This window comes from Pseudomonas sp. GW704-F2, assembly GCF_059423025.1.
This window is the reverse complement of sequence record NZ_JBWKXO010000002.1, coordinates 57,672-111,593: the sequence shown is the minus strand read 5'-3', so window position 1 is coordinate 111,593 and position 53,922 is coordinate 57,672. Positions and strand designations below refer to the sequence as shown.

Annotated in this window: 59 protein-coding genes and 1 riboswitch (2 of these 60 running past the window's edge); of the genes, 37 read left to right on the top strand and 22 right to left on the bottom strand. The window is 60.5% G+C overall.

What is annotated here, in order from left to right; genetic code table 11:
• The 8 genes from mreB to tldD all read left to right on the top strand — a co-directional run.
• A protein-coding gene (mreB, locus tag AC07W0_RS02315; protein WP_002555108.1) for a rod shape-determining protein MreB crosses the window boundary here: on the top strand, nt 1-851 show its 3' portion. 187 nt of this gene lie to the left of the window's left edge; only the last 851 of its 1,038 coding nucleotides appear in the window; its start codon lies beyond the left edge, outside the window; the stop codon is at nt 849-851.
• 140 nt (nt 852-991) lie between these two features.
• A complete protein-coding gene (gene mreC, locus AC07W0_RS02310) occupies nt 992-2,089 on the top strand; it encodes a rod shape-determining protein MreC (RefSeq protein ID WP_079442865.1) in 1,098 nt (365 codons plus the stop codon).
• Nucleotides 2,089-2,577, top strand: a complete 489-nt coding sequence (mreD, locus tag AC07W0_RS02305; RefSeq protein WP_026139904.1) for a rod shape-determining protein MreD — start codon at nt 2,089-2,091, stop codon at nt 2,575-2,577. The genes mreC and mreD overlap by 1 nt, the downstream gene beginning before the upstream one ends.
• Nucleotides 2,578-2,628: 51 nt before the next feature.
• Complete coding sequence (locus tag AC07W0_RS02300; protein WP_017845996.1) at nt 2,629-3,225, top strand: Maf family protein; 597 nt, start codon at nt 2,629-2,631, stop codon at nt 3,223-3,225.
• A gap of 70 nt (nt 3,226-3,295) precedes the next feature.
• Nucleotides 3,296-4,753, top strand: coding sequence for a ribonuclease G (gene rng, locus AC07W0_RS02295; RefSeq protein WP_010567681.1), 1,458 nt, complete (start codon nt 3,296-3,298; stop codon nt 4,751-4,753).
• A 75-nt stretch (nt 4,754-4,828) separates the two neighbouring features.
• On the top strand, nt 4,829-8,644 hold the full coding sequence (locus tag AC07W0_RS02290) for a YhdP family protein (protein WP_102617134.1): 3,816 nt from the start codon (nt 4,829-4,831) through the stop codon (nt 8,642-8,644).
• A gap of 48 nt (nt 8,645-8,692) precedes the next feature.
• Complete coding sequence (locus AC07W0_RS02285; RefSeq protein ID WP_017845994.1) at nt 8,693-9,541, top strand: carbon-nitrogen hydrolase family protein; 849 nt, start codon at nt 8,693-8,695, stop codon at nt 9,539-9,541.
• 16 nt (nt 9,542-9,557) lie between these two features.
• The gene (gene tldD, locus AC07W0_RS02280; protein WP_046384681.1) at nt 9,558-11,000 is read left to right on the top strand and encodes a metalloprotease TldD; all 1,443 of its coding nucleotides are present in this window, start codon (nt 9,558-9,560) and stop codon (nt 10,998-11,000) included.
• Between the two features lie 45 nt (nt 11,001-11,045).
• Here the strand turns inward: tldD and yjgA are convergent, their stop codons facing one another.
• Entirely contained in the window at nt 11,046-11,567 is a 522-nt protein-coding gene (gene yjgA, locus AC07W0_RS02275) for a ribosome biogenesis factor YjgA (protein WP_010567685.1), read from the bottom strand.
• Nucleotides 11,568-11,675: 108 nt separating this feature from the next.
• Here yjgA and pmbA point away from each other — a divergent pair, with 108 nt between their 5' ends.
• From pmbA to AC07W0_RS02245, 6 genes are all read left to right on the top strand, one after another.
• Nucleotides 11,676-13,022 carry a metalloprotease PmbA gene (gene pmbA / locus AC07W0_RS02270; protein ID WP_017845992.1) on the top strand — a complete coding sequence of 449 codons (1,347 nt, stop codon included), beginning with the start codon at nt 11,676-11,678 and terminating at the stop codon, nt 13,020-13,022.
• Nucleotides 13,023-13,170: 148 nt separating this feature from the next.
• Nucleotides 13,171-13,566, top strand: a complete 396-nt coding sequence (locus AC07W0_RS02265; RefSeq protein ID WP_102617133.1) for a FagA protein — start codon at nt 13,171-13,173, stop codon at nt 13,564-13,566.
• On the top strand, nt 13,559-14,935 hold the full coding sequence (locus AC07W0_RS02260) for a class II fumarate hydratase (RefSeq protein WP_017845990.1): 1,377 nt from the start codon (nt 13,559-13,561) through the stop codon (nt 14,933-14,935). Before AC07W0_RS02265 ends, AC07W0_RS02260 begins: the two co-directional genes overlap by 8 nt.
• Before the next feature lie 27 nt (nt 14,936-14,962).
• The gene (locus AC07W0_RS02255; RefSeq protein ID WP_102617132.1) at nt 14,963-15,391 is read left to right on the top strand and encodes a DUF2753 family protein; all 429 of its coding nucleotides are present in this window, start codon (nt 14,963-14,965) and stop codon (nt 15,389-15,391) included.
• Between the two features lies 1 nt (nt 15,392).
• Entirely contained in the window at nt 15,393-16,004 is a 612-nt protein-coding gene (locus AC07W0_RS02250) for a superoxide dismutase (protein ID WP_102617131.1), read from the top strand.
• A 33-nt stretch (nt 16,005-16,037) separates the two neighbouring features.
• The gene (locus AC07W0_RS02245) at nt 16,038-16,931 is read left to right on the top strand and encodes a ZIP family metal transporter (protein WP_017845987.1); all 894 of its coding nucleotides are present in this window, start codon (nt 16,038-16,040) and stop codon (nt 16,929-16,931) included.
• Between the two features lie 38 nt (nt 16,932-16,969).
• Here AC07W0_RS02245 and AC07W0_RS02240 read toward each other — a convergent pair whose 3' ends face one another.
• From AC07W0_RS02240 to AC07W0_RS02195, 10 genes are all read right to left on the bottom strand, one after another.
• Nucleotides 16,970-17,242 (bottom strand): HPr family phosphocarrier protein, encoded by a 273-nt coding sequence (locus AC07W0_RS02240; protein WP_017845986.1) that lies wholly within the window; start codon nt 17,240-17,242, stop codon nt 16,970-16,972.
• A gap of 16 nt (nt 17,243-17,258) precedes the next feature.
• Nucleotides 17,259-18,116 carry an RNase adapter RapZ gene (gene rapZ, locus AC07W0_RS02235; protein ID WP_017845985.1) on the bottom strand — a complete coding sequence of 286 codons (858 nt, stop codon included), beginning with the start codon at nt 18,114-18,116 and terminating at the stop codon, nt 17,259-17,261.
• Between the two features lie 2 nt (nt 18,117-18,118).
• A complete protein-coding gene (ptsN, locus tag AC07W0_RS02230) occupies nt 18,119-18,583 on the bottom strand; it encodes a PTS IIA-like nitrogen regulatory protein PtsN (protein ID WP_026139903.1) in 465 nt (154 codons plus the stop codon).
• A 12-nt stretch (nt 18,584-18,595) separates the two neighbouring features.
• Nucleotides 18,596-18,901, bottom strand: a complete 306-nt coding sequence (gene hpf, locus AC07W0_RS02225) for a ribosome hibernation-promoting factor, HPF/YfiA family (RefSeq protein WP_017845983.1) — start codon at nt 18,899-18,901, stop codon at nt 18,596-18,598.
• 75 nt (nt 18,902-18,976) lie between these two features.
• The gene (locus AC07W0_RS02220; RefSeq protein WP_026139902.1) at nt 18,977-20,470 is read right to left on the bottom strand and encodes an RNA polymerase factor sigma-54; all 1,494 of its coding nucleotides are present in this window, start codon (nt 20,468-20,470) and stop codon (nt 18,977-18,979) included.
• Nucleotides 20,471-20,667: 197 nt separating this feature from the next.
• The gene (gene lptB, locus AC07W0_RS02215) at nt 20,668-21,393 is read right to left on the bottom strand and encodes an LPS export ABC transporter ATP-binding protein (RefSeq protein WP_017845981.1); all 726 of its coding nucleotides are present in this window, start codon (nt 21,391-21,393) and stop codon (nt 20,668-20,670) included.
• On the bottom strand, nt 21,393-21,926 hold the full coding sequence (gene lptA, locus AC07W0_RS02210) for a lipopolysaccharide transport periplasmic protein LptA (protein ID WP_026139901.1): 534 nt from the start codon (nt 21,924-21,926) through the stop codon (nt 21,393-21,395). Before lptA ends, lptB begins: the two co-directional genes overlap by 1 nt.
• Complete coding sequence (lptC, locus tag AC07W0_RS02205; RefSeq protein WP_017845979.1) at nt 21,913-22,485, bottom strand: LPS export ABC transporter periplasmic protein LptC; 573 nt, start codon at nt 22,483-22,485, stop codon at nt 21,913-21,915. The genes lptA and lptC overlap by 14 nt, the downstream gene beginning before the upstream one ends.
• 8 nt (nt 22,486-22,493) lie before the next feature.
• The gene (locus tag AC07W0_RS02200) at nt 22,494-23,018 is read right to left on the bottom strand and encodes a KdsC family phosphatase (RefSeq protein ID WP_017845978.1); all 525 of its coding nucleotides are present in this window, start codon (nt 23,016-23,018) and stop codon (nt 22,494-22,496) included.
• Nucleotides 23,019-23,993 carry a KpsF/GutQ family sugar-phosphate isomerase gene (locus AC07W0_RS02195; RefSeq protein WP_017845977.1) on the bottom strand — a complete coding sequence of 325 codons (975 nt, stop codon included), beginning with the start codon at nt 23,991-23,993 and terminating at the stop codon, nt 23,019-23,021.
• Between the two features lie 315 nt (nt 23,994-24,308).
• On the opposite strand from AC07W0_RS02195, the gene AC07W0_RS02190 reads away from it, so the two are divergent.
• From AC07W0_RS02190 to hisC, 10 genes are all read left to right on the top strand, one after another.
• Complete coding sequence (locus tag AC07W0_RS02190) at nt 24,309-25,118, top strand: ATP-binding cassette domain-containing protein (protein WP_003171811.1); 810 nt, start codon at nt 24,309-24,311, stop codon at nt 25,116-25,118.
• Entirely contained in the window at nt 25,118-25,915 is a 798-nt protein-coding gene (mlaE, locus tag AC07W0_RS02185) for a lipid asymmetry maintenance ABC transporter permease subunit MlaE (protein ID WP_017845976.1), read from the top strand. The genes AC07W0_RS02190 and mlaE overlap by 1 nt, the downstream gene beginning before the upstream one ends.
• Nucleotides 25,915-26,382 (top strand): outer membrane lipid asymmetry maintenance protein MlaD, encoded by a 468-nt coding sequence (gene mlaD, locus AC07W0_RS02180; RefSeq protein WP_017845975.1) that lies wholly within the window; start codon nt 25,915-25,917, stop codon nt 26,380-26,382. Before mlaE ends, mlaD begins: the two co-directional genes overlap by 1 nt.
• 11 nt (nt 26,383-26,393) lie before the next feature.
• Nucleotides 26,394-27,041, top strand: coding sequence for an MlaC/ttg2D family ABC transporter substrate-binding protein (locus tag AC07W0_RS02175; RefSeq protein WP_046484638.1), 648 nt, complete (start codon nt 26,394-26,396; stop codon nt 27,039-27,041).
• A complete protein-coding gene (locus tag AC07W0_RS02170; RefSeq protein WP_102617130.1) occupies nt 27,038-27,343 on the top strand; it encodes an STAS domain-containing protein in 306 nt (101 codons plus the stop codon). The genes AC07W0_RS02175 and AC07W0_RS02170 overlap by 4 nt, the downstream gene beginning before the upstream one ends.
• Nucleotides 27,344-27,457: 114 nt before the next feature.
• On the top strand, nt 27,458-27,697 hold the full coding sequence (locus AC07W0_RS02165; RefSeq protein ID WP_017845972.1) for a BolA family protein: 240 nt from the start codon (nt 27,458-27,460) through the stop codon (nt 27,695-27,697).
• A 23-nt stretch (nt 27,698-27,720) separates the two neighbouring features.
• Entirely contained in the window at nt 27,721-28,986 is a 1,266-nt protein-coding gene (gene murA / locus AC07W0_RS02160) for a UDP-N-acetylglucosamine 1-carboxyvinyltransferase (protein ID WP_017845971.1), read from the top strand.
• A 156-nt stretch (nt 28,987-29,142) separates the two neighbouring features.
• On the top strand, nt 29,143-29,778 hold the full coding sequence (gene hisG / locus AC07W0_RS02155) for an ATP phosphoribosyltransferase (protein ID WP_017845970.1): 636 nt from the start codon (nt 29,143-29,145) through the stop codon (nt 29,776-29,778).
• 378 nt (nt 29,779-30,156) lie between these two features.
• Nucleotides 30,157-31,482, top strand: a complete 1,326-nt coding sequence (gene hisD, locus AC07W0_RS02150) for a histidinol dehydrogenase (RefSeq protein WP_017845969.1) — start codon at nt 30,157-30,159, stop codon at nt 31,480-31,482.
• A gap of 3 nt (nt 31,483-31,485) precedes the next feature.
• Nucleotides 31,486-32,538, top strand: coding sequence for a histidinol-phosphate transaminase (gene hisC, locus AC07W0_RS02145; protein WP_046384673.1), 1,053 nt, complete (start codon nt 31,486-31,488; stop codon nt 32,536-32,538).
• A 129-nt stretch (nt 32,539-32,667) separates the two neighbouring features.
• Here hisC and AC07W0_RS02140 read toward each other — a convergent pair whose 3' ends face one another.
• Nucleotides 32,668-33,942 carry a uracil-xanthine permease family protein gene (locus AC07W0_RS02140; RefSeq protein ID WP_017845967.1) on the bottom strand — a complete coding sequence of 425 codons (1,275 nt, stop codon included), beginning with the start codon at nt 33,940-33,942 and terminating at the stop codon, nt 32,668-32,670.
• A 2-nt stretch (nt 33,943-33,944) separates the two neighbouring features.
• A complete protein-coding gene (upp, locus tag AC07W0_RS02135) occupies nt 33,945-34,583 on the bottom strand; it encodes a uracil phosphoribosyltransferase (RefSeq protein ID WP_017845966.1) in 639 nt (212 codons plus the stop codon).
• A 163-nt stretch (nt 34,584-34,746) separates the two neighbouring features.
• Here upp and AC07W0_RS02130 point away from each other — a divergent pair, with 163 nt between their 5' ends.
• The 4 genes from AC07W0_RS02130 (at nt 34,747) to AC07W0_RS02115 (ending at nt 36,775) form a co-directional block, all read left to right on the top strand.
• On the top strand, nt 34,747-35,304 hold the full coding sequence (locus tag AC07W0_RS02130; RefSeq protein ID WP_010567709.1) for a hypoxanthine-guanine phosphoribosyltransferase: 558 nt from the start codon (nt 34,747-34,749) through the stop codon (nt 35,302-35,304).
• A 3-nt stretch (nt 35,305-35,307) separates the two neighbouring features.
• Nucleotides 35,308-35,775, top strand: coding sequence for a WbuC family cupin fold metalloprotein (locus AC07W0_RS02125; RefSeq protein ID WP_017845964.1), 468 nt, complete (start codon nt 35,308-35,310; stop codon nt 35,773-35,775).
• Between the two features lie 35 nt (nt 35,776-35,810).
• Complete coding sequence (locus AC07W0_RS02120) at nt 35,811-36,296, top strand: hypothetical protein (protein WP_017845963.1); 486 nt, start codon at nt 35,811-35,813, stop codon at nt 36,294-36,296.
• Nucleotides 36,297-36,487: 191 nt separating this feature from the next.
• Nucleotides 36,488-36,775 (top strand): PA4642 family protein, encoded by a 288-nt coding sequence (locus AC07W0_RS02115; protein WP_017845962.1) that lies wholly within the window; start codon nt 36,488-36,490, stop codon nt 36,773-36,775.
• Nucleotides 36,776-36,840: 65 nt separating this feature from the next.
• Here AC07W0_RS02115 and mqo read toward each other — a convergent pair whose 3' ends face one another.
• Together mqo and AC07W0_RS02105 are read right to left on the bottom strand one after the other, a co-directional pair.
• Nucleotides 36,841-38,349, bottom strand: coding sequence for a malate dehydrogenase (quinone) (gene mqo, locus AC07W0_RS02110; RefSeq protein ID WP_017845961.1), 1,509 nt, complete (start codon nt 38,347-38,349; stop codon nt 36,841-36,843).
• A 718-nt stretch (nt 38,350-39,067) separates the two neighbouring features.
• Nucleotides 39,068-39,301 carry a hypothetical protein gene (locus tag AC07W0_RS02105; RefSeq protein ID WP_017845960.1) on the bottom strand — a complete coding sequence of 78 codons (234 nt, stop codon included), beginning with the start codon at nt 39,299-39,301 and terminating at the stop codon, nt 39,068-39,070.
• 193 nt (nt 39,302-39,494) lie between these two features.
• Here AC07W0_RS02105 and AC07W0_RS02100 point away from each other — a divergent pair, with 193 nt between their 5' ends.
• Entirely contained in the window at nt 39,495-40,079 is a 585-nt protein-coding gene (locus AC07W0_RS02100; RefSeq protein WP_017845959.1) for a YajG family lipoprotein, read from the top strand.
• 55 nt (nt 40,080-40,134) lie between these two features.
• Here the strand turns inward: AC07W0_RS02100 and AC07W0_RS02095 are convergent, their stop codons facing one another.
• Nucleotides 40,135-40,344, bottom strand: coding sequence for a hypothetical protein (locus tag AC07W0_RS02095; protein WP_017845958.1), 210 nt, complete (start codon nt 40,342-40,344; stop codon nt 40,135-40,137).
• A 182-nt stretch (nt 40,345-40,526) separates the two neighbouring features.
• On the opposite strand from AC07W0_RS02095, the gene AC07W0_RS02090 reads away from it, so the two are divergent.
• The gene (locus AC07W0_RS02090; RefSeq protein ID WP_102617129.1) at nt 40,527-40,784 is read left to right on the top strand and encodes a hypothetical protein; all 258 of its coding nucleotides are present in this window, start codon (nt 40,527-40,529) and stop codon (nt 40,782-40,784) included.
• 121 nt (nt 40,785-40,905) lie between these two features.
• Here the strand turns inward: AC07W0_RS02090 and AC07W0_RS02085 are convergent, their stop codons facing one another.
• Complete coding sequence (locus tag AC07W0_RS02085; RefSeq protein ID WP_169850554.1) at nt 40,906-42,069, bottom strand: 1-acyl-sn-glycerol-3-phosphate acyltransferase; 1,164 nt, start codon at nt 42,067-42,069, stop codon at nt 40,906-40,908.
• Nucleotides 42,070-42,202: 133 nt separating this feature from the next.
• Here AC07W0_RS02085 and AC07W0_RS02080 point away from each other — a divergent pair, with 133 nt between their 5' ends.
• The 4 genes from AC07W0_RS02080 to AC07W0_RS02065 all read left to right on the top strand — a co-directional run bounded on the left by AC07W0_RS02080 (nt 42,203) and on the right by AC07W0_RS02065 (nt 44,269).
• Entirely contained in the window at nt 42,203-42,385 is a 183-nt protein-coding gene (locus AC07W0_RS02080) for a CPXCG motif-containing cysteine-rich protein (RefSeq protein ID WP_017845955.1), read from the top strand.
• A gap of 11 nt (nt 42,386-42,396) precedes the next feature.
• The gene (locus tag AC07W0_RS02075; protein ID WP_017845954.1) at nt 42,397-42,657 is read left to right on the top strand and encodes a putative signal transducing protein; all 261 of its coding nucleotides are present in this window, start codon (nt 42,397-42,399) and stop codon (nt 42,655-42,657) included.
• Between the two features lie 36 nt (nt 42,658-42,693).
• On the top strand, nt 42,694-43,314 hold the full coding sequence (locus AC07W0_RS02070; RefSeq protein ID WP_017845953.1) for an SOS response-associated peptidase: 621 nt from the start codon (nt 42,694-42,696) through the stop codon (nt 43,312-43,314).
• 136 nt (nt 43,315-43,450) lie between these two features.
• Nucleotides 43,451-44,269, top strand: a complete 819-nt coding sequence (locus AC07W0_RS02065) for a M48 family metallopeptidase (protein ID WP_017845952.1) — start codon at nt 43,451-43,453, stop codon at nt 44,267-44,269.
• 80 nt (nt 44,270-44,349) lie between these two features.
• Here AC07W0_RS02065 and AC07W0_RS02060 read toward each other — a convergent pair whose 3' ends face one another.
• The 3 genes from AC07W0_RS02060 to AC07W0_RS02050 all read right to left on the bottom strand — a co-directional run bounded on the left by AC07W0_RS02060 (nt 44,350) and on the right by AC07W0_RS02050 (nt 47,189).
• Nucleotides 44,350-44,934 (bottom strand): TMEM165/GDT1 family protein, encoded by a 585-nt coding sequence (locus AC07W0_RS02060; protein WP_017845951.1) that lies wholly within the window; start codon nt 44,932-44,934, stop codon nt 44,350-44,352.
• Between the two features lie 88 nt (nt 44,935-45,022).
• Nucleotides 45,023-45,144, bottom strand: a riboswitch (yybP-ykoY riboswitch).
• Nucleotides 45,145-45,194: 50 nt separating this feature from the next.
• Nucleotides 45,195-46,193, bottom strand: a complete 999-nt coding sequence (locus AC07W0_RS02055) for a methyltransferase (protein ID WP_046484632.1) — start codon at nt 46,191-46,193, stop codon at nt 45,195-45,197.
• Nucleotides 46,194-46,223: 30 nt separating this feature from the next.
• Nucleotides 46,224-47,189, bottom strand: coding sequence for a 2-hydroxyacid dehydrogenase (locus tag AC07W0_RS02050; RefSeq protein ID WP_017845949.1), 966 nt, complete (start codon nt 47,187-47,189; stop codon nt 46,224-46,226).
• Nucleotides 47,190-47,273: 84 nt separating this feature from the next.
• Here AC07W0_RS02050 and AC07W0_RS02045 point away from each other — a divergent pair, with 84 nt between their 5' ends.
• On the top strand, nt 47,274-47,906 hold the full coding sequence (locus tag AC07W0_RS02045) for a LysE family translocator (protein ID WP_017845948.1): 633 nt from the start codon (nt 47,274-47,276) through the stop codon (nt 47,904-47,906).
• A 93-nt stretch (nt 47,907-47,999) separates the two neighbouring features.
• Here AC07W0_RS02045 and AC07W0_RS02040 read toward each other — a convergent pair whose 3' ends face one another.
• Entirely contained in the window at nt 48,000-49,070 is a 1,071-nt protein-coding gene (locus AC07W0_RS02040) for a hypothetical protein (RefSeq protein WP_102617128.1), read from the bottom strand.
• Nucleotides 49,063-51,102 carry a lipase family protein gene (locus tag AC07W0_RS02035; RefSeq protein WP_102617127.1) on the bottom strand — a complete coding sequence of 680 codons (2,040 nt, stop codon included), beginning with the start codon at nt 51,100-51,102 and terminating at the stop codon, nt 49,063-49,065. Before AC07W0_RS02035 ends, AC07W0_RS02040 begins: the two co-directional genes overlap by 8 nt.
• Nucleotides 51,103-51,358: 256 nt before the next feature.
• Here AC07W0_RS02035 and AC07W0_RS02030 point away from each other — a divergent pair, with 256 nt between their 5' ends.
• Both AC07W0_RS02030 and AC07W0_RS02025 read left to right on the top strand, forming a co-directional pair.
• Nucleotides 51,359-53,041 (top strand): fatty acid--CoA ligase, encoded by a 1,683-nt coding sequence (locus tag AC07W0_RS02030; protein WP_046484627.1) that lies wholly within the window; start codon nt 51,359-51,361, stop codon nt 53,039-53,041.
• A gap of 331 nt (nt 53,042-53,372) precedes the next feature.
• Nucleotides 53,373-53,922: the start of a DUF1302 domain-containing protein gene (locus AC07W0_RS02025; RefSeq protein ID WP_017845944.1), read on the top strand. Its footprint extends 1,322 nt past the window's final position; the window shows 550 of its 1,872 coding nt (coding positions 1-550); the start codon lies at nt 53,373-53,375; the stop codon falls past the right edge of the window.

Genomic DNA, 53,922 nt, shown 5'->3' with positions numbered 1-53,922 from the left:
GAACACCAGGCAATATCGCGGCCATTCGTCCGATGAAAGACGGCGTGATCGCCGACTTCAGTGTCTGCGAGAAGATGTTGCAGTACTTCATCAACAAGGTTCACGAAAACAGTTTTCTGCAGCCCAGCCCTCGTGTGCTGATCTGCGTACCGTGCAAGTCCACCCAGGTGGAGCGTCGTGCCATCCGTGAATCGGCCCTTGGTGCCGGTGCCCGTGAAGTGTTCCTGATCGAAGAGCCGATGGCTGCTGCGATCGGTGCCGGCCTGCCGGTTGAAGAAGCGCGCGGTTCGATGGTGGTGGATATCGGTGGTGGTACCACTGAAATCGCCCTGATTTCCCTGAACGGTGTGGTGTATGCCGAATCCGTCCGTGTGGGCGGCGACCGCTTCGACGAAGCGATCATCACTTATGTGCGTCGCAACTACGGCAGCCTGATCGGCGAATCCACTGCCGAGCGTATCAAGCAGGAAATCGGCACCGCTTATCCGGGTGGCGAAGTGCGCGAAGTCGATGTGCGCGGTCGCAACCTGGCCGAAGGCGTGCCACGTGCCTTCACCCTGAACTCCAATGAAGTGCTCGAGGCTCTGCAAGAGTCCCTGGCCACCATCGTTCAGGCGGTGAAGAGCGCGCTGGAGCAATCGCCGCCGGAGCTGGCTTCCGATATCGCCGAGCGTGGCCTGGTACTGACCGGTGGTGGCGCCTTGCTGCGCGACCTCGATAAGTTGCTGGCCCAGGAAACCGGCCTGCCGGTGATCGTCGCCGAAGACCCGCTGACCTGCGTCGCCCGTGGCGGTGGCCGTGCACTGGAAATGATGGATAAACACACCATGGACCTGCTCTCCAGCGAATAAGTGATTGCTGGTAAGCCCATGTTTCGCCCGCAGGCAGCACTTTGCAGTGCTGCCTGTTGGCGTTTATCTTCTTCAATCTGCATCCAGGCCGGTTAGATGCCGTATGAATAGAGAGAACATTTGCCTGGGAGGAGCGGCCTATTAAACCGCTTTTCGCCAAAGGCCCCTCATTGGGCGTGCGCTTATTGGTGCTGGTCGTGCTTTCGGTCGCGCTGATGGTGGTCGATGCTCGCTTTGCACTGCTCAAGCCTGTGCGTAGCCAGATGTCGCTGGTGTTGATGCAGACTTACTGGATCACCGACCTGCCGCAACGTCTCTACCAGGGCGTGGCCAGCCAATTCGGCAGCCGCACCGAGCTGGTCGCCGAGAACGAAAAACTCAAGACTGAAAACCTGCTGCTGCAGGGGCGCATGCAAAAGCTGGCGGCCCTCACCGAGCAGAACGTTCGGCTGCGCGAGTTGCTCAACTCCTCCGCTCTGGTCAACGAGAAGGTCGAAGTCGCCGAGTTGATCGGCATGGACCCCAACCCCTTTACCCATCGCATCATCATCAACAAGGGTGAGCGCGACGGTGTGGTTCTTGGCCAGCCGGTACTCGATGCCCGTGGCCTGATGGGGCAGGTGGTCGAGTTGATGCCCTACACATCGCGGGTATTGCTGCTGACGGACACTACCCACAGCATTCCGGTGCAGGTCAACCGCAACGGCCTGCGCGCGATTGCCAGCGGTACGGGTAACCCGGAGCGGCTGGAACTGCGTCATGTGGCCGACACCGCGGATATCAAGGAAGGCGACCTGCTGGTCAGTTCCGGCCTGGGTCAGCGCTTCCCGGCGGGTTATCCGGTGGCGACGGTCAAGGAAGTGATCCACGACTCCGGCCAGCCTTTCGCGATTGTCCGCGCCGTGCCGACGGCCGCGCTGAACCGCAGCCGCTACCTGTTGCTGGTCTTCAGCGACAACCGCACCCCGGAAGAGCGCGCCAACGACGCCGCTCAGGCCCAGGAAGCGGAAGACAAACGCAACGGCACCGCGCCGATCATCCCGGCGACCGTACCCAAACCCGCGCCAGCCACACCGCCTGCAACAGCGCCGGCGGTGACTGCGCCCGTGGCCACGCCAGCCAAGCCGGCCGCTCACAGCGCTCGCCCGGTGAAACCGGCGGCGACCAAACCGCCGGCCGCCGCGCCTGCGCCCGCGACGCCCGCCGCCCGGGCAACCACGCGGCAGAGGGAGGAATAATGGCCGGTACTCATTCTCACAATGGCTGGATCGTCTGGCTGACCTTTGCTCTCGGCTTGCTGCTCAGTGTTTCGCCGCTGCCGCAGTTCATGGAAATCCTGCGTCCGCTCTGGCTGGCCCTGCTGCTGGCATTCTGGTCGCTGAACCTGCCGCACCAAGTGGGCATGGTCACGGCAATGTTTCTGGGCTTGGCGGAAGATGTGCTCTATGGCACCTTGCTGGGGCAGAACGCGTTGATCCTGACCTTGATCACCTTCCTGGTGCTCTCATTGCAGCAGCGCCTGCGCATGTTCCCGATGTGGCAACAGTGCCTGGTGATCCTGGTGATCTTCGGCCTGGCGCAGTTGGTGCAGCTGTGGCTCAGTGCCTTGACCGGCAACCGACAGCCGACCTTGGCACTGGTGTTGCCGGCCCTGGTCAGCGCGTTGCTGTGGCCGTGGGTCAGTTTCGGTCTGCGCGGGTTATGTCGTCGCTATAAAATCAATTGAATGGATTGCGAGGCTCTGCCTGGTTATCGAACCCCACAGGGAGAGTCTGCAATGAATTCGCTTTATCTGGCCTCGGGCTCCCCAAGGCGGCGTGAACTGCTGACCCAGATCGGTGTGCCGTTCACCGTGGTCAGCGCCGCGATTGATGAAACGCCTCTTACTAACGAATCTCCTGTTTCCTACGTCGAGCGTCTGGCGCGCGCCAAGGCCGCGGCGGGTTTCGCTGCCCTCGGGGAAATCTCCGGGGCCTGTGTGCTGGGCGCCGACACGGCGGTGATCGTCGACGGCCAGATCCTTGGCAAACCGCTGGATCAGGCCGACGGCCTGGCCATGTTGCTGGCGCTGGCAGGGCGTGAACATGAAGTGCTGACGGCAGTTGCTCTCACGGACGGTCAGCGCTGTGACACCCGATGTGTAAGCAGTCGCGTACTTTTTCGTGGGATTTCTGTCGAGGAGGCTACAAGCTACTGGCACAGTGGCGAACCTCAGGACAAGGCCGGGGGTTATGCTATCCAGGGGCTGGGCTCGGTGTTCGTGGCCGGGCTCAATGGCAGTTATTCCGCCGTGGTCGGCTTGCCGGTGTGCGAAACCGCGCAGTTGCTTGGCCAATTCGGCATACCCTGTTGGCAAAACCTTACCGCGCGCTGAACGCCGTACACCAGCGCCCAGCCTTAAGCGATCGGCCACTATTGTGAAAACGCCTGAACGAGACCCAGCCATGAGTGAAGAGATTCTGATCAATATCACGCCGATGGAATCGCGCGTGGCGGTGGTAGAGAACGGTGTTCTGCAGGAAGTTCACGTCGAGCGCACCCAGAAGCGCGGGATCGTCGGCAACATCTATAAAGGCAAGGTCGTGCGCGTATTGCCCGGCATGCAGGCCGCCTTCGTCGATATCGGCCTGGACCGCGCCGCGTTTATCCATGCCTCGGAAATTTCCCTGCGTGAAGGCCCGGCGGTGGAAAGCATCAGCGCCCTGGTGCATGAAGGGCAGAGCCTGGTGGTGCAAGTCACCAAGGACCCCATTGGCTCCAAAGGTGCGCGGCTGACCACGCAACTGTCGATTCCTTCGCGCTACCTGGTGTACATGCCGCGCACTGCCCATGTCGGCATTTCCCTGAAGATTGAAGACGAAGCCGAGCGCGAGCGTCTGAAAAAAGTGGTCAGCGACTGCGTTGCCGCCGAGGGCATCAAGGAAGCGGGTGGGTTTATCCTGCGCACCGCCGCCGAAGGCGCCGGTGCCGATGAAATCCTCATGGATATCCGCTATCTGCGGCGCCTGTGGGACCAGATCGGCGCACAGATCAAGACCGTCGGCGCCCCCAGCGTGATCTATGAAGACCTGGGCCTGGCCCTGCGCACCTTGCGTGATTTGGTCAGCCCCAAGATCGAGAAAATTCGCATCGACTCGCGGGAAACCTTCCAGCGCACCACGCAATTTGTTGCCGAACTGATGCCGGAAATTGCTGACCGCCTGGAGCATTACCCTGGCGAGCGGCCGATCTTTGACCTGTATGGCGTCGAAGACGAAATCCAGAAAGCCCTCGAACGCAAAGTGCCGCTCAAGTCCGGTGGCTACCTGGTGGTGGACCCGGCCGAAGCCATGACCACCATCGACGTCAACACCGGTGCGTTCGTGGGGCACCGCAACCTTGAAGAGACCATCTTCAAGACCAACCTCGAAGCGGCCACTGCGATTGCCCGCCAATTGCGCCTGCGCAACCTGGGCGGGATCATCATCATCGACTTCATCGACATGGAAGATGAAGAACACCAGCGTCAGGTGCTGCGCACCCTCGAGAAGCAGCTGGAACGTGATCACGCCAAGACCAACATCATCGGCATCACCGAGCTGGGCCTGGTGCAGATGACCCGCAAGCGCACCCGCGAAAGTCTCGAGCAAGTGCTGTGCGAGCCGTGCAGCAGTTGCCAGGGGCGCGGTAAATTGAAGACCCCTGAAACGGTTTGCTACGAGATTTTCCGGGAAATCCTACGAGAGGCACGAGCCTACCAGGCTGAAGGTTATAGAGTGCTTGCCAACCAGAAAGTGGTCGACCGCTTGCTGGATGAAGAGTCCGGTAACGTGGCTGAACTGGAAGGGTTTATCGGGCGCACCATTCGTTTTCAGGTCGAAACCATGTACTCCCAGGAACAATACGACGTGGTGCTGCTCTGATTTTCATTCATTGGCTTTCCCTGAACCCGACAGACCTGGATCTGCGGTCCGACTACTGCCTGAGGGTCGCTTGACATGGAGCGTCTGACACGCTTTTTTGCCGCTTTGACCCGCTGGGGCCTGGGCCTGTGCGCCCTGCTGCTGGTATTGGCGGCGCTGTACGTGAGCCTGGGGCGTGAATTGACCCCGCTGGTCGCCGAATACCGCGCAGAAATCGAAGCCAAGGCCCAGGCCGCGGTGGATATGCCGCTGCAGATCGGTCGCCTTGAAGGCCGCTGGAGCGGTTTCGCCCCTGTGTTGCTGGCCCATGACGTGATGGTGGGCGAGGGCAGCAATGCCTTGCGCCTGGACCAGGTGCAGGTGGTGCCGGACATCTGGGCCAGCCTGATGGCGCGCGACGTGCGTATTGCCCACCTGGAAGTCAGCGGCCTGCAACTGAGCGCCAGGGAAGACAAGGATGGCCACTGGGCGCTGCAAGGCCTGCCGGTGCAGGACGACCAGCCGCTGGACCCGGAACAGTTGCTCAAGCGCATGCAGAGTGTCCAGCGCGTGTCGTTGCTGGATAGCCAGGTCACGTTGCAGCCGTTCGACCAGGCGCCGCTGACCTTCACGTATGTGGGCCTGAGCTTGCAAACGGGCGCGACCCGCCAACGCCTGGACGCCCGCCTGACCCTGCCGGATGGCCAACCCCTGGCCCTGAGCCTGCGCACGCAGATCCGCGCCAGTGCCTGGAAAGACGCTGAGGTCCAGGCCTACCTGAGCCTGCCCCAGAGCGATTGGGCCAAATGGGTTCCGGCCAGGTTGACCCGGCAGTGGAAACTCACGCAGTTCAAGGCTGGCGGTGAATTCTGGCTGACCTGGGCCAAAGGCACCGTGCAAAGCGCGGTGGTGCGCCTCAACTCACCGCAAGTGAAGGGCAGCTATGCTGACCGCAAGCCGGTCCACATTGAAAACCTCGCCCTGACCGCCTACCTGCAACGCAGTGAGAGCGGCCTCAAGGTGCTGTTCGATTCGTTGGCGATGAACATCGGCGATAGCCGTTGGGAATCGCGGCTGCAATTGCAGCAACGCCTGGCCACCGAAAAGGCGCAGGAAGTCTGGAACCTGCAGGCCGATCGCCTCGACCTGACCCCGATCACCCCGTTGCTCAATGCCTTGGCGCCGTTGCCGGAAGGCTTCGCCAAGACGATCGAACACCTCAAGGCCACCGGTCTGCTGCGCAATGTGCTGGTGGATTTTCGTCCGCAGGACACGACCGATCAGAAAGTCAGCTTTGCCGCCAACCTCGAGCGGGTGGGCTTCGACGCCTACTTCGGCGCTCCTGCCGCACGTAACGTTTCCGGCAGCATCAGCGGCGACCTGGGGCAGGGCGAGCTGCGCATGGACAGCAAGGACTTTTCCCTGCACCTCGACCCGATCTTCGCCAAGCCCTGGCAGTACATCCAGGCCAATGCGCGCCTGACCTGGAAGCTCGATCAGCAAGGTTTCACCCTGATCGCGCCGTATATCAAGGTGCTGGGCGAGGAAGGCAAGGTCGCCGCCGACTTCCTGATTCGCCTGCATTTCGACAATAGCCAGGAAGACTACATGGACCTGCGGGTCGGCATGGTCGATGGCGATGGACGTTTCACGCCTAAATACCTGCCGGCGGTGCTGAGCCCGGCGCTGGATGAATGGTTGCGTACCGCGATTCTCAAAGGCGCGGTCGATGAAGGCTTCTTCCAGTACCAAGGCTCGCTGAATCATGGTGCGTTGCCGGCTTCGCGCAATATCAGCCTGTTTTTCAAGGTGCATGACGCTGAGTTGGCGTTCCAGCCGGGTTGGCCCCATGTGAGCAAGGTCAACGGCGAAGTGTTTGTCGAGGAGAGCGGTGTCCGCATCCTGGCCAGCAAGGGCCAACTGCTCGATACCGGCGTCAAGGACATCTACGTCAATATCCCCCACGCGCCCGCGGGCAAGGACAGCCACTTGCTGCTCACCGGTGAGTTTGCCGGTGGCCTGGGTGATGGCGTGAAAATCCTCCAGGAAGCGCCGATAGGCACCGCTTCGACCTTTGCCGGTTGGAAAGGCGAGGGCGATCTACAGGGCAAGCTGGACCTGGATATCCCGCTGGCCAAGGGCACCGAACCGAAGATCGTGGTGGATTTCCAGACCGACAAGGCGCGCCTGCAATTGGCTGAGCCGCCTCTGGACCTGAGCCAGCTCAAGGGGGATTTCCGCTTCGACAGCGCCAAGGGCCTGAGTGGGCAGAACATCACGGCGCAAGCCTTCGATCGGCCGATCACCGCGCAGATCTTCGCGGATGGCAAGCCGGGCAGTATCAGCACCCGCGTTACCGCCAAAGGCCAGGTCACGGTCAAGCGTCTGACGGACTGGTTGAAAATCAGCCAGCCGCTGCCGGTGTCCGGTGATATTCCGTACCAGTTGCAGCTCAATCTGGACGGTGCCGACAGCCAGTTGAGGGTCAGCTCCAACCTCAAAGGCGTGGCAGTGGACCTGCCGGCGCCGTTCGGCATGGCGGCCAGCCAGGGTCGTGACAGCGTGTTCCGCATGACCTTGCAGGGCGCCGAGCGCCGCTACTGGTTCGATTACGGCGACCTGGCGAACTTCACCTTTGCTGCGCCGCCGGATAAATTCAGCGACGGCCGCGGCGAGTTGTTTCTCGGCGATGGCGATGCGCTGCTGCCCGGTGGCAAGGGCCTGCGCATTCGCGGTGTGCTGTCGGAACTGGATATCGATCCGTGGAAGAAACTCATCGATCACTACGCGGGCAACGACCCGGGAGGCAGCGCGAAACAGCTGTTGAGCGGCGCCGACTTCAAGGTGGGCAAGTTGACTGGTTTTGGGCAGCAGTTCGACCAGGTCAACCTCCAGCTTGACCGTAAACCCTCGGCATGGGGCCTGCAGTTCGACAGCCAGCAGGCCAAGGGCACGGTCAACCTGTCGGACGCCAAGGGCGCACCCATCGCGGTCAACCTGCAGTACGTGAAACTGCCGGCGGTGGACCCGACGGTACAGGCGGATGAAAATGCGCCGGACCCATTGGCCGACATCGATCCCAAGGATATTCCAGCGCTGGACATCAGCATTGATCAACTGTTCCAGGGGCCGGACCTGATCGGCGCGTGGTCGCTGAAGATCCGGCCGACCGCCAAAGGCCTGGCCTTCAACAACCTGGACCTGGGCCTCAAGGGCATGCTGCTCAAGGGCGCTGGTGGTTGGGAAGGCGCGCCGGGCGACAGTAGCAGTTGGTACAAAGGGCGCCTGGATGGCAAGAACATCGCCGATGTCCTCAAGGGCTGGGGCTTTGCGCCTACCGTGACCAGTGAAGATTTCCACCTGGACGTGGACGGTCGTTGGCCGGGCTCCCCCGCCTGGGTCGGGCCCAAGCGTTTTTCCGGCAGCCTGGATGCAACATTCCGCAAAGGCCAGTTCGTTGAAGTGGAAGGTGGCGCCCAGGCGCTGCGGGTGTTCGGCCTGCTTAACTTCAATTCCATCGGCCGTCGGTTGCGCCTGGACTTCTCCGACCTGCTCGGCAAAGGCTTGAGTTATGACCGGGTCAAAGGCTTGCTCGCGGCCAGCAACGGGGTGTTTGTGACCCGCGAGCCGATCACCCTGACGGGGCCGTCGAGCAACCTGGAGCTTAATGGCACCCTGGACCTGGTGGCTGATCGCGTGGATGCCAAGCTGCTGGTGACATTGCCGGTGACCAACAACCTGCCGATCGCCGCGCTGATTGTTGGCGCGCCGGCCATTGGCGGCGCGCTGTTCCTGATCGACAAGCTGATCGGCGACCGGGTTTCGCGGTTTGCCAGCGTGCAGTACAAAGTCGAAGGGCCATGGAAAGACCCGAAAATCAGCTTCGACAAGCCATTTGAAAAACCAAACTGAGAGCCTGTGGAGTAGCATGGCTGCATGCCATTTATGGAGTGTCGGCCCATGTCCTTTGCGGTAATTCAAATGGTCAGCCAGAGCGATGTGCTGGCCAACCTGGCCCAGGCCCGGCGCCTGCTGGAGCAAGCGGCGGCAAAGGGTGCGCGGCTGGCGGTGCTGCCGGAAAACTTCGCCGCCATGGGCCGCCGCGATGTGGCCGACATCGGCCGCGCCGAGGCGTTGGGTGAAGGACCGATCCTGCCATGGTTGAAACAGACCGCCCGCGACCTCACCTTATGGATAGTGGCTGGCACTTTGCCGCTGCCGCCCAAGGATCAACCGAACGCCAAGGCCAACGCCTGCTCGTTGCTGATCGATGAGCATGGCGAGATCGTCGCCCGCTACGACAAGCTGCATTTGTTCGATGTCGACGTGGCGGACGCGCGCGGTCGCTATCGTGAGTCCGATGACTATGCTTTCGGGAGCAACGTTGTGGTGGCGGATACGCCGGTCGGCCGCTTGGGCCTGACGGTGTGTTACGACCTGCGCTTCCCGGAGTTGTACAGCGAGTTGCGCGCGGCGGGGGCTGAACTGATTACCGCGCCCTCGGCCTTCACCGCGGTCACCGGTGCCGCCCATTGGGATGTGCTGATTCGCGCGCGGGCCATCGAGACCCAGTGCTATCTGCTGGCGGCCGCCCAGGGCGGGGTGCATCCGGGGCCACGGGAGACTTATGGCCACGCGGCGATTGTCGACCCCTGGGGGCGCGTACTGACGCAACAGGATCAAGGCGAAGCGGTGTTGCTGGCCGAACGCGACAGCAGTGAACAGGCGTCGATACGGGCGCGCATGCCGGTGGTCAACCACCGGCGCTTTTTCTCGCAGGGCGCGCAGCGGCCTGCTTCAGAACGATGAATTTAAGGCCAAACCTATGAGCGAGTTGTTGTCCTCAGTCAGCGAACACCTCCTGGCACCCGGTGGCGTGACCATCGAAAGCCTGCAAACCGTGCTGGGCGATCTGGCCGGGCCGGGCATCGACGCGGCCGACCTGTATTTCCAGGGGCAGATTTCCGAGTCGTGGGCTTTGGAAGACGGGATCGTCAAGGAAGGCAGTTTCAACCTCGACCAGGGTGTCGGCGTGCGCGCGCAATCCGGTGAGAAAACCGGTTTCGCCTACAGCAACGCGATTACCCTGGAAGCCTTGGGTCTGGCCGCCCGGGCTGCCCGTTCGATTTCCCGCGCCGGCCAGAACGGTACGGTGCAGGCATTCAGCACCCAGGACGTGGCCCAGTTGTACGCGCCGGATAACCCCCTGGAAGTGATCAGCCGCGCAGAAAAAGTCGATCTGCTCAAGCGTATCGATGCCGCGACCCGCGCCCTCGACCCGCGTATCCAGCAAGTCACGGTGAGCATGGCCGGGGTGTGGGAACGCATCCTGGTGGCTTCCACCGACGGCGGCCTGGCGGCGGATGTGCGGCCGCTGGTGCGTTTCAACGTCAGCGTGATCGTCGAACAGAACGGCCGCCGCGAGCGCGGTGGGCACGGCGGAGGCGGGCGTACCGACTACCGTTATTTCCTCGCCGAGGACCGCGCCATGGGTTATGCCCGTGAAGCGCTGCGCCAGGCGCTGGTCAACCTGGAAGCCATCCCCGCACCGGCCGGCACCTTGCCGGTGGTGTTGGGTTCGGGCTGGTCCGGCGTACTGCTCCACGAAGCCGTGGGCCATGGCCTGGAAGGCGACTTCAACCGCAAGGGCAGTTCGGCCTACAGCGGGCGCATGGGCGAGATGGTCGCCTCCAAGCTGTGTACCATTGTCGATGACGGCACCCTGGCCGGTCGCCGTGGCTCGTTGAACATCGATGACGAAGGCACGCCGACCGAATGCACCACGCTGATCGAAAACGGCGTGCTCAAGGGTTACATGCAAGACAAGCTCAACGCCCGCCTGATGGGCGTGGCGCGTACCGGTAACGGCCGTCGCGAATCCTACGCGCACCTGCCGATGCCGCGCATGACCAACACTTACATGCTCGCTGGCGAAAGTGACCCGGCGGAAATCATCGCCTCGGTCAAACGCGGGATCTACTGCGCCAACCTCGGCGGCGGCCAGGTGGACATCACCAGCGGCAAGTTCGTGTTCTCCACCAGCGAGGCGTACCTGATCGAAGACGGCAAGATTACCGTGCCGGTCAAAGGCGCGACGTTGATTGGCAACGGGCCGGAAGCGATGAGCAAGGTGTCGATGGTCGGTAACGACCTGGCGCTGGACAGCGGCGTGGGTACGTGCGGCAAGGATGGGCAGTCGGTGCCGGTGGGCGTGGGTCAGCCAACCTTGAAAATTGATGCGATCACCGTGGGTGGCACGGGGTCGTAAGAGCGGGAGCTTCGGGTGGCGAAGACCGCCACCCGGGGAAGAGGATCAACGCAGGCCGCGTTGAGTCTCGTCCAGCTCACGGATGTACTTGAAGATTTTACGGCTGGTGGCCGGCGCCTTGTTTTGCGCCAGTTCGTGCTGGGCCTGACGGATCAGGGAGCGCAGTTGCTGGCGGTCCGCGTCCGGGTAGTCCAGTACGAATTTCTCCAGCACCGCGTCATCGCCCGAGATCAGGCGGTCACGCCAACGTTCCAGGTTGTGGAAGCGTTCGTTGTACTGGCGAGTGGAGGCATCGAGTTGATCGAGCAGGGTCAGAATCGCGTCAGTGTCCTGATCGCGCATCAGCTTGCCGATGAACATGATGTGCCGTTTACGCGCGATATTCGCGGTGTGCTTGGGTGCATCCGCCAGAGCCCGGCGCATTTCGTCGGTCAGAGGCAGTTTTGCAATCAAGTCCGGCTTGAGCGTTGTAAGGCGCTCGCCGAGGTCAACCAGAGCATGCAGCTCGCGTTTGACCTGGGTTTTGCTTTTCTCCCCATCGAGGGAGTCGTCGTAAGAATCAACCATGGTGGCAGTCCGCAAAGAAACGCCGCCATGATAACCAGTCGGGGGCCGCTTGTCCGGCCCGGTCGCTCGATGGCCTTAACCGAAAGCAGAATTTGAGTGGAGAAAACCATGAGTGCAGCCCAAAGCGTCGGTCCGCAAGCGTTACCGGCACTGCAGGAACAAGTCGAGCAGATCCTTGCCGAGGCCAAGCGCCAGGGGGCCAGTGCCTGCGAGGTGGCTGTGTCCCTGGAGCAGGGGCTGTCGACGTCGGTACGTCAGCGGGAAGTCGAAACCGTCGAATTCAACCGCGACCAGGGGTTTGGTATCACCTTGTACGTCGGCCAGCGCAAAGGCTCGGCCAGCACCTCGGCGAGTGGGCCGGAAGCGATTCGCGAGACGGTGGCCGCCGCATTGGCGATTGCCAAGCACACGTCCGAGGATGAAAGCTCGGGCCTGGCCGACAAGGCGTTGATGGCCAAGGATCTGCAGGATTTCGACCTGTTCCATGCCTGGGACATCACCCCGGAACAAGCCATCGAACAAGCGCTGACCTGCGAAGCGGCGGCGTTCGATGCCGACCCGCGGATCAAGAATGCCGACGGCACCACCTTGAGCACCCACCAGGGCTGCCGCGTGTACGGCAACAGCCATGGTTTTATCGGCGGTTATGCGTCGACGCGTCACAGCCTGAGTTGCGTGATGATCGCCGAAGCCAACGGCCAGATGCAGCGCGATTACTGGTACGACGTGAACCGTCAGGGCGAGTTGCTGGCCGATCCGGTCAGCATTGGCCGGCGTGCCGCGCAACGTGCCGCGAGCCGCCTGGGCGCGCGCCCGGTGCCGACCTGTGAAGTGCCGGTGCTGTTTTCGGCGGAGCTGGCCGGCGGTCTGTTCGGCAGTTTCCTGGGGGCGATTTCCGGCGGCAACCTGTACCGCAAATCGTCGTTCCTCGAAGGTGCGATTGGCCAGAAGCTGTTTCCGCAGTGGCTGACCATCGACGAGCGTCCACACCTGATGCGGGCCATGGGCAGTTCGTCGTTCGACGGCGATGGCCTGGCGACCTATGCTAAGCCGTTCGTCGAAAACGGTGAGTTGGTCTCCTACGTGCTGGGCACGTATGCCGGGCGCAAACTGGGCCTGCCGAGCACCGCGAACGCTGGTGGCGTGCATAACCTGTTCGTGACCCACGGCGAGGAAGACCAGGCGGCGCTGTTGCGACGCATGGGGCGTGGCCTGCTGGTGACTGAATTGATGGGCCAGGGCTTGAACATGGTCACCGGTGATTATTCCCGTGGCGCGGCGGGTTTCTGGGTAGAAAACGGTGAGATTCAGTTTGCTGTCCAGGAAGTGACCATCGCCGGCAATATGCGCGACATGTTCAAGCAGATCGTTGCCGTGGGTAACGACCTGGAGCTGCGCAGCAATATCCGTACAGGTTCGGTCCTGATCGAGCGGATGACGGTCGCCGGTAGTTAATCCTTCCGACGCTTCACCAAAAGGCGCGCCATCTGCAGGATGGCGCGCCTTTTTTTGTGGCTGCATTCCAGGTTGATTGGCTTGTCACTCTTGTGTTGATTATCAATATCATTTAATAATAAATATCATTATCGAATGAGTGCGGATCATGAATGCTGTCCTGCATGAGGACCCCTACCTGGAAAGCTGGCGTTGGATGAGTCGTCAGATTCGCTGCTGCCTCGATCCCAATGAACCGCGCCTGATCGAACATTACCTCAATGAAGGTCGATACCTCGCCTGTTGCACCGCGACTCATTCGTGGACGATCGCTGAAACGGCTTTCCGCCTGCTGATCGACACCGCCACGGACATTGCCTTGCCGTGGCATTGGCGATCCCAGTGCCTGGACCAGGCCTGGCGCCCGCTGCACGACCTGGAAACACTCTCCCATTGTGCCTGCCGCCTCAAGCGCTGGCAGGCCTTTGCCTGGCAATTGGCGACGTGCGAATTGCTGCCTTCGATTTCCGTTTCTGACTGGGTGCAAGGATCTTCCGATGAGTAATAACCGTATCGAACGCGACAGTATGGGTGAACTGCAAGTCCCTGCCGAGGCCTTGTACGGCGCGCAAACCCAGCGCGCGGTGAACAACTTTCCGATCAGCCACCAGCGCATGCCGGCGCCGTTCATTCGTGCGCTGATCCTGGCCAAAGTGGCAGCGGCCAAGGTCAACGTCGATCTCAAGCAGATCAGCGAAGGGCAGGGCAAGGCCATTGTCGATGCTGCCCTGGGCTTGCTGGACGGTGACTTCATGCCGCACTTTCCGGTGGATATCTTTCAGACCGGTTCCGGCACCAGTTCCAATATGAACGCCAACGAAGTGATCGCGACCCTGGCCAGCCGTTTGCTCGGTGAGGCGGTCAACCCCAACGATCACGTGAACTGCGGCCAAAGCAGCAACGACATCATCCCGACCACCATCCACGTCAGTGCGGCGTTGGTGCTGCATGAGCAAACGCTGCCTGCGTTGCTGCATCTGGTGCAGGTCATCGAACGGAAGGCCGAAGAGGTCCACCCCTTCATCAAGACCGGTCGCACGCACCTGATGGACGCCATGCCCGTGCGTATGAGCCAGGTGCTCAATGGCTGGGCGCAGCAGCTCAAGGCCAATATTGCGCACCTGCAGGACCTGTTGCCCAGCCTGCAAGCCCTGGCGCAGGGCGGCACGGCTGTCGGTACCGGGATCAACGCGCATCCGGAGTTTGCGCTGCGTTTCAGCCAGCAGCTGAGCAGCCTGACCGGCGTGCAATTCACACCGGGCAAGAACCTCTTCGCGTTGATCGGCTCCCAGGACACCGCCGTCGCCGTCTCCGGCCAGTTGAAAGCGATCGCTGTGTCATTGATGAAAATCGCCAACGACTTGCGCTGGATGAATTCCGGGCCCCTGGCTGGTTTGGGCGAAATCGAACTGGAAGGGTTACAGCCCGGTTCTTCGATCATGCCGGGCAAGGTCAACCCAGTGATTCCGGAAGCGACCGCCATGGTCGCCGCACAAGTTATCGGCAATGACACGGTGATCACCATTGCCGGGCAATCCGGCAACTTCGAGCTGAACGTGATGCTGCCGATCATCGCCCAGAACCTACTCGGCAGCCTCGAACTGCTGGCCAATTCCAGTCGCCTGCTGGCGGACAAGGCCATTGCCAGCTTCAAGGTCAACGAGGCCAAGCTCAAGGAAGCGTTGTCGCGCAACCCGATCCTGGTGACCGCACTCAACCCGATCATTGGTTACCAAAAGGCCGCTGAAATCGCCAAGCAAGCCTATCAGCAAGGTCGCCCGGTGATTGATGTCGCCCTCGAGCACACCGACTTGCCGCGCAGCCAACTGGAAGTCCTGCTGGACCCGGAAAAGCTCACCGCCGGCGGCGTGTAATCACCGACCCTGCTTTGGAGGCTGACCATGGAGCATTGGAAACGCACGATCGAACGGGCCAATCGCTGCTTTATGCAGGGCGAGTTGGTCGACGCTCGCGAAGCCTATTTACAAGCCCTGGCCCTGGCTCAAGTGTTGTTCGAGCGCTGGGCGAACGCCGACGAAGCAGTGGCGGCTTGCGTCATTTCCCATCACAACCTGGCGGACCTGCACCTGCGCCTGAACCAGCCGGAAGAAAGCGCGGAATACCTCTGTGCCATCCACCAACAGCTGTTACAGGCGCTGCAGGACCAGCGCCTCAGCCCGCAACTGCGCGACGCGGCGTTGCGCCAGAGCAGCAAGACCTACGTCGAACTGTTGAATTTCATCAGCGATCACGGCGAATACCCCCGTACCCATCGCTTGCTGGGCGGTACTGCGGCGCAACCGACCCCTCCTCAATACGGAGCACACTGATATGCCCTACACCTTGCCTGCCTTGCCTTACGCCTACGATGCCCTGGAACCGCATATCGATGCGCAAACCATGCAAATTCACTACACCAAGCACCACCAGACTTACATCAACAACCTCAATGCCGCCGTGGAGGGCACCGAGTTTGCGGGCTGGCCGGTAGAGAAGCTGGTGTCGAGCGTCCAGCAACTGCCCGAGCAACTGCGCACCGCGGTGATCAATCAGGGCGGTGGGCATGCCAACCACTCGTTGTTCTGGGCGGTGATGTCACCCAAAGGCGGCGGCAAACCCGATGGCGCGCTGGGCCAGGCGATTGATGAGCAACTGGGCGGTTTCGACAGCTTCAAGGAGGCCTTCACCAAGGCCGCGTTGACCCGCTTCGGCAGCGGCTGGGCCTGGTTGAGCGTGACCCCGCAGAAGACCCTGGTGGTGGAGAGCAGCGGCAATCAGGACAGCCCGCTGATGAGCGGCAACACACCGATCCTCGGCCTGGATGTGTGGGAACACGCCTACTACCTGCTGTACCAGAACCGGCGTCCTGAATACATCAATGCCTTCTACAGTGTCATCAACTGGCCGGAAGTCGCCGCCCGCTACCAGGCCGCCCTGGCCTGATATCACGCCGTATAACACGACCTAAGGCCGACCATGGGTACTGAAACACTGGCGATCAGCAGCGTGCGAATGTTTCGTTACGCATTTGGCTCGCTGCTGCTATTGGCAGGTATTGCATTGCTGGTGGCTCAAGGATTCGCCTGGCTGGACCTGGAGCCGCGCATCCTGCGGGCCCTGCAAGGTGGGGCGATCTGTGCGCTCGGCACCGCGTTGGGCGCCGTACCGGTGTTGGTTATCCGGCGCATGCCGGCAGCAGTGAGCGATACCTTGCTGGGCTTTGGTGCCGGCGTGATGCTCGCGGCCACGGCGTTTTCGTTGGTCGTGCCGGGCATCGCCGCCGCTGAGGGCCTGGGGTTCAGCCCGTGGGGCGCGAGTGGCTTGATCAGCATTGGCATCATGCTGGGAGCGTTCGGCTTGTACCTGGTCGATCGCAAGGTCTCCGGGGCCAGCCCGGAAATGCTGGTCGGTACGCCGGAGCATCCGGTGATCCCGCCACGTATCTGGCTGTTCGTGTTTGCCATCATCGCGCACAACATCCCGGAGGGTATGGCGGTTGGCGTCTCGGCGGGCGGCGGCATGCCGGATGCCGACAGCCTGGCCATGGGCATCGCTTTGCAGGATGTGCCCGAAGGCCTGGTGATTGCGTTGGTGCTGGCCGGGGCAGGGATGTCGCGGTTCAAGGCGTTCCTGATCGGTGCGGCTTCGGGCTTGGTCGAGCCGATATTCGCAGTGCTTTGTGCCTGGTTGGTGAGTCTGGCGCAGGTGCTGTTACCGTTAGGCTTGGCGTTGGCTGCTGGCGCGATGCTGCTGGTGGTCACTCACGAGGTGATCCCCGAATCGCGGCGCAATGGCCATGAAAAGCTCGCCAGCCTGGGACTGTGCATCGGGTTTTGCTTGATGATGGTGATGGATACTGCATTGGGCTGAAGCTGTTGCGGCTTCAGCCTCTGTCTCGTCGGGTGGGTTTATTCACCCTCATCAAAGAAGTTATTGATCAGCTTGGTCAAGGCGTCCATCGCTTCCTGCTCTTGCTCGCCTTCGGTCTTCAAATGAATCTTGGTGCCCTTGCCGGCGGCGAGCATCATCATCGCCATGATGCTCTTGCCGTCGACCATGGTTTCCGGAGTGCGTCCAGCGCGAACCTGGCAGGGGAACTGCCCGGCAATGCCGACGAACTTGGCTGAGGCGCGGGCGTGCAGGCCCAGCTTGTTGATGATTTCAATTTCCAGAACGGGCATCGCGGGGGTGTTCCTTTCAGCTAAGGTCGCGGTGGCGAACCTGGACGTTCTTGAGGGTTTGTTGCAGCATCTGGCCCAGGCGTTCGGTCAGGTAGACGGAACGGTGGTGGCCGCCGGTGCAGCCGATGGCAATGGTGACATAGGCCCGGTTGCTGGCGGCAAAGCGCGGTAGCCATTTGAGCAGGTAGCTGGAGATGTCCTGGAACATCTCCTCGACATCCGGTTGCGCGGCCAGGTAGTCCGCCACCGGCTGATCCAGCCCCGACTGGTCCCGCAACTCCGGCTTCCAGTAAGGATTGGGCAGGCAGCGCACATCGAATACCAGATCGGCGTCCACCGGCATGCCGCGCTTGAAGCCAAACGACTCGACCAGAAAGGCCGTGCCGGGCTCGGGCTGGTTCAGCAGGCGGAGCTTGATGGCATCGCGCAGTTGGTACAGGTTGAGGCTGGTGGTGTTGATCTTGAGGTCGGCGAGGTCAATGATCGGCCCCAACAGCTTGGTCTCGTCCTCGATGGCTTCGGCCAGCGAACGATGCGGGCTGCTGAGGGGGTGACGTCGACGGGTCTCGGAGAAGCGTTTGAGCAGGGTTTCTTCGTCTGCGTCCAGGTACAGCACATCACAGTGAATGTGCTTGGCGCGCACTTCCTCAAGCAGTGCCGGGAACCGCGAGAGGTGGCTGGGCAGGTTGCGGGCGTCGATCGACACGGCGACCAGCGGCTGTGCCAGTTCGGTGTGGATCAGCGCGCGCTCCGCCAACTCCGGCAGCAGGCCGGCGGGCAGGTTGTCGATGCAATAGAAGCCGTTGTCCTCAAGAACATTGAGGGCGGTGCTTTTACCTGAGCCGGAGCGGCCACTGACGATGATCAAACGCATGATTACTGCTCGTCTTGTTCAGCCAGGACAACCTGATACAACGCCTCATTGCTGCTGGCACTGCGCAGTTTGTCGCGTACTTCCTTGCGGTCAAGCATGCTGGCGATCTGCCGGAGCAGTTCCAGGTGTGCATCGGTGGCGGCTTGCGGGACCAGCAACACGAACAGCAGGTCGACCGGGGCACCGTCGATGGCGTCGAAATCGATGGGAGCGTCCAGGTGCAGCAGGGCGCTGACAGGTGTCTCGCAGCCTTTGAGGCGGCAGTGAGGAATGGCGATGCCGTTACCAAAACCGGTCGAGCCGAGTTTTTCACGGGCAATCAGAGCCTCGTAGACATCTTGCATCTCCAGCTCAGGCACTTGTTTGCTGATCAGGTTGGCAATCTGTTCGAGGGCTTTCTTCTTGCTGCCCCCCGGCGCGTTCACAAGGGAACGGCCGGGAGTCAGGATGGTTTCAAGTCGGATCATGGGTGGGGAGTGTTAGCGGCCGGTGCCCTGTAGGAGGCTCTGCTGCTTTTCCTTATGCTTTTTGATTTGGCGATCCAGCTTGTCGGTCAGGTCGTCAATGGCGGCATACATATCAGAATGCTCAGCATTGGCGACGACTTCTCCGCCGGGTATACGCAAGGTGGCTTCGATTTTCTGCTTCAGCTTTTCGACAGTCATAATGACTTGCACGTTGGTGATCTTGTCGAAATGCCCCTCAATTCGTTTGAGTTTTTCGCCGATATAGGTGCGCAGCGCGTCGGTCACTTCCAGTTGGTGTCCACTGATATTGACTTGCATACAGCTTCTCCTTCGTTGCCAGTGCATAAAGCGGCAGGCAGAGATGCCTGCCACTGGAACGCTGTGGCCTGCCCGTCACATCAAACGCTTACGCTCGCTGGAAGGCGCGATCCCAAGGGACTCGCGGTACTTGGCGACGGTTCGACGGGCGACCTGAATGCCTTGTGCCTCCAGTAAACCAGCGATCTTGCTGTCACTCAACGGCTTTTTCTGATTTTCCGCGGCAACCAGTTTTTTGATGATTGCGCGGATCGCCGTGGACGAGCATTCGCCGCCTTCGGAGGTGCTGACATGGCTGGAGAAAAAGTATTTCAGCTCATATATACCCCGTGGGGTATGCATGAATTTTTGCGTCGTTACCCGGGAAATCGTCGATTCGTGCATGCCCACCGCTTCTGCGATGTCGTGCAGGACCAGCGGTTTCATCGCTTCGTCGCCGTACTCAAGGAAGCCGCGCTGGTGCTCGACGATTTGCGTGGCCACTTTCATCAGGGTTTCGTTGCGGCTTTGCAGGCTCTTGATGAACCAGCGCGCTTCCTGCAACTGGTTGCGCATGAAGGTGTTGTCGGCGCTGGTGTCGGCGCGACGGACGAAACCGGCATATTGCGGGTTGACCCGCAGGCGCGGCACCGATTCCTGGTTCAGTTCCACCAGCCAGCGTTCGTTGTCTTTGCGCACGATCACATCGGGGACGACGTATTCGGCTTCGCTGGACTCGATCTGCGAGCCCGGACGCGGGTTGAGGCTCTGCACCAGCTCGATGATGTGGCGCAGGTCGTCTTCCTTGAGCTTCATGCGGCGCATCAGTTGGCTGTAGTCGCGGCTGCCCAGCAGGTCGATGTAGTCGGTGACCAGGCGTTGGGCTTCAACGAGCCAAGGGGTCTTGGCGGGCAACTGGCGCAATTGCAGCAACAGGCACTCGCTGAGGTTGCGCGCGCCAATGCCGGCGGGCTCGAACTGCTGGATGCGGTGCAGGACGGCTTCGATCTCGTCCAGTTCGATGTCCAGTTCCGGGTCGAAGGCTTCAAGAATCTCTTCGAGTGTCTCGTCCAGATAACCCTGGTTGTTGATGCAGTCGATCAGGGTCACAGCGATCAGGCGATCGGTGTCGGACATCGGCGCCAGGTTCAATTGCCACAGCAAGTGGCTCTGCAGGCTCTCGCCGGCGGAGGTGCGGGTGGTGAAGTCCCACTCGTCGTCATCATTGCTGGGCAGGCTGCTGGCGCTGGTCTGGTAGACGTCTTCCCAGGCGGTGTCCACGGGAAGTTCGTTGGGAATGCGTTCGTTCCATTCGCCTTCCTCCAGGTTGTCCACCGTAGGGGCGGTTTCCTGGTAAGAGGGTTCCTGCACGTCGGAATTGGGTTTTTGCTCGATGTTGTCGGCCAGCGGGTCTGCATTATCGAAGTCGTCGCCTTCTTCCTGGCGTTCGAGCATCGGATTGGACTCCAGGGCTTCCTGGATTTCCTGTTGCAGGTCCAGTGTCGACAATTGGAGCAGGCGGATGGCCTGTTGCAGCTGCGGTGTCATCGTCAGCTGCTGGCCCATTCTCAGGACTAGCGATGGTTTCATGGCAGGGGCTTAACACCTTATTCGCCGGCGCAATGCGCCATCCACGACAGGGCGCGTGAGCGCCAAACATAAGCAAATTATATGCCTGATATTGGAGGCTTTGCCTAGAGCGCGGTAACAATAAAAATCCGGAGGTTTTCATTGACTCCCGCGCACCTTGGCGAACGGCCTGCCACCGCCTTTTTTTCCAGGCAGGCCTACAGGCGGAACTCGTGGCCCAGATACACTTCCTTGACCAGTTCGTTGGCCAGGATCGTGGCCGAATCGCCTTCGGCAATCAGTTGCCCATCGTTGACGATATACGCGGTTTCGCAGATATCGAGGGTCTCGCGGACGTTGTGGTCGGTGATCAGTACACCGATGCCCTTGGCCTTGAGGTGATGGATGATCTGCTTGATGTCGCCGACCGAGATCGGGTCGACACCGGCAAACGGTTCGTCCAGCAGGATGAACTTCGGTGCAGTGGCCAGGGCGCGGGCAATCTCCACGCGGCGGCGTTCACCGCCGGACAAACTCATGCCGAGGTTGTCGCGAATGTGGTTGATGTGGAATTCCTGCAGCAGGCTTTCCAGCTCCTTGCGGCGGCCGTCGCGGTCGAGTTCCTTGCGGGTCTCGAGGATCGCCATGATGTTATCGGCAACCGACAGTTTGCGGAAGATCGACGCTTCCTGGGGAAGATAGCCGATACCGGCGCGCGCACGGCCGTGCATCGGCTGGTGGCTGACGTCGAGGTCGTCGATCAGGATGCGACCTTGGTCCGCCTGGACCAGGCCGACGATCATATAGAAACAGGTGGTCTTGCCGGCACCGTTGGGGCCAAGCAGGCCGACGATCTGGCCGCTGTCGATCGACAAGCTGACGTCGCGCACGACCTGACGGCCTTTATAGGCCTTGGCCAGATGCTGGGCTTTCAGGGTTGCCATTACTCGGCCTTCTTCTTCGGCTGGATAACCATGTCGATACGTGGACGCGGTGCAGTCACCTTGGTGCCGTTGGCGCGACCGGCGTTGGCAACCTGCTTCACGGTGTCATAGGTGATTTTTTCACCTTCCGTGGAGTTGCCGTCGGGGCTGAGTACCTTGGCCTGGTCGATCAGCACGATGCGATTTTGCTGGGCGTGATACTGGATGGTTTTACCGTAGCCCTTCATCGGGGCGGTGTCGGTGGCAGACTGCTTCTGTTCGAAGTAGGCCAGGTTGCCCACCGAGGTCACGACGTCAATGTCGCCAGCAGGGGTGCGAGTCAGCGTCACCGTGTTGCCGGTGATCTTCATCGAACCCTGGGTAATGATCACACCGCCGGTGTAGGTTGCGACGCCTTGCTTGTCATCGAGCTGTGCATCGTCGGCCGAAATGTGGATCGGTTGCTGGCTATCGTTCGGCAGAGCCCAGGCGCTCACGCTTCCCAGTGCTGCGCCCAGACTGAGCAAAATAGGGAGGGTTTTAACGAGCCTCATACTGTCCTCTTACGTTCGATAGCAGGTGTATCCTGCTTTCTTTCAAATACGCTTTCATTCCCTTGCCAGTCGATACACCGCCAGCGCCGTCGATTCTAACGTCTTGCTCGGTCTGCGCATATTGCTTCTGTGGGAATACGGTCATGCGACTGCTGGTGATGATGGTGTCGCGGTTCTGCGCGTCGGTCCGTGCGACGCGCACCGAGTCGATCAGTTCTACTTCGGTGCCGTCCGGGTTGACTTCGCCACGTTTGCTGGTGACGTGCCAGGGGAATTCGGTGCCGCGATACAGATTCAAATCGGGGTTGGTCAGCAGGGTGACTTCGGACGCTTTCAAGTGCTCGACCTTGTCCGAGGTCATTTCATACTGCACCTTGCCATCGGGCAGGAACTGCACGCTGTAGGCATTGGTGGCGTAATAGTCGATAGCGCCTTGGTCAACCTGCGCCACAGGCTGGTCGAGAAAGCGCTCCGGGCTGATATTCCAGTAGCCAACCGCCAGGAGCAGCGCGGCGATGACCCCGAATAGCAGGAAGTTGCGAATCTTTTTGCTCAGCATAAAACGCTCTATAGGTAGGCGGCGTGGGCCGCTTCAAGGCTGCCCTGGGCACGCAGGATCAACTCGCAGAACTCGCGGGCGGCGCCTTCGCCGCCACGGGCCGTGGTGATGCCGTGGGCATGCTCGCGAACAAATGCCGCCGCATTGGCGACAGCCATGCCCAGGCCCACCCGGCGGATCACCGGCAGGTCGGGCAGGTCGTCGCCCAGATAGGCAACCTGCTCATAGCTTAGGTTGAGTTGGCCAAGAAGCTCGTCCAGGACGACTAGTTTATCCTCCCTGCCCTGATACAGGTGAGGAATCCCCAGGTTTTGTGCGCGACGTTCCACAACCGGGGTTTTCCGACCGCTGATAATCGCGGTTTGCACGCCCGCCGCCATGAGCATCTTGATGCCCTGGCCGTCGAGGGTGTTGAACGACTTGAATTCGCTGCCGTCCTCGAGGAAGTACAGGCGGCCATCGGTCAGCACGCCGTCAACGTCGAAAATCGCCAATTTGATGTGCTTGCCGCGTTGCAACAGGTCGCTGGTCATTTACATCACTCCCGCACGCAGCAAGTCGTGCATGTTCAGGGCGCCAATCGGGCGGTCATTGCCATCGACCACCACCAGCGCGCCGATCTTATGGTCTTCCATGATCTTCAGGGCTTCGGCCGCCAGCATTTCTGCGCGTGCAGTCTTGCCGTGGGGAGTCATCACCGCATCGATGGTGGCGGTGTGGATATCGATAGTGCGGTCCAGGGTGCGGCGCAGGTCACCGTCGGTGAATACGCCGGCCAGGCGCCCGTCGGCTTCCAGGATCACGGTCATGCCGAGGCCCTTGCGGGTCATCTCCATGAGTGCGTCCTTCAGCAGAGTGCCGCGCTGTACGTGGGGCAGTTCATCGCCGGAATGCATGACGTTTTCCACTTTCAGCAGCAGGCGTCGGCCCAGTGCGCCGCCCGGATGGGAAAACGCGAAGTCTTCCGCCGTAAACCCACGTGCTTCCAGCAGCGCCACGGCCAGGGCATCGCCCATGACCAGCGCGGCGGTGGTGGAGGAGGTTGGCGCCAGGTTCAGCGGGCAGGCCTCAGCGGTCACATGAACATTCAGGTTCACTTCGGCGGCCTTGGCCAGCGTCGACTCCGGGTTGCCGGTGATGCTGATCATCTGGATGCCCAGGCGCTTGATCAACGGCAGCAAGGTCACGATTTCGTTGGTGGTGCCGGAGTTGGACAGTGCGAGGATGATGTCATCCTTGGTGATCATGCCCATGTCGCCGTGGCTGGCTTCGGCCGGGTGGACGAAAAACGCCGTGGTCCCGGTGCTTGCCAGGGTGGCGGCGATCTTGTTGCCGACGTGACCGGACTTGCCCATGCCGACCACGACCACGCGGCCTTTGCTGGCCAGAATCATCTCGCAGGCGCGTACGAAATCCACGTCGATATGGGCCAGCAAGCCTTCTACGGCTTCAAGCTCGAGGCGGATGGTGCGTTGTGCGGATTGGATAAGATCGCTGGATTGGCTCATGTCTGAAATCGTATAGCCTGACGAAAAGTCGACGATTATAACGATAATGATCAATTCCCTCACGCAAGTTCGTCAGTCTTTAGTCGTCAGGCGCTTCAGATTCATTCCTCGGTAACATAGCCAGCAACGGTTTTTCCCTGTCTCCAATCTGAACAAGCGCTGTTCCGGCCTTGGGGGCGCTGTACCAGCAGTGATATAGTTCGCCGCCAGTTCGGTCCACCCAGCCCATGTGGCTAACTATATGTTGGGCAACCGTTGCAAACGTTTGTCACAAGCGTGGTGTCTGAGTGAGAGGCTGCATCCCAAGGAGTTTAGATGAGTGCCGATAACGCCTACGCGGTCGAGCTGAAGGGCCTTACCTTCAAGCGCGGGACGCGCAGCATCTTCAATAACGTCGATATTCGCATTCCCCGCGGCAAGGTCACCGGCATTATGGGGCCTTCCGGTTGCGGCAAGACCACCCTGTTGCGTCTGATGGGCATGCAATTGCGCCCCAGTGCCGGCGAAGTGTGGGTCAACGGCCAGAACCTGCCGACGTTGTCGCGCAGCGATCTGTTCGATGCGCGCAAGCACATGGGGGTGCTGTTCCAGAGCGGTGCGTTGTTCACCGACCTCGATGTGTTCGAGAACGTAGCGTTTCCGCTGCGGGTACATACCCAACTGTCCGACGAGATGATTCGTGACATTGTGTTGCTGAAGCTGCAGGCCGTGGGCCTTCGCGGCGCCATCGACCTGATGCCGGATGAGCTGTCCGGCGGCATGAAGCGTCGCGTCGCCCTGGCGCGTGCCATTGCCCTCGATCCGCAGATTCTCATGTATGACGAACCCTTCGTGGGCCAGGACCCGATCGCCATGGGCGTGTTGGTGCGCCTGATCCGCCTGCTCAACGATGCGTTGGGGATCACCAGTATCGTGGTCTCCCACGACCTGGCCGAAACCGCGAGCATCGCCGATTACCTCTATGTAGTCGGTGATGGCCAGGTACTGGGGCAGGGCACGCCGGAAGAACTGATGAACGCTGACAACCCGCGCATTCGCCAATTCATGACCGGCGATCCCGATGGCCCGGTGCCTTTTCATTTTCCGGCAGCGGACTACCGCTCAGATCTTCTGGGGAAGCGCTGATGCGCAAGACATCTCTTATCGAAAAGGTGCGCCTTTTCGGGCGTTCCGGCATCGACATCATCGAAGTGCTCGGACGTTCGACGATATTCCTGTTCCACGCCTTGCTCGGCCGTGGCGGCATTGGCGGCAGCTTCGGCCTGCTGATCAAGCAACTGCACTCCGTTGGTGTGATGTCCCTGGTGATCATCGTGGTTTCCGGGGTTTTCATCGGCATGGTGCTGGCGTTGCAGGGCTTCAATATCCTGTCCAGCTACGGCTCGGAGCAGGCGGTGGGGCAGATGGTCGCCCTGACGCTGTTGCGTGAGCTCGGCCCGGTCGTCACGGCCCTGTTGTTCGCCGGGCGCGCCGGTTCCGCGCTGACCGCCGAAATCGGCAACATGAAGTCCACCGAGCAGTTGTCCAGCCTCGAGATGATCGGCGTGGACCCGCTCAAGTACATTGTTGCCCCGCGCCTGTGGGCCGGCTTCATTTCCCTGCCGCTGCTGGCGATGATCTTCAGCGTGGTGGGTATCTGGGGCGGTTCGTGGGTGGCGGTGGACTGGCTGGGGGTCTATGAAGGCTCCTACTGGTCCAACATGCAAAACAGCGTGAACTTCAGCGGCGATGTGTTCAATGGCATCATTAAGAGCATTGTCTTCGCCTTTGTCGTGACCTGGATCGCCGTATTCCAAGGCTATGACTGTGAGCCCACTTCAGAAGGGATCAGTCGCGCCACCACCAAGACTGTTGTGTACGCCTCGCTGGCGGTACTGGGCCTTGACTTTATTTTGACCGCCTTGATGTTTGGAGATTTCTGATGCAAAACCGCACTGTGGAAATCGGTGTCGGCCTTTTCTTGCTGGCTGGCATCCTGGCTTTACTGTTGCTGGCCCTGCGAGTCAGCGGCCTTTCGGCCAGCCCCACTGCCGATACCTATAAACTTTACGCGTACTTCGACAATATCGCGGGTTTGACTGTCAGAGCTAAAGTGACCATGGCCGGTGTAACCATCGGCAAGGTCACGGCGATCGATCTGGACCGCGACAGCTTCACCGGGCGTGTGACGATGCAACTGGACAAGAAGGTCGATAATCTGCCGACTGACTCCACGGCATCGATCCTCACCGCAGGTTTGCTGGGCGAGAAATACATCGGTATCAGCGTAGGCGGGGAAACCGCTCTGCTCAAGGATGGTTCGACCATCCACGACACACAGTCGTCGCTGGTGCTCGAGGACCTGATCGGTAAATTCCTGCTCAATACGGTCAATAAAGACGCTAAATGAGGAATCTGTTCATGATCTCTACCTTGCGACGTGGTCTGCTGGTACTGCTTGCAGCACTGCCGTTGATGGCCAACGCGGCAGGTTCTGCGCACGAACTGGTGCAGGACACGACCAGCAAAATGCTGGCTGACCTGAAAGCCAATAAAGAACAGTACAAGCAAGACCCTACCAAGTTCTATGACTCGCTCAACACCATTGTCGGCCCGGTCGTGGATGCCGAAGGCATTTCGCGCAGCATCATGACGGTGAAGTATTCGCGCAAGGCGACGCCTGCGCAGATGCAGACATTCCAGGAAAACTTCAAGAAGGGCCTGTTTCAGTTCTACGGCAACGCCCTGCTCGAGTACAACAACCAGGGGATCACTGTCGACCCTGCCAAGGATGAGTCGGGCGATCGCACCAGCGTCGGCATGACCGTCAAGGGCAGCAACGGCGCCATCTATCCAGTGCAATACACACTGGAGAAGGTCAGCGGTGAGTGGAAGCTGCGTAACGTGATCATCAACGGCATCAACATCGGCAAACTGTTCCGTGATCAGTTCGCCGACGCGATGCAGCGCAATGGCAACGACCTCGACAAGACCATCAATGGTTGGGCCGGTGAAGTGGCCAAGGCCAAGGAAGAGACCGATAAAGCCGCCGGGAAGCCCGCGCAATGACCGAGGCGGCTGTTCGTATCGGCGATGCCGGCCAGTTGTTCCTCAGCGGCGTGCTGGATTACCGCACCGGGCCCGACCTGCGCAAGCAGGGGCAGGCGCTGATCCAGGCGAGCACCGCACCGTCGCTGGTGCTCGATTGCTCGGCGGTGACCAAGTCCAGCAGCGTCGGCTTGTCGTTGCTGCTGTGCTTCATGCGCGACGCCGAGGCGGCCAAAAAGCCGGTGAGCATTCGTGCGTTGCCCGACGACATGCGTGAAATTGCCGACGTTTCCGGTCTGACCGAGCTGTTGGCGCATCCTTAATACACATATTCAAGAAAGCCCCCCGTCAGAGTCCTGCTATGCGGGGTTCGCAGGCGCGGGGCTTTTTTGTATGATGTGCGACCCGCGCGCACTGGGCGCCGATAGAGGTTGAGCATGCAGGCCCTAGAAGTTAAGAGCTTCCTTGAAGGAAAGCTGCCGGAAACGAACGTAGAAGTTGAAGGCGAAGGCTGCAACTTCCAGCTGAATGTGATTAGCGATGAACTGGCGGCATTGAGCCCGGTCAAGCGTCAACAGCAGGTCTATGCCCATTTGAACCCGTGGATCACCGATGGCAGCATCCATGCGGTCACTATGAAATTTTTCAGCCGCGCGGCCTGGGCCGAGCGCACCTGAGCCCCCAAGGCGTCGAGATTCTTATGGATAAATTGATTATTACCGGTGGTGCCCGCCTTGATGGCGAGATCCGCATTTCCGGTGCGAAAAACTCCGCCTTGCCGATCCTGGCAGCGACCTTGCTGTGCGATGGCCCTGTGACCGTGGCCAACCTGCCGCACCTGCACGACATCACCACCATGATCGAACTGTTCGGTCGCATGGGCATTGAGCCGGTGATCGACGAAAAACTGTCGGTTGAAATCGACCCGCGCACCATCAAGACCCTGATCGCCCCGTATGAGCTGGTGAAAACCATGCGTGCGTCGATCCTGGTGCTCGGCCCGATGGTTGCCCGTTTCGGCGAAGCCGAAGTGGCCTTGCCTGGCGGTTGCGCGATCGGTTCGCGTCCTGTCGACCTGCACATCCGTGGCCTTGAAGCCATGGGCGCCACCATCGACGTCGAAGGCGGCTACATCAAGGCCAAGGCGCCGGAAGGCGGCCTGCGTGGCGCCAACTTCTTCTTTGATACCGTCAGCGTGACCGGTACCGAGAACATCATGATGGCCGCTGCCCTGGCCAACGGCCGCAGCGTTTTGCAAAACGCCGCGCGCGAGCCGGAAGTGGTCGACCTGGCCAACTTCCTGATCGCCATGGGCGCCAATATCAGCGGCGCCGGTACCGACACCATCACCGTCGAAGGTGTAAAACGCCTGCATTCGGCCACCTACAAGGTGATGCCGGACCGCATCGAGACCGGGACCTACCTGGTTGCCGCCGCCGTCACCGGTGGCCGCGTCAAGGTCAAGGACACTGATCCGACCATCCTTGAGTCCGTGCTGGAAAAACTCAAGGAAGCCGGCGCTGAAATCACCACCGGTGAAGATTGGATCGAGCTGAACATGCACGGCAAGCGGCCAAAAGCCGTCAACGTGCGGACCGCTCCGTACCCGGCGTTCCCGACCGACATGCAAGCGCAGTTCATCTCCCTGAACGCGATTGCCGAAGGCACCGGCGCTGTGATCGAGACCATCTTCGAAAACCGCTTCATGCACGTGTACGAACTGCACCGCATGGGCGCCAAAATCCAGGTCGAAGGCAACACGGCCATCGTGACCGGCATCGACAAGCTCAAGGGCGCGCCCGTCATGGCCACCGACCTGCGGGCTTCGGCCAGCCTGGTGATCTCCGCACTGTGCGCAGAGGGCGACACCCTGATCGACCGCATCTACCACATTGACCGTGGCTACGAGTGCATCGAAGAAAAACTGCAGATGCTCGGCGCGAAGATCCGCCGCGTACCGGGCTAGTCCCCGCTGCACGGGCGCAGGGATGCGCCCGCCCGGGGTGTGCAATTGCGTATTCCGGCTGAATGTGTTTCAAATCGAGGCTGTAATGGCCTCGATCTGTGTCTGGCGCCGTTTGCGACCAGACCGCAATAGCCTGATGAAGGACTGACGTTTCCCATGTTGACCATCGCACTGTCCAAGGGCCGCATCCTTGACGACACTTTGCCGCTTCTGGCTGAAGCGGGCATCGTGCCGACCGAGAATCCGGACAAGAGCCGCAAGCTGATCATCCCTACGACCCAGGACGACGTTCGCCTGCTGATCGTGCGGGCTACCGATGTGCCGACCTATGTTGAACACGGTGCCGCCGACCTGGGTGTCGCCGGTAAAGACGTATTGATGGAATACGGCGGCCAGGGCCTGTACGAGCCGTTGGACCTGCGTATTGCCCTGTGCAAGCTGATGACCGCCGGCCGTGTCGGTGATGTCGAGCCTAAAGGTCGCCTGCGGGTGGCCACCAAGTTCGTCAATATCGCCAAGCGTTACTACGCCGAGCAAGGCCGTCAGGTCGATATCATCAAGCTGTACGGCTCGATGGAACTGGCGCCGCTGATTGGCCTGGCCGACAAGATCATTGACGTGGTCGACACCGGCAACACCCTGCGCGCCAACGGTCTGGAGCCCCAGGATTTCATTGCTGACATCAGCTCCCGGCTGATCGTCAACAAGGCATCGATGAAGATGCAGCACGCGCGTATCCAGGCGTTGATCGACACCCTGCGCAACGCAGTGGAGTCTCGACACCGCGGTTGACTCACCCGCGTAGCCAAACGGCTGCGCCCGTCTATCCGCTTCATAGCCAGAATTCTCAGGTGCCCAAGCGGAAACGACTGCTGGGAAGGTGCGCTGACGTTCAATAACGAATCGCGCCTTACCCCAAAAGGCAAGTTATGTGAGTAGAAGATTTTTTTTCAATACCTAGCGACACGTAGCCGCCTGCCTTTTGAGGCAAGGCCCTACGGGTTGGTACTGTGGCCGCGCCATGCCGCGTTGCGGGACTTGGTAAGGAAACTACCCTTACCGGCGTCCCGCGCCTTGCCTGGCACGGCCACAGCACCAACGCGATTCGTTATTGAACGTCAGCGCACCTTCGGGCGCCTGAGTTTTTGCCAATCCTATGAGGCCCTCGCTATGACCACGTCCACTGCAATTGCCCGACTCAACGCTGCCGACCCGGATTTCGCCCATCATCTGGATCATCTGCTGAGTTGGGAAAGCGTGTCCGACGACTCGGTCAACCAGCGGGTGCTCGATATCATCAAGGCCGTGCGCGAGCGCGGTGACGCCGCGCTGGTGGATTTCACCCGCCAGTTCGACGGCCTGGACGTCAAGTCCATGTCGGACCTGATCCTGCCCCGCGAACGCTTGGAGCTGGCCCTGACGCGCATCACCGCGCCGCAGCGCGAAGCCCTGGAACTCGCGGCGGCGCGGGTGCGCAGCTACCACGAAAAACAGAAACAGGATTCCTGGAGCTACACCGAGGCCGACGGCACCGTATTGGGCCAGAAGGTCACGCCGCTGGACCGCGCCGGCCTGTACGTGCCGGGCGGTAAAGCCTCGTACCCGTCGTCGGTATTGATGAACGCGATTCCCGCCAAGGTGGCCGGTGTGACCGAAGTGGTCATGGTGGTGCCGACCCCGCGCGGTGAGATCAACGAGCTGGTCCTCGCGGCCGCCTGCATCGCCGGTGTCGACCGCGTGTTCACCATCGGCGGCGCCCAGGCTGTCGCGGCGTTGGCCTACGGCACCGAAAGCGTGCCGATGGTCGACAAGGTGGTCGGCCCCGGCAACATCTATGTCGCCACCGCCAAGCGCCATGTATTTGGCCAGGTCGGTATCGACATGATCGCCGGTCCTTCGGAAATCCTCGTGGTGTGTGATGGCCAGACCGACCCGGACTGGATCGCCATGGACCTGTTTTCCCAGGCCGAGCACGACGAAGACGCCCAGGCGATTCTGGTCAGCCCAGATGCCGAGTTCCTCGACAAAGTCGCCGCCAGCATCAACAAGCTGCTGCCGACCATGGACCGCGCCGAGATCATCGAGAAGTCGATCAACGGCCGTGGTGCGCTGATCCTGGTGCGCGACATGGAGCAGGCCATCGAAGTGGCCAACCGCATCGCGCCGGAACACCTGGAATTGTCCGTGGCCGACCCACAGGCCTGGCTGCCGTCGATTCGTCACGCGGGCGCGATCTTCATGGGCCGTCACACCAGCGAAGCCCTGGGCGACTATTGCGCGGGCCCCAACCACGTGTTGCCGACCTCCGGCACCGCGCGCTTCTCGTCGCCGCTGGGGGTGTATGACTTCCAGAAGCGTTCGTCGATCATCTTCTGCTCGCCACAAGGTGCTTCCGAGTTGGGCAAGACCGCCTCGGTACTGGCCCGTGGCGAATCCTTGAGCGCCCACGCCCGGAGCGCCGAATACCGCATCCTTGAAGACAATAAGGGGAACTGAGACATGAGCAAATTCTGGAGCCCCTTCGTCAAGGAGCTGGTGCCTTACGTACCCGGTGAACAGCCCAAGTTGACCAAGCTGGTCAAGCTCAACACCAACGAAAACCCCTACGGCCCGTCGCCCAAGGCGCTGGCGGCCATGCAGGTCGAGTTGAGCGACAATCTGCGCCTGTACCCGGACCCCAACAGCGACCTGCTCAAGCAGGCCGTGGCCCGCTATTACGGGATCGACGCCGGCAAAGTGTTCCTCGGCAACGGTTCCGACGAAGTCCTGGCACACATCTTCCACGCGCTGTTCCAGCACGACTTGCCGCTGCTGTTCCCGGATATCAGCTACAGCTTCTATCCGGTGTACTGCGGCCTCTATGGCATCAAATTCGACGCGGTGCCGCTGGATGAGCAGTTCCAGATCCGCGCGGCGGACTACGCCAGGCCGAACGGCGGGATCATCTTCCCCAACCCGAACGCACCGACCGGCTGCGTGCTGGCCCTGGACGCGGTGGAGCAGATACTCAAGGCCAGCCCGGATTCGGTGGTGGTGGTGGATGAAGCCTACGTCGACTTCGGTGGCGAAACCGCCATCAGCCTGGTGGATCGCTACCCGAACCTGCTGGTCACTCAGACCTTGTCCAAATCGCGCTCACTGGCCGGTTTGCGCGTGGGCCTGGCCGTGGGCCACCCGGACCTGATCGAGGCGCTGGAGCGGGTCAAGAACAGCTTCAACTCCTATCCGCTCGATCGCCTGGCGATTGTCGGCGCAGCGGCGGCGTTCGACGACCGCGAGTACTTCGAGAAGACATGCCGGTGGGTGATCGACAGCCGCAACAAGGTGGTCGCGCAATTGGAAGGCAAGGGCTTTGAAGTGTTGCCATCGGCTGCGAACTTCATCTTCGCCCGCCACCCACGGCACGACGCCGCCGGCCTGGCGGCCAAGTTGCGTGAGCAGGGCGTGATCGTGCGGCACTTCAAGCAGGCGCGGATTGATCAGTTCCTGCGGATCAGCATCGGTACGCCGGAGCAGAACCAGGCGCTGATCGATGGCCTAGGCGAGCTCTAAGTCACACTGAAGATCTAACAATGTGGGAGGGGGCTTGCCCCCGATAGCGGCAGATCAGTCGATTAGATGTCGACTGGCACTCCGTCATCGGGGGCAAGCCCCCTCCCACATTCAGTTTTGCAGTGCTGGTTAGATCAACGGCTCATCCGGCTTCTTGTGCTTCCAGCCATCATTGCCTGGCAGCAGCAGGTTCAAGCCAATCGCTACCACCGCACACAGGGCGATGCCCTTCAGGCCGAAATCGTCCGGCCCGGTGCCGGTGCCGATCAGCACACCGCCAATCCCGAACACCAGCGTCACCGAGACAATCACCAGATTGCGGGCTTCGCCCAGGTCGATCTTGTGGCGGATCAGCGTGTTCATGCCCACGGCGGCGATCGAGCCGAACAGCAGGCACAGAATCCCGCCCATCACCGGCACTGGAATGCTCTGCAGCAGTGCGCCGAACTTGCCGATAAACGCCAGGCTGATGGCAAAGATTGCCGCCCAGGTCATGATCTTCGGGTTGTAGTTCTTGGTCAGCATCACTGCGCCGGTCACTTCGGCGTAGGTAGTGTTCGGCGGGCCGCCAAACAGGCCGGCGGCCGTGGTGGCAATCCCGTCACCCAGCAGGGTGCGGTGCAGGCCGGGCTTCTTCAGGTAGTCGCGACCGGTCACGCTGCCCACTGCAATCACACCGCCGATATGCTCGATCGCCGGGGCCAGGGCCACTGGGACGATAAACAGAATCGCCTGCCAGTTGAACTCCGGCGCGGTGAAGTGGGGCAGGGCGAACCACGGTGCGGCGGCAATTTTGGCCGTATCGACCACGCCGAAGTAGAACGCCATGGCAAAGCCCACCAGTACGCCAGAGATGATCGGCACCAGGCGGAAAATGCCCTTGCCGAACACGGCCACGATCAGGGTGGTCAGCAGCGCCGGCATCGAGATCAGCATCGCCGTCTGGTAATGGATCAGCTCGGCGCCATCGCCGGATTTACCCATCGCCATGTTGGCGGCAATCGGCGCCATGGCCAGGCCGATGGAAATGATCACCGGCCCGATCACCACCGGCGGCAGCAGCCGGTCGATGAAACCGGTGCCCTTGATCTTCACCGCCAACCCCATGAAGGTATAAACGAAACCGGCCGCCATCACCCCGCCCATGGTCGCCGCCAGGCCAAACTGGCCCTTGGCGAGAATGATCGGGGTGATAAAGGCAAAGCTCGACGCCAGAAACACCGGCACCTGCCGCCCGGTCACCAGTTGGAACAGCAACGTGCCCAGACCAGCGGTGAACAGGGCGACGTTTGGATCAAGACCTGTGATCAGCGGCATCAACACCAACGCGCCAAATGCCACAAAGAGCATTTGTGCGCCAGACAGGATCTGGCGCCAAAGCGGGTCGTTGAATTCATCCTGCATGCTCACGCGTCCTTCTGCTTGGTACCGAAGATCTTGTCACCGGCGTCGCCCAGGCCTGGGATGATGTAGCCGTTTTCATTCAGGCGCTCATCGATGGACGCGGTGTAGATCTGCACGTCCGGGTGGGCCTTCTCGACGGCGGCGATGCCTTCGGGCGCGGCGACCAGCACCATGGCGCGGATATCCTTGCAACCGGCCCTCTTCAGCAGGTCGATGGTGGCAACCATGGAACTGCCGGTGGCGAGCATCGGGTCGATGATCATCGCCAGACGCTCGTTGATTTCCGGTACGAGTTTTTCCAGGTAGGTGTGGGCCTGCAACGTTTCTTCATTGCGAGCCACGCCCACGGCGCTGACCTTGGCGCCGGGGATCAGGCTGAGGACGCCTTCGAGCATGCCGATGCCGGCGCGCAGGATCGGCACCACGGTGATTTTCTTGCCGGCGATCTTCTCGACCTGGACGGGGCCGGCCCAACCGGGGATCTCGTAGCTTTCCAGGGGCAGGTCTTTGGTGGCTTCGTAGGTGAGCAACGCTCCGACTTCCTGAGCAAGCTCACGGAAGTTCTTCGTGCTAATGTCGGCGCGGCGCATAAGGCCGAGCTTGTGTCGGATCAGCGGATGGCGGATCTCGCGAGTGGGCATGGGAAAGGCTCCGGCGGCGGGCAAAAAAACCGGCCTAGATTAATCTATCCGAGGGTGTTGTCCTATAGACATCTAGCACGTTAGTCCATTAAGGCTTGAACGTTGCGCCTCACATGCGTACCTTTGCCCGCTTTTCTTGCCACAGCACCCCCTGGAGAGCGCCATGTCCGCTGATCTCGAGCATATCCGTCAAATCATGCGCGAGGCTGACTGCCTGTACACCGAAGCGCAAGTCGAAGAGGCGATCGCCAAGGTCGGCGCACAGATCACCCGCGAAATGGCCGACACCAACCCGGTGGTCTTCTGCGTGATGAACGGTGGTCTGATCTTCGCCGGCAAATTGCTGACCCATCTGCACTTCCCGCTGGAAGCGTCCTACCTGCACGCTACACGTTATCGCAACGAAACCAGCGGCGGCGACCTGTTCTGGAAAGCCAAGCCGGAAGTCTCGTTCATCGACCGCGACGTGCTGATCATCGACGACATCCTCGATGAAGGGCACACCCTGGGCGCGATCATCGACTTCTGCAAACACGCCGGCGCGCGCAAAGTCCATACCGCCGTGTTGATCGACAAAGACCACGACCGCAAGGCGCGCCCCGAAATGAAGGCCGATTTCGTCGGCCTGCCGTGCATCGACCGCTACATCTTCGGTTACGGCATGGACTACAAAGGTTACTGGCGCAACGCCAATGGGATTTACGCCGTTAAAGGGATGTAATGCATGGCCCGCTTTCTTGATCAGACGCTGTTTGCTGAATTGGCCGAGAAGGCGGCCGCCAGCCCCCGTGGCCGGCACCACCACAACTTCCACGAGATGGAAGAGCCCTGCCATCGCCTGGCCGTGGGCTTGCAACCCAGCACCTACGTGCCGCCTCATCGGCATCTGAGTGCGGACAAGGCGGAAACCCTGCTGGTACTCCAGGGGCGCCTGGGGGTGCTGTTGTTCAGCGACAGCGGTGAAGTGATCGCCAAGCGCGTGATGCAGGCGGGCGGCGAGTGTTCGGGCATCGATCTGCCGCCGGGGGTATTCCACGGTTTGGTGGTGCTGGCGCCTGACACGGTGATGTTCGAGTGCAAGGCCGGGCCGTACCGACCGGTGGGCGAGGGTGAATTGGCCGACTGGGCACCTCGCGAAGGCGATGCCGATGTGGCCGAGTATCAACGCTGGATGCTTGCCCAGTTCGATTGAGCTACAGTGCTGGGCCATCTTTCCCGGAGCGGCCCATGAGCCTGTTGATTCGCACCTGCGCCGCCCTGGCGCTGACCCTCAGCTTGCCGCTGGCCGCCGCCCCGGCGCCGATGCACAGCCAATTCCTGCCGCCCGACGACCTGGCCCTGCGCGCCGAAGCGCCCGATCAGCAGCAACTGTTGCAAGTCACCGAGTATGCCGTGGTGGTCGGTAATCAGCGCCAATCCACGCAGCAGCCGATCCCGGTGACGTCGCCGGTGATGATTCGCCTCAAGGGCAAGTCCTTGAACAAAGGCGCAAGCATCGCCCAGGTGATCGTCAATTTCGACGCCGAAAGCAAAAGCCTGAAAAAGCCGGTGTTCGATGACAAGACCAAGACCCTGACCTTGTCCTACCCCGCGACCCAATACCGCGTGATCGTCGACCTGCTGCGCAATGACACGGTGTATGTGCAGTTCCTCAGTTATGCCAACGGGCATATCTGGGCGGATCTGCATACCGGCGTGGTACGCACCAAGTAGCCAGCACCCTGACGAACCCAATGTGGGAGGGTGCTTGCTCCCGATGACGGTGTGTCAGTCGACAGCTAATTGACTGATCCAGCGCAATCGGGAGCAAGCCCTCTCCCACAGTGGTTCTCAGCGCTTTCGCCGCCCGCGCCTCGCAGGTAGACTTCAAACCCCATGTAAATGTCCGCAGGCTGGAGTCGGTAATGCGTAAAGATAAGAAACAGGTGATTGGTGACGAGATCGGCGACGATCAGATCAAGTTGTTCCTGGACTTCGAACCCGTCGACGCGACTTCACCCTCCCTGCACAAACTGATCAAGGCCTATCGTGGCCTGCGTATCGACGACTTCGAGCGCTTCCTGGGCTTCTTCAAGGCCGCCGGCCTGGACCTCGATGGCAAGGACGAGCATGGCCAGACCTTCGTCGACCTGATCAAGGACCAGCGCAACGCCGCCGAGTACATTGAATTGATCGATAACGCACGCGGCTGATCGCAGGCGAAAAAAAGCCCCGCGGCTCATATCGAGAAGCGGGGCTTTTTTTATTTCGAGTGGCCTTAAGCGTAGCTTTGGGCTTCGTTGTTTTGCTCAACCAGTTCCAGGCTGATGTTGTTCTGCGCGTTGATCTTGCGGTACAGCTCGGCATCGGTCTCCAGGACCTTTTCACGGGCCGGGAAGATCTCGTGCAGTTTGGCTGCCCACTCGCCCGCAGCCTTGGTCGGGAAGCAGCGTTCGATCAGTTCGAGCATGATCGACACCGTCACCGAAGCGCCCGGGGACGCGCCCAGCAGCGCCGCCAGCGAGCCGTCTTTGGCCGCGACCAGCTCGGTGCCGAATTGCAGCACGCCGCCTTTTTTCGGGTCTTTCTTGATGATCTGCACCCGTTGGCCGGCCACTTCCAGGCGCCAGTCTTCGGCTTTGGCTTGCGGGTAGAAGCGGCGCAGGGATTCCAGGCGCTGTTCCATGGACTGCATCACTTCGCTGACCAGGTACTTGGTCAGGTCCATGTTGTCCCGGGCCACGGCCAGCATCGGGCCGATGTTGCCGGCGCGCACCGACAACGGCAGGTCAAGGAACGAGCCGTGCTTGAGGAATTTGGTGGTGAAACCGGCGTAAGGCCCGAACAGCAGGGACGTCTTGCCGTCGACCACGCGGGTGTCCAGGTGCGGCACGGACATCGGTGGCGAACCCACGGCGGCCTGGCTGTAGACCTTGGCCTGGTGGTGCTTGACCACTTCCGGGTTGTCGCAACGCAGCCACTGGCCACTGACCGGGAAACCGCCGAAACCTTTGCTTTCTTCGATGCCCGAGGCTTGCAGCAGCGGCAGGGCCGCGCCACCGGCGCCGAGGAACACGAACTTGGCGTCCACGTCGCGGCTGTTGCCGCTGTTGACGTCCTTGATGCTCACGGTCCAGCCCGCGCCATTGCGCTTGAGGCCGGTCACGCGTTTGCTGTACTTGACCTGGGCATCGGGCGCGCTGGTCAGGTGGTTCAGCAACTGGTTGGTCAGGGCGCCGAAGTTGACGTCGGTGCCGTTCTGCACACGGGTCGCGGCGATTTTTTCGTCGAGCGGGCGGCCTGGCATCATCAGCGGTATCCACTCGACCATCTCATTGCGGTCTTCGGTATAGCGCATATCCGAAAATGCATGATGCTGGCTGAGGGTTTCAAAGCGCTTCCTGAGGAAGGCTACGCCTTTGTCGCCCTGCACGAAGCTCAGGTGCGGCACCGGGGTGATAAAGGACTTGGACGAACCAAAGGTGCCTTTTTTGGTCAGGTACGCCCAGAACTGCTTCGACACCTCGAACTGGGTGTTGATGTGGACAGCTTTCTTGATGTCGATGGAACCATCGGCGGCCTGGGGTGTGTAATTCAGCTCACACAGCCCGGCGTGACCGGTACCGGCGTTGTTCCACGGGTTTGAACTCTCCGCGGCTCCCGAGTCCATCAGCTCAACGACTTCCAGCTTGAGGCCGGGGTCGAGCTCTTTGAGCAGTACGGCCAGGGTGGCACTCATGATGCCGGCCCCTACCAGTACTACGTCGACTGCTTCGTTATGCGCCATTTAACGCGTCTCCAAAATCTGCAGCACCAAATTGACGGCATGGCTGCCAGGAGTGACGGGGCGGTTCACGTGTTGCCCCAGGTTACCCATGGCCAGGATCGCCATGTCCGATTCGCAATTCTTTGCAAGTTCAGCGCACGCTTCCTGCCGGGCTAATCCGCCTATGAACGCATTCATGGGCTGCCGTGGCAATTCGACTTATGGTCAAAGCGTGCGATCCGTGCAATCAATCCGTAGCGGACAGGCTCAAGCCCCGGAGCACTCGGTCCTGTGTGATTGGGCTGTTCCAGACGCTGATGGTGCTTGTACAAACGCCAAACTATTCATTTGCTCGCCACACTCTTGTGAAGTTGTGAAAACCCGTTTTTTCACGCTCTTTTGAAGACGTGAACCTCAAAAAAGGGCTGCCCCAGCCTGGCACCTGGCCCGGAAAACCTTGCCGGCATGCGGCAAAACGGGCAAACAACTCAAGTGGCCGAGCGCAATGGCAGCTCTGGCAGATTCGGTAAAGGCGGGTGGTTTGCAAAGAAAACAGCAAGCGCGCCAGCTTCACACGATCTGTGTGGGCGGCTCTCTGTGGGCGATCTGGGGGGGCTAATACCGAAGCATTAACGATGTTGCGAGGCCCGATCAGGAGACGTCCTTATAATCGGGGGGAGATTGTAGCGAAGAACGCCAAGGAAATGGGCGTGTTTTATGACTTTTATTAGGCGTTCGGTCAGGCGGCCAACGGCTGGTGATGCGGCGACTGCGTCGCGCGTGGGCTGATACGCGCGCTGGCGGGCAGCGGGCGGTGCATCCAGCTCAAGCGGATTTCTTCGATTTCCACCCAGCCATCACCGACCGGAGGCTGGCTGCACTCTTTGAAAGCCTGGCAGCGACCTTGCACATCGAGCAGGGCAAATTGGCGAAGGGCGGGCTTGCGGGTAAACAGCGACCAGAGAAAATGCATGAAGTCAGCCTCCTGAGATTGAGGCCAAGCATGCCTGCCGGGGATGACGGGCCCATGTATCGGCTGTGACATATCGGTGACATCGAACCCCTACAATGCCTGCGGGTCTTAGGTTGTAACTGACGCTAGTTCCCGGCGAGGGCCGCCCGCTATACTGCCGGCCTGTCGGTACTCGATTTCTGGAGAGAAGAGCATGTTGCAACGCCTGTTGTTCGGTTTGATCACTGTGACCAGTTTGACCCTGGTTGGCTGCGCCAATAGCCCGCAACAACTCAGCCCGCAACCGAAGCTCACCACGCAGTTGGCCCCGGTGGGTCACGGTCAGCCGGTGTCGGTGCGTGTGGTGGATGGTCGTCCTTCGCCGACCCTGGGCTCCCGTGGTGGCCTGTATCCGGAGACCGCGCTGGTGTCGGTGAGCGGTGCCGATGTGCTCCCCAAACTGCAAGCCCAGGCTGAAGCAGCGGTGCGGTTGCTCGGCTTTACCCCGGCCAACTCGCCGGGCGCGCCGCAGTTGACCATCACCCTGGCCGAGCTGAAATACCAGTCGCCCAAAGACGGCCTGTACGTGACTGAGGCCACTATCGGCGCGACGTTCAGGTCCGACGTGAGCGCCGGCACCCGTCGCTACAGCGGCCGTTATGGCGCGTCCCTCAACCAGCGCTTCGGTATGTCGCCTAACCAGGAGACCAACACCAAGCTGGTCAGCGACGTCCTGAGCGACGCCCTGACCCGTCTGTTCAAGGACCCGAGCATCGGCCAGTTGCTCAGCTCGCAATAACGCTCAATAACAAGCCGGGCTCAGCGCTGAGCCCGGCTTTTTTGTGCCCGCCGTTTCATGCCGCGGTGTCGATACCGAAGTCGAGCAGGCTTATCCCGGTCAGCAGGTCCGTCTCCGGCAGGTCCGCATGCTGGTGCCCGCCAAGGGCGCAATACACCAGCCAGTGGCGGTCCTGGACGTTGAACGCGAGGCCGCCGATCAGCGCCTCTTGCTCATCGCTTGGGGCTATCAAATACAGTCGATCCTGGTTTTGCGCGTGCAACATGACAAGCTCCCGAGCGTTCGAAGGGCCACAGAGTGAACGGTTAAGGTGACGTTCAGGTGACGCTGTAAATTACTCGATACATTAGCCGTCAATGGGGGAAGGAGCTTTTAGGCGCAGGAGGCGACTACCGTTCAGGTTTGTATCTGAATGGATACCAAAGCACTGTTTCAACGAGGTGTGTGATGGCGCTGCCCGGACTGCTGATCAATGTTGTTGCTCTATCAGTGGCCTGCTCTGGGGCTGCACTGCTATTCATTACCCGTTTGAAGGAACAGCGCGCCATGGCCAGGCTCGCCGCGCAAAGCGAAGAGCGCGCCATCGACCAACCCATGCTGTTTCTGGATGTACGCACCGAACGGGCGCATCGCCTGGCTTATCGTGTTGGTTTCGCCTGCCTGGGGCTGGCGCTGCTGGTTTCATGGATCAGCACGCGTTTTTAGTTGCACCCTGAAACGACTGTGGGAGCGGGCTTGCTCGCGACAACGGAGTTACAGTCGGTACCGCTGTGACTGAACCACCGCATCGCAGGCAAGCCCGCTCCCACAGGTTTGGCCAGGTGTATTACAGCGGGATTCCCGCCTTGACCCGATATTGATTGCGCACTGGCGTTGCATATTGCACCACCAGGAACGGCCGGTGTTCGACCGGGCACTCGCTCAAGCGGCGCTCCCACTCTGCCTTGGCCTTGGCCAACTCGTCGGCCGGGAAGATATCCGCTGCCTTGGGTACCTGCAGTTGCGGGTCGGCGTCACTCCACTGGGCGTAGGCCAGGTAGTGAACCGGGAACAGGCGATAACCTCCGAGAATCTGCCGGTCCATTTCCACGGCGAGCAGCTTGGTGTCTTCGAAGCGCTCGGTGATCGGCGGCGCAAAGTTCACATGCACCCGGCCCTTGTAGCCGGTAATGCCCAGGGCAATGCTCACATCGTCTTCACCCGGTGCCTTGGTGTAGGTGCCGGTGGTGGCGCGGATGTACAGCTCGCGAGCCTTGGCCAAGTCGCATGGGTCGTATTCGTAGCTGATGGACACGGGCGTCAGGTTCAGCGACTGGATCACCTCGGCGAACGGCTCGTCCTTGCGGCTGACGTGGAACATCTTGAGGATCGCCGATTCGGTGCGGTCATCCCCATCCTTGGCGCGGCCTTCGGCCTGGGCGATCCAGATCGACTGGCAGTCGTGGCGGATCGAATGGTTGATGTAGGCCGACAGCAACTGGTAAGCCGCCATTTTTTCCTTTCGCCCGGTGATCGAGCGGTGCACGATGAAGCTCTTGTTCAGGCGCATCAGGTCGCTGACAAACGGCTTTTGCAGCAGGTTGTCGCCGATGGCGATACGCGGTGTCGGCAGGCCGGCGTGGTACACGGCGTAGTTGACGAAGGCCGGGTCCATCACGATATCGCGATGGTTGGCCAAAAAGACGTAGGCGGTGCCCGATTTGAGCTGTTCCACGCCGGTATAGGTCACGCCGTCGGTCGCTCGATCAATGGTGTGGTCGACGTAATACTCGACTTTGTCCTGCAGCGTGGCCACGGTGGTGACGCCGGCGAATTCACGGCGCAGTTTGCGGGCGATCATTGGTTTGAGCAGCCAGCCCAGCGCGCCGGCAAAGCGCGGGAAGCGGAAGTGGGTCAGGATGTCCAGAAAGGCCTTGTCACTGAACAGCCGCTCCAGCACTGCCGGGACTTCGCTGTCGTTGTAAGGTCGGATGGTATCGAATTCGCCCATCATGCTCTCTTGTTAGAAACGGCTAGGGTAAGTAGAGGAAATACCAGGGTGCGGCCCGAGTAATGGGCTCGGCCGAAATATAACCCTGTAAATAGACCGGCGATTATACGCACAAGTCACTTGGGAGACTGCGATGCTGGAAACTGCGCTGTACGATTGTCCTTATTGTGGTGAAGTGGTGGAGACAACCGTGGATTTATCCGGCGGCGACCAGACCTATATAGAAGACTGTCAGGTATGTTGCCGACCGATCATTTTCAACCTGCAGGTCCATGGTGAAGAGTGGATGCTCGAAACTCGCAGCGAAAACGAATAACAGGTACGCCCATGCAGCGAATCTACGAACCGGAAAACCTGATGGAAGGCGAGCTGCTGCAGCAGATGCTCGCCAGCGAAGGGATCGAGGCGCATTTGGTGGGGCGCCACTTGCTCGGCGGTAGCGGCGAGTTGCCGATTTTCGGGCTGCTGGGGCTAGAGGTGGACAACGACCAGGCAGCCTGCGCGCGCGAGCTGATCACCGCGTATAACGGTGCGCAACCGTTGCCCGGCGATGAACCCGACAGCTTCCCTGACGTGTTGGTCTGTTAGGCTGTCGGTCGGTTTACCCAAGAGTCGTGTTGCCCCATGTGTGGACGTTATGCCCTGTTTCGCTGGAACCCCACGTTTGCTGCCTTGCCGGGCTTTCCGGCGGATCAGCAGGCCCAGTGGAATATTTCTCCCAATGATTCGGTGCTGATCCAGCGCGCCACCGACGGCCAGCGCACCCTGGCCCGCGCCCGCTGGGGCCTGACACCGCCGTGGCTGACGGACCTTTCCCGTACCCCGGCGCATGCCCGCGCCGAAACCCTGGCTGAGCAACCGATGTTCCGCGAAGCGTTTCGCCAGCGTCGCTGCCTGTTGCCGGCCAACGGGTTCTACGAATGGCGCGGCACCCAGCGCAAGCGGCCGTACTGGTTGACGCCAGGGGAAGGTTCGACGCTGTTTTTTGCGGCCATCTGGGAAGCGTATCCGGTGCAGGAGCAAGTGTGGCTGAGCACCGCGGTGGTGACCCAGGCGGCGCAGAGTCAGCGGCGGCCGTTGATTCTGGATGCGGCGGGGCAGGACGCCTGGCTGAACCCCGAGACGCCGCTGCCGGTGTTGCAGGGGCTGTTGGCCAGCGAGCCGGTCGCCTTGCGTGAACGGGTGCTGGCCAATATGGTCAACGATCCCAAGCTGAATGGGCCGGAGTGCCTGACTCCGGCTTGAGCCAGAAAATCCGCCACCGTTGTGGGATGTATCCGAAATTTAGCGTCTGCACGTCTGATGTATCTGGCGTCGATACAAATCACCGCCTAGGATACGCGCCATGTTTTCAGGGCGTCTTTTCAGGGAGAGTGTGTTGATGAAGAAATCATTGGCCGTAAGTGTATTGGCGGCAGCAGTGCTGCTGGCCGGGTGTCAGTCCGTCAACACCACCAGCGGCGGTGCCGTTGGGGTGGAGCGCAAGCAGTACATGTTCAGCATGCTGTCGAGCCAGGAAGTCGACCAGATGTATGCGCAGTCCTACCAGCAGACCCTGGGTGAAGCCAGCGGCAAAGGCCTGGTGGACAAGACCAGCGCCAACGCCAAGCGCGTGCAGGCCATCGCCAACCGCCTGATCGCCCAGGCGCCGACCTTCCGTCCGGATGCGGCGCAGTGGAAGTGGGAAGTGAACCTGATCAAGAGCGATGAGATGAACGCCAACTGCGGGCCGGGCGGCAAGATCTTCGTGTACAGCGGGCTGATCGATAACCTCAAGCTCAGCGATGACGAACTGGCGGCGGTGATGGGCCATGAAATCGCCCACGCCTTGCGCGAACATGGCCGTGAAGCCATGTCCAAGGCCTACGGCATCGAGATGGCCAAGCAGGGCGCCGGCGCGTTGCTTGGTCTCGGCCAGGACAGCATGGCGCTGGCCGATACCGTGGCCAACTACGGCATGACCTTGCCCAACAGCCGCAGCAATGAAAACGAAGCGGACCTGATCGGCCTGGAGCTGGCGGCCCGCGCCGGTTACAACCCGAACGCGGCCATCACGTTGTGGAACAAGATGGCCAAGGCTTCGGAAGGCGCGCCTCCGGAGTTCATGAGCACTCACCCGGCCTCCGACAGTCGGATCGCCTCGTTGCAGGCGGCGATTCCGAAGGTGATGCCGTTGTATCAGCAGGCCAAGAAGTCCTGATAATCCAAGCCTCATGAAGATCCCAATGTGGAAGGGGGCAAGCCCCTCCCACATTGGATTGGGTTTGCAGGCTTGGATCCTTAGATCCAACCACTGCTTTGCATGGCCTTGTACACCGCCACGATCGCCAGGACGAAAAACGCCGTAGCTGCCAGTCGACGAATCAAGGTCAACGGCAATTTCTCCGCGGCAAAATTCCCCGCCAGAACCACCGGTACGTTGGCAATCAACATGCCCAGGGTGGTGCCGATAACCACCAACCACAGCTCAGGGTATTGCGCCGCCAGCATTACCGTGGCGATCTGCGTCTTGTCGCCGATTTCGGCGAGGAAGAACGCAATCAGGGTGGTCAGGAACGGCCCGAACTTGCGCGTGGTGCTGGCTTCGTCATCGTCGAGTTTGTCCGGCACCAGGGTCCACAGCGCCGTGGCGCAGAAACTCGCGGCGAGAATCCAGTGCAGCACCGCATCCGAGAAGAAACTGCCGAACCAGGCACCTACGGCACCCGCAGCGGCATGGTTCGCCAGGGTCGCGGCGATGATGCCGGCGATGATCGGCCAGGGTTTGCGAAAGCGCGCGGCAAGGATGAGCGCGAGCAGTTGGGTCTTGTCGCCGATTTCGGCCAAGGCAACGATTGCGGTAGGGACGAGCAGTGAATCCAGCATCAGGTAGGTTTCCAGGGGCGGGTCGACACGGCTATGACACGTACAGCCTTCCCGCCCCGGGTAAGGTGTGCGTGTCATAGGTCTTGTCAAACCCCGGTCCGTCTGAGCGGACACCTGGGTCGCATACGCCATGGTCTGCTGACCAAGTATGTTGACGTATGCCGGACGAGCGTGGCGCTCGTGGGAGACTACTCCCCTAGGACGGAGCGGATTCTGCCTAGGCAAAATCCATTCGGCAAGTGTTCTTTTGCAAACGTCGATCAGCTGCGCTTGGCGCGATAGATGCGAAAACCATTGCCTTCGGCCTTGACCGCACACACGCCCAAGTGCTCTTCGATCAGCGGCTGGTACTTCAGGAAGCTGTTGGCAACCAGTCGGAGTTCGCCGCCTTTTGCCAGGTGTTTCGCGGCTTTTCGCAGCAAGTTCTCCGTGGCGAAGTAATCGGTGTGTACCCCGACATGGAACGGCGGGTTGCTCAGGATCGCGTTCAAGCCCATCGGCGCGGCATCGATGCCGTCTGCGGTCAGCACGTCGGCTTCCAGACCGTTGGCCGCCAGGGTCAGGCGGCTGCTGGCGGTGGCGAAGGCGTCCACATCCAGCATCGTCACCGTATTGTGCGGGTAGCGACGTTTGACCGCCGCGCCCAACACACCGGCGCCGCAACCGAAGTCCAGCAGGTGGCCGCTGGGCAGTTTGTCCAAATGCTCCAGCAACAACTCGGTGCCACGATCCAGGCGGCCATGGCTGAACACGCCTGGCAGGCTCACCACTTTCAGCGGACCTTCGGCCAGCGGCACTTCGAAAACCTGCGCCAGGCTCTCCAGCTCCACCGCTTGCGGCGCGTTGGCCACGGTGACCTGCCACAACTGGCAGTGCCGTGCATTATCGAGTTTGCGCGGCTTGCCGAAGGGGATCATCTGTTTGGCGGCGCTTTCGATCCCGCCTTTTTTCTCCCCCACCAGAAACAGCTCGGCACCGGGCAGGCGCGCGGCCACGGCGTTGAGCAGATAGTCGGTGAGGTCCTTGGACTTGGGCAGGAAGATCACTGCCGCATCAAACGTGCGCTGCGGCACATTCACGCCGAACTGGCTGCGCTCGGGGAAACGTGCGTCGAGCGCAGCCTGGTCACCGGCATGCCAGCACCAGCCGTGGGCGTTGGGCAGGCGGCCGAGCAAATCGTCGGCAGGCAACCCCACCAGCAGCAGGTTGCCTTGAAAAAGTTCGGCCTGACGAAGCAGTACTTCACTGCGCGGATCCATGGTCTGCTCCTTGAAAAGGGGCGCAGTTTATCAACTGACGACGCGCAGCGGGGCGCCGCTGAAAAAGCCGCGGGCGTTTTCCGCCAGTTGGCCGACAATCCGCTGCCGCGCTTCGCGACTGCCCCAGGCGTTGTGGGGCGTGACGATCAAGCGCGGGATATCATCGGCCAGCAGCGGGTTGCCATGCACCGGGGGTTCGACGCTCAGCACATCGGTCGCCGCGCCGCCCAGGTGGCCATTGCGCAAGGCGTCGGCCAGGGCTTGTTCGTTGATCAGGCCACCGCGCGCGGTGTTGACGATAAACGCGCCGGGCTTGAGCAACGCCAGCTCGCGGGCGCCGATCAAGTCGCGGGTGTGTTCGTTGAGCGGGCAGTGCAGCGTCAACGCGTCGACCTGCGCCAGCAATTCATCCAGCGGCATGCGGTCGGCGCGGGCAGGGCGCCCGGGAATGGCGCCGAGTATGACGCGCATGCCAAAGGCCTCGGCCAGCCGTGCGACGGCGCTGCCCAGTTCGCCATGCCCGAGCAAACCGAGGGTTTTGCCCTCCAGCTCGACGATCGGGTGGTCCAGCAGGCAGAACTGCTTGGCGGCTTGCCATTTGCCCGCGCTGACATCCCGTTGATAGTCCTTCAGCCGCGTCGCCAGGTTGAGCAGCAGCATGATCGTATGCTGCGCCACCGACGGCGTGCCGTAGCCCTGGCAGTTACTGACGGTGACACCATGGGCGCGGGCGGCTTCAAGGTCGACGTTATTGGTGCCGGTGGCCGACACCAGGATCAGTTTGAGTTCGGGGCAGGCGGCCAGGGTTTCGCTGTTGAGCGCAATCTTGTTGCTGATAGCGACCTGGGCGCCTTGCAGGCGTTCGACCACATTCTGCGGGGTGGTCTGCTCAAACAGCTGCAGCTCGCTGAAACAGTTGTGCAGCTCACTGAGATCGAGATCCCCCAGGTCGAGGGATGGGTGATCGAGGAAGACGGCGCGGCGATTGTTCGTCATCAACTGTACCTTTTGTGACAGGGTTCGAAGGCGTAATCTGCCGAGCCTATCAGATGAAATAATCCGTTACTTAATGGAGTGAGTATGTACGTCGCCGAGTTTTTGACCGTGGCCTTGATTCACCTGCTGGCAGTGGCCAGCCCCGGTCCGGATTTCGCGGTGGTGGTGCGCGAAAGTGTCACCCACGGCCGCCGCGCCGGGACCTGGACCGCATTGGGCGTGGGCTCGGCGATTTTCCTGCACGTGGGGTACTCGTTACTCGGCATCGGTTTGATCGTGTCCCAGTCCATCGTGCTGTTCAACGCACTGAAATGGGCGGCGGCGGCCTACCTGCTGTACATCGGCTTCAAGGCCCTGCGCGCGCAGCCGGCCAAGCCAGCCGCCGAGGGCGAACTGCACCGCGAAGTCGGCGAACGCACCCCACGCGGGGCGTTTACCGCAGGCTTTGTGACTAACGGTTTGAACCCCAAGGCCACGTTGTTCTTCCTGTCGCTGTTTACCGTGGTGATCAACCCGCACACACCGCTGGCGGTGCAGGCGGGTTATGGCGTGTACCTGGCGGTAGCGACGGCGGCGTGGTTCTGCCTGGTGGCGATGTTGTTCAGCCAGCAGCGGGTGCGTGCAGGGTTTGCGCGGATGGGGCATTGGTTTGATCGGACGATGGGCGCGGTGTTGATTGCCATCGGTGTAAAACTGGCGTTCACCAGTATGAAATGAGTCGAACTCTCTTACGACCGGCACCAAGATGGAATATGGTTTTGTCCTTGGCGGAACCAGCGGGTTCGAAAGCCAATTTTTGTATAGGCGGCATCACCATCTCCTGTTGGGGAAATCGACTTCACGTACTGGATGGGCGCTCTCCGGTAAGGGGTCGGTAAGCCCCTCGACATCTGTCTTCTCCTCGAATATTTGACCGTTGTTACCGACCAGCCTATAGCTATACGAAGGCAGTCTTTTTCCCCATTCGTCCACAATGAGGTAGCGCCCAAACCCGGGCTTATCCGGTTCTGGGAGCCAGTCGGGTAACAGCTGCGGGCGGGGGTCCCGACAATCGGCATAACGCCAGCGTGAAAAACACTCGGGGGCGCGTCCTGTGCGCAGGCTTTGTAGTTTCCAGAAGTCTGGCGTCGATTGACCATCTGCCACGACATTGCCGTCGGGATAGGTGAAAGCGGTGTGGTTTCCCTCCTTTTTTTCCTTTGGCCCCGCCGAATAAACTATGAAATCGGAATGTATGACTGGTTCGAAATATACCTGCCGCGCCTGTAATGCTTGGTAACTGAGGTAAATGCTGCCCTCGCCGGCCAAGCCCACAGTTTTTTTGTAAGGCCCCAAAAACTCTTCATCGACCCAAGGGTAGTAATCCTTCTTGATCGTCAGATCGCCTTCAACCTTGATATCAGCTCCTCCCCGTGGCGAGTCGTTGTAGTCAAATATCACAACCACGCCGCCCCCTCCCCCTGAAGTCACATTCTCGCCAAAACGCGTCGGATCCGCATAAACCACGCCAAAGGTCACATTCGCCAAATGCCAGCGGCACGCGCCACCGCCATCTTTCGGCAGTTCTACTTGGTAGAGATCACTCTGCCCCTGGCGCTCCAGTTCCTTGTAAACCGAGTGATGACCATCCCGTTCAGTGCGCTGGCCGCTGGCGCCGTAGTCGACACGCTTACAAATGGGCGAGCGGTACATCACCCACATAGTTTCGGTTTTTAGCTCCTTGGGCAGTTTCACGGTGACGGTTATTTTTTCGCTGTTGGCAGGCGGCGCCAGACTGTAATCCTGACGGCATCCACTGAGGCTAAAAAACATCGCGCACACAACAGTGAGCAGGCGGAGAAACCGGATTTTGTTCTTTCGCGTGTTGATCGGCTTAACCATCGGTCTTCTCGTAATAAGCTTTTGGGTCGGCAATGGCGTTAAAACGCTGCAGCGCCTCGGTGCCACCTGCTACTCGCTGGGTGATATGCAGGGCTTGGTCTACCAGGCGCTGTAAGTCGAGGAACACGCGATTGCGGGTCAGTTCGTCCTCGTGAATGCTCCCGTAGTAATCCTTTAGCTGTTGTTCGAACTTGCGCCGTTGGACCTGTCGCTCCAGCAACGGATCGCGCTCTGCATCAATCGATTCCAGTAATTGGTTATGGATATAGGGTTGGTATTGCGACATGAAGTGATCGCCAATACGCGGCATTCGACCCGTCGCCGGGTTGCTGTAGCGAGGGAAGAACCGGGCCCGGCTTTCGGCGTTCAGCGATGTGTTCAGGCACTGCGTGGCCTGCTCGACTTGCTGGTCACCGTCCTCGCTCAGACTGGGGACCAAATACAGCTTGGTTTTTTCCGGCAGTTCGTAGGCGATAGTGCTGCGATAGGGCGTGCCATCGGGTTTGCGGTAAGCGGGGTATGGTGTGATCTCCTGTTGCTGGTGTTGCTTGGCCCGGAAAAACATGGCGATCTCACCGTGATGGCTGAACGGGTCTTCATGTTTGAATACTGCGCTGGAGACGGCTTGACGTAGCGACCAACTAAACCCAGCGAGCAGGCCGACAGGGCCATAGGCGTCATATAGGTAATTGTCCAGCGCGGCCTCGGGGGGCACGCGAGGAATGGCGTCCATGTCATTGACATGGCGAAAGTGCCATAGGTCGCCCAAAAACTGTATGGCGTGGAGGGTGAAGGTGCGGGGCATGCCGTAGGTGTAGAGCAGAGGGTTATGGTTTTTCAGCGAGGCCGCGTGGATGAGGCCAAGCGCGCCGCCCAGGCTATGGCCGCAGATGAACAATTTTTTATCGCGAGCACCACCAAGAATCGTCTTGCCAAAATCAGTATCAAAAACTCTTCTCGCCACCTCAAAGGCATCGCGAAAGCCAAGGTGCACACTGCCCACAGCAGTAAGGTCAGGGCAAGGAACCTTAGGCTCGCAAACCGCAGCGATCTCCGGTTTCACAGGACGAAAGGTCGCATCGGTGATGAGGTCAGCAAGCCCTTCCATCTCAGTGCCGCGCCACGCCACCAACGCCTGGGATGCACTGATAGCGTAAAGCAGCTGGGTATGACCTTCCGGCACGTCTGCCTTAGCGGTATCCAAGGCTTTGATCGTCAAATAACGATCACTAAAAGGCACATCAACCACCACACATGGCCATGCCTGGCCGTTATCCCAAACCCGAGGTGTGCGTGACAAATCCAGGCATTGCTGCTCGAAAAACTCGTTGACGGAACCCAGTTCGCGTTCATCCCGCGTGCTATACGCCAAAATACTCATCAACCCCAGGTTGTAGGCATTGACCAGGCTGTACCCAGACTGGTGATGCAACATCAGAGACCAGGCGCGAAATGGGCAGACTTCCAGCACATGACGACGGTCCAGTTCATCGCCACTGACGGTGAAGCCGTTGAACTTTCGTTCCGGGAAATGAAACGCCGGTAGCTTATTCGAATCATTCAAGGGGGGCTGGAATGTTGGTTGTTGGTCACATAATTGACCGATTCGCAGATAGTGGTAACAGCGCCCCGCAGCCAGCGCCTGCTTCTCAATCGGCGAAAAGCCTGAGCGTTGCGGGCCATACAGCGGTGTACGATCCCCGATAACCGGTCGAGGCGGCTCTGCGCGCTCAGCACGCAAACGACGCGTTTGCAGTTGATCGGCCAAAGGGTTGGTCTCCATCAACAACGTGATAGGCAGCGGATGCAAGCCCTCAACGCGAATCACCCGCTCGGCATCGCTGCGGCCAAGAAACTCCGGCACAACACGCTCACGAGTGGCCTCATTCACCGCACGGTAAGGCAGGTTCGCCAGGGGCTCGCCCTGCTCATCCAGCAATTGGAACTCTATCCAATGCCGTTTCTGTTTGCCGCCGATGAAATCCTTGTTCGGGTTGAGTGTGTCCGTGCGGTGCATGGGATCGTTGTGCATAGCGGTCCTTTAGCGATGGATGCGACGAAAGTCCAAAGCGTAAAGAGTTGCTATCCGTGGCGAATGTCGGAAGGTTCGCCTTTCAGCGAAGGGTGCTTCCTGATCTAATTTGCTCATGTCCCGAAGAGGATGTTGGCGCAAAGCTATCATTCGCAGCAGGCTGCAAATCATTCCTTTGGCTGATTTGGTCGGCACCTAACGTATCTACAGTGCAGGTCTTCAAGCCGAGACCGTGCAGTCATAAAAAGGGATTCGTATGTTGCAGACCCGTGTTATCCCGCCCGCCGAAGGTGCGTACCAATATCCGCTGTTGATCAAACGCCTGCTGATGTCCGGGGCCCGTTATGAGAAGACCCGGGAAATCATCTACCGCGACAAGCTGCGCTACACCTATCCGACCCTGATCGAGCGGGTCGCGCGCCTGGCCAATGTGCTCACCGAAGCCGGGGTCAAGGCCGGTGACACCGTTGCCGTGATGGACTGGGACAGCCACCGTTACCTGGAATGCATGTTCGCCATCCCGATGATCGGCGCGGTGATTCATACCATCAACGTGCGCCTGTCGCCGGAACAGATTCTCTACACCATGAACCACGCCGAGGACCGCTTTGTGCTGGTCAACAGCGAGTTCGTGGGGCTCTACCAGGCGATTGCCGGGCAGCTCACCACCGTCGACAAAACCTTGTTGCTGACCGATGCGGCCGAGAAAACCGCTGAGCTGCCGAACCTGGTGGGGGAGTACGAAACCCTGCTGGCCGCCGCCAGCCCGAAATACGATTTCGAGGATTTCGACGAAAATTCCGTCGCCACCACCTTCTATACCACCGGCACCACCGGTAACCCCAAGGGTGTGTACTTCACCCATCGCCAATTGGTGCTGCACACCATCGGTGTGGCGACCATCATGGGCAGTGTCGACAGCGTGCGCTTGCTGGGCACCAACGACGTGTACATGCCGATCACGCCGATGTTCCACGTGCATGCCTGGGGCCTGCCGTATGTGGCCACCATGCTGGGCCTGAAACAGGTCTACCCCGGGCGTTACGATCCGGAATACCTGGTGGAGCTGTGGCGCAAGGAGAAGGTCACCTTTTCCCACTGTGTGCCGACCATCCTGCAAATGGTGCTCAACGCCAAGGCCGCCCAGGACGTGGACTTTGGCGGCTGGAAAATCGTCATCGGCGGCAGCGCCCTCAATCGCACGCTGTATGAAGCGGCCAAGGCCCGTGGGATTCAACTGACCGCCGCGTATGGCATGTCCGAGACCGGGCCGCTGGTGTCCTGCGCCCATCTCAACGATGAGCTGATGGCCGGCACCGAGGACGAGCGCACCACTTACCGCATCAAGGCCGGAGTGCCCGGGCCGTTGGTGGAAGCGGCGATCATCGACAGCGACGGGCATTTCCTGCCCGCCGATGGCGAGTCCCAGGGCGAACTGGTGCTACGCGCGCCGTGGCTGACCGAGGGTTACTACAACGAACCGCAAAAGGGCGCCGAGCTGTGGGAAGGCGGCTGGATGCACACCGGCGACGTGGCGACCCTCGATGCGTTTGGGGTGATCGATATCCGCGACCGCATCAAGGACGTGATCAAGACCGGCGGCGAGTGGATCTCGTCCCTGGCTCTGGAAGACCTGGTCAGCCGCCACCCGGCGGTACGCGAAGTAGCGGTGGTGGGCATCGCCGATCCGCAGTGGGGCGAGCGCCCGTTTGCGTTGCTGGTGGTGCGTGATGGCCATGTGATAGGCGCCCGTGAACTCAAGGAGCACCTCAAGCCGTTCGTGGAGTTGGGCCACTTGAGCAAGTGGGCGATTCCAAACCAGATCGCCATTGTTACTGAAATTCCCAAGACCAGTGTCGGCAAGCTCGACAAAAAACGTATCCGCGTCGACATCATTGAGTGGCAGGCCAACAACAGTACGTTCCTCTCTACCCTTTGATACCTTTCGCCGTGCCCGTTCGGGCACGGCAATGCTCTATCTCGCGGCTTTACTTGTGATTTGCCGATTTTCAGCCATCCTTGCCGCGTCGGCCTTCGTCGACGTGGCAAAAGGGCTGTGGCAGACGGGTCGGTGATGCAAATCACACTTTAGAGGGATCAAGCGGTACCCCCTGCTGGCTATAGTCCCTCTCAGAGTTTTTCAAGGATGTTGCGCTTCGAGCCATGGGGGCTCGGTTGCCGGGCGGCATTGGAATCGTTGTATTCCGGCCGTTACATGCATCACCGAAAGAACTCACTGCCATAACAATAATGCACATGGAGTAGCGTCGATGACCTCAGTAAATCAGTTCTGGCGCCGGGCAAGATTGCCCCTGGCCGTCAGTCTCGCTTCTACGCTCGCCGGGCCGGCATTCGGCGTCAGTTTCAATATCGGTGAAATCGAAGGGAATTTTGACTCCTCTCTTTCCGTGGGGGCCAGTTGGTCGACAGCCAAGGCCAACCGCGATCTGATCGGCGTCAACAATGGCGGCAAGGGCTTGTCCCAGACCTCCGATGACGGCCATTTGAACTTCAAGCGCGGTGAGACGTTCTCGAAAATCTTCAAGGGCATCCATGACCTGGAACTGAAATACGGCGACACCGGTGTGTTTGTACGCGGCAAATATTGGTATGACTTTGAACTCAAGGACGAAAATCGTGAGTTCAAGGACATCAGTGACAAAGGCCGTCCTATGGGCGCCCGGTCTTCCGGCGGGGAAATTCTCGACGCCTTCATTTATCACAACTACTCGATTGCCGATGAGCCCGGTTCCGCGCGTTTCGGTAAGCAGGTTGTAAGTTGGGGCGAAAGTACCTTCATCGGCGGCGGCATCAACTCCA

Excerpts from the sequence above, each read along its gene's own strand:
- rng (WP_010567681.1), top strand. The coding sequence starts at position 3,296 with ATGAGTGAAGAGATTCTGATCAATATCACGCCGATGGAATCGCGCGTG.
- AC07W0_RS02285 (WP_017845994.1), top strand. The coding sequence starts at position 8,693 with ATGTCCTTTGCGGTAATTCAAATGGTCAGCCAGAGCGATGTGCTGGCC.
- AC07W0_RS02095 (WP_017845958.1), bottom strand. The coding sequence starts at position 40,344 with ATGTTGCACGCGCAAAACCAGGATCGACTGTATTTGATAGCCCCAAGC.
- lptA (WP_026139901.1), bottom strand. The coding sequence starts at position 21,926 with ATGAGGCTCGTTAAAACCCTCCCTATTTTGCTCAGTCTGGGCGCAGCA.
- rapZ (WP_017845985.1), bottom strand. The coding sequence starts at position 18,116 with ATGCGTTTGATCATCGTCAGTGGCCGCTCCGGCTCAGGTAAAAGCACC.
- AC07W0_RS02070 (WP_017845953.1), top strand. The coding sequence starts at position 42,694 with ATGTGTGGACGTTATGCCCTGTTTCGCTGGAACCCCACGTTTGCTGCC.
- AC07W0_RS02125 (WP_017845964.1), top strand. The coding sequence starts at position 35,308 with ATGGCCCGCTTTCTTGATCAGACGCTGTTTGCTGAATTGGCCGAGAAG.
- AC07W0_RS02115 (WP_017845962.1), top strand. The coding sequence starts at position 36,488 with ATGCGTAAAGATAAGAAACAGGTGATTGGTGACGAGATCGGCGACGAT.
- AC07W0_RS02245 (WP_017845987.1), top strand. The coding sequence starts at position 16,038 with ATGGGTACTGAAACACTGGCGATCAGCAGCGTGCGAATGTTTCGTTAC.
- upp (WP_017845966.1), bottom strand. The coding sequence starts at position 34,583 with ATGCCCACTCGCGAGATCCGCCATCCGCTGATCCGACACAAGCTCGGC.
- AC07W0_RS02265 (WP_102617133.1), top strand. The coding sequence starts at position 13,171 with ATGAATGCTGTCCTGCATGAGGACCCCTACCTGGAAAGCTGGCGTTGG.
- AC07W0_RS02300 (WP_017845996.1), top strand. The coding sequence starts at position 2,629 with ATGAATTCGCTTTATCTGGCCTCGGGCTCCCCAAGGCGGCGTGAACTG.
- murA (WP_017845971.1), top strand. The coding sequence starts at position 27,721 with ATGGATAAATTGATTATTACCGGTGGTGCCCGCCTTGATGGCGAGATC.
- ptsN (WP_026139903.1), bottom strand. The coding sequence starts at position 18,583 with ATGATCCGACTTGAAACCATCCTGACTCCCGGCCGTTCCCTTGTGAAC.
- mlaD (WP_017845975.1), top strand. The coding sequence starts at position 25,915 with ATGCAAAACCGCACTGTGGAAATCGGTGTCGGCCTTTTCTTGCTGGCT.
- AC07W0_RS02290 (WP_102617134.1), top strand. The coding sequence starts at position 4,829 with ATGGAGCGTCTGACACGCTTTTTTGCCGCTTTGACCCGCTGGGGCCTG.
- lptC (WP_017845979.1), bottom strand. The coding sequence starts at position 22,485 with ATGCTGAGCAAAAAGATTCGCAACTTCCTGCTATTCGGGGTCATCGCC.
- AC07W0_RS02085 (WP_169850554.1), bottom strand. The coding sequence starts at position 42,069 with ATGGGCGAATTCGATACCATCCGACCTTACAACGACAGCGAAGTCCCG.
- AC07W0_RS02090 (WP_102617129.1), top strand. The coding sequence starts at position 40,527 with ATGGCGCTGCCCGGACTGCTGATCAATGTTGTTGCTCTATCAGTGGCC.
- AC07W0_RS02120 (WP_017845963.1), top strand. The coding sequence starts at position 35,811 with ATGAGCCTGTTGATTCGCACCTGCGCCGCCCTGGCGCTGACCCTCAGC.
- hisC (WP_046384673.1), top strand. The coding sequence starts at position 31,486 with ATGAGCAAATTCTGGAGCCCCTTCGTCAAGGAGCTGGTGCCTTACGTA.
- AC07W0_RS02065 (WP_017845952.1), top strand. The coding sequence starts at position 43,451 with ATGAAGAAATCATTGGCCGTAAGTGTATTGGCGGCAGCAGTGCTGCTG.
- yjgA (WP_010567685.1), bottom strand. The coding sequence starts at position 11,567 with ATGGTTGATTCTTACGACGACTCCCTCGATGGGGAGAAAAGCAAAACC.
- mqo (WP_017845961.1), bottom strand. The coding sequence starts at position 38,349 with ATGGCGCATAACGAAGCAGTCGACGTAGTACTGGTAGGGGCCGGCATC.
- AC07W0_RS02035 (WP_102617127.1), bottom strand. The coding sequence starts at position 51,102 with ATGCACAACGATCCCATGCACCGCACGGACACACTCAACCCGAACAAG.
- hisD (WP_017845969.1), top strand. The coding sequence starts at position 30,157 with ATGACCACGTCCACTGCAATTGCCCGACTCAACGCTGCCGACCCGGAT.
- AC07W0_RS02240 (WP_017845986.1), bottom strand. The coding sequence starts at position 17,242 with ATGCCCGTTCTGGAAATTGAAATCATCAACAAGCTGGGCCTGCACGCC.
- AC07W0_RS02220 (WP_026139902.1), bottom strand. The coding sequence starts at position 20,470 with ATGAAACCATCGCTAGTCCTGAGAATGGGCCAGCAGCTGACGATGACA.
- AC07W0_RS02170 (WP_102617130.1), top strand. The coding sequence starts at position 27,038 with ATGACCGAGGCGGCTGTTCGTATCGGCGATGCCGGCCAGTTGTTCCTC.
- AC07W0_RS02030 (WP_046484627.1), top strand. The coding sequence starts at position 51,359 with ATGTTGCAGACCCGTGTTATCCCGCCCGCCGAAGGTGCGTACCAATAT.
- AC07W0_RS02055 (WP_046484632.1), bottom strand. The coding sequence starts at position 46,193 with ATGGATCCGCGCAGTGAAGTACTGCTTCGTCAGGCCGAACTTTTTCAA.
- AC07W0_RS02165 (WP_017845972.1), top strand. The coding sequence starts at position 27,458 with ATGCAGGCCCTAGAAGTTAAGAGCTTCCTTGAAGGAAAGCTGCCGGAA.
- AC07W0_RS02250 (WP_102617131.1), top strand. The coding sequence starts at position 15,393 with ATGCCCTACACCTTGCCTGCCTTGCCTTACGCCTACGATGCCCTGGAA.
- AC07W0_RS02050 (WP_017845949.1), bottom strand. The coding sequence starts at position 47,189 with ATGACGAACAATCGCCGCGCCGTCTTCCTCGATCACCCATCCCTCGAC.
- AC07W0_RS02045 (WP_017845948.1), top strand. The coding sequence starts at position 47,274 with ATGTACGTCGCCGAGTTTTTGACCGTGGCCTTGATTCACCTGCTGGCA.
- hpf (WP_017845983.1), bottom strand. The coding sequence starts at position 18,901 with ATGCAAGTCAATATCAGTGGACACCAACTGGAAGTGACCGACGCGCTG.
- AC07W0_RS02255 (WP_102617132.1), top strand. The coding sequence starts at position 14,963 with ATGGAGCATTGGAAACGCACGATCGAACGGGCCAATCGCTGCTTTATG.
- AC07W0_RS02105 (WP_017845960.1), bottom strand. The coding sequence starts at position 39,301 with ATGCATTTTCTCTGGTCGCTGTTTACCCGCAAGCCCGCCCTTCGCCAA.
- lptB (WP_017845981.1), bottom strand. The coding sequence starts at position 21,393 with ATGGCAACCCTGAAAGCCCAGCATCTGGCCAAGGCCTATAAAGGCCGT.
- AC07W0_RS02040 (WP_102617128.1), bottom strand. The coding sequence starts at position 49,070 with ATGGTTAAGCCGATCAACACGCGAAAGAACAAAATCCGGTTTCTCCGC.
- AC07W0_RS02195 (WP_017845977.1), bottom strand. The coding sequence starts at position 23,993 with ATGAGCCAATCCAGCGATCTTATCCAATCCGCACAACGCACCATCCGC.
- AC07W0_RS02190 (WP_003171811.1), top strand. The coding sequence starts at position 24,309 with ATGAGTGCCGATAACGCCTACGCGGTCGAGCTGAAGGGCCTTACCTTC.
- hisG (WP_017845970.1), top strand. The coding sequence starts at position 29,143 with ATGTTGACCATCGCACTGTCCAAGGGCCGCATCCTTGACGACACTTTG.
- AC07W0_RS02130 (WP_010567709.1), top strand. The coding sequence starts at position 34,747 with ATGTCCGCTGATCTCGAGCATATCCGTCAAATCATGCGCGAGGCTGAC.
- AC07W0_RS02080 (WP_017845955.1), top strand. The coding sequence starts at position 42,203 with ATGCTGGAAACTGCGCTGTACGATTGTCCTTATTGTGGTGAAGTGGTG.
- AC07W0_RS02200 (WP_017845978.1), bottom strand. The coding sequence starts at position 23,018 with ATGACCAGCGACCTGTTGCAACGCGGCAAGCACATCAAATTGGCGATT.
- AC07W0_RS02060 (WP_017845951.1), bottom strand. The coding sequence starts at position 44,934 with ATGCTGGATTCACTGCTCGTCCCTACCGCAATCGTTGCCTTGGCCGAA.
- AC07W0_RS02260 (WP_017845990.1), top strand. The coding sequence starts at position 13,559 with ATGAGTAATAACCGTATCGAACGCGACAGTATGGGTGAACTGCAAGTC.
- mlaE (WP_017845976.1), top strand. The coding sequence starts at position 25,118 with ATGCGCAAGACATCTCTTATCGAAAAGGTGCGCCTTTTCGGGCGTTCC.
- tldD (WP_046384681.1), top strand. The coding sequence starts at position 9,558 with ATGAGCGAGTTGTTGTCCTCAGTCAGCGAACACCTCCTGGCACCCGGT.
- mreD (WP_026139904.1), top strand. The coding sequence starts at position 2,089 with ATGGCCGGTACTCATTCTCACAATGGCTGGATCGTCTGGCTGACCTTT.
- AC07W0_RS02075 (WP_017845954.1), top strand. The coding sequence starts at position 42,397 with ATGCAGCGAATCTACGAACCGGAAAACCTGATGGAAGGCGAGCTGCTG.
- AC07W0_RS02100 (WP_017845959.1), top strand. The coding sequence starts at position 39,495 with ATGTTGCAACGCCTGTTGTTCGGTTTGATCACTGTGACCAGTTTGACC.
- pmbA (WP_017845992.1), top strand. The coding sequence starts at position 11,676 with ATGAGTGCAGCCCAAAGCGTCGGTCCGCAAGCGTTACCGGCACTGCAG.
- AC07W0_RS02175 (WP_046484638.1), top strand. The coding sequence starts at position 26,394 with ATGATCTCTACCTTGCGACGTGGTCTGCTGGTACTGCTTGCAGCACTG.
- AC07W0_RS02140 (WP_017845967.1), bottom strand. The coding sequence starts at position 33,942 with ATGCAGGATGAATTCAACGACCCGCTTTGGCGCCAGATCCTGTCTGGC.